A 57671-nucleotide genomic window follows, 5' to 3' on the forward strand; every position below is an offset into this window, starting at 1 on the left:
GATGATAGAATCGATCCTGTAGGAGCTTGTGTTGGGATGAAAGGATCAAGAATTCATAGTATTGTACGCGAACTTGGTAATGAGAATATTGATGTGATCAATTATACAAATAACGACCAGTTATTTATTACAAGGGCGTTAAGTCCGGCAAAAATCACATCGATAAAAATTGATGAAGAAAACAAAAGGGCTGAAGTAATGCTAAAGCCTGAAGAGGTTTCTAAAGCTATTGGCCGTGGAGGGCATAATATTAGACTTGCTGGCCAGTTAACAGGTTACGAAATAGATGTATTTAGAGAAGGTGTAGAAGAAGATGTTGAATTGTCTGAATTCTCTGATGAAATCGAAGATTGGGTAATCAAGGAATTTGCAAAAATTGGTTTAGATACTGCTAAAAGTATTTTAGAGCAGGATGTGAATGACCTTGTAAGACGTACCGACCTGGAAGAGGAAACCGTTCGTGAAGTGATGAAAGTGCTTCGCGAAGAATTCGAAGAATAATTTATTGTAGTTAATAAACAAAAGAGGTTAATTTAGAGGGCAATTTATGGCTGAAGCAAAAACAATGCGATTAAACAAAGTATTACGTGAATTCAATATTTCGCTAGATCGGGCTGTAGAGTTTTTAAATTCTAAGGGGCATGATATTGAAGCACGTCCTACTGCTAAAATCTCTCAGGAGACTTATCAGGTTCTTTTTGATGAGTTCCAGACAGACAAAAGCAAAAAAGTAGCTTCTAAAGAAGTAGGGGAAGAAAGGAAAAAGGAGAAGGAAGAGCTGCGTTTAGCCCGCGAACGCGAGCAAGAGGAAAAGAGAAAAGAACAGGAGAAAAAGGAGCAGGAAAAATTAAGGGAAGAGCAAGAGCGAAAAAAGCAGGAGCAGGAAACCCTAACTTCCCGCACCAAACTTTCTGGTCCTAAAACTGTTGGAAAAATAGATCTGGATAAGCCTCAGGTTGAGAAGAAGAAAGAGGAGCCTAAGAAGGAAGAAAAGCAAGAGGAAGCCAAGCAGGAGAAGCCAGCCCAAAAACCTGTGGAAGAAAAGCCAAAGCCAAAGCCTGAGGTGAATAAAAACCAGGATAATGCCCCTAAAGATCAACCTAAGCAAGAGCCTAAGAAAGATAAAGATGAAGCTCAGGTGAAAACTGAGACTTCTGAAAAAGGAGAGGATTCTAACCGTATAAAAACTAATTATACAAAATTAGATGGCCCTAACTTTACAGGAGAAAAGATCGACCTGTCTAAATTTAAAAAGCCTGCTAAAAAGAAAGACGATAAGAAAACTGCGGCATCTAATGATGATAAGAAAGGAAACCGTAAGAAACGTCGTAGAAGAATTAGCAAGGATGTAAAGGGCGGCCCTAATCAGGGTGGAGGAAATAACAATAATAACAACCGTAAAGGTCGTAATAATAAACAGCGTAGCAGGCCTATCACCAAAGAAGAGCCTAGCGAAGAAGAAGTACAAAAGCAGGTAAGAGAAACTCTGGAAAAACTTCAGGGTAAATCTAGTAAAGGTAAAGGTGCTAAATATCGTAGAGATAAAAGGGATCAACACCGCCAGCGATCAGAAGAAGATCTTGCAAAACAAGAGTCAGATTCTAAGGTGCTTAAAGTTACCGAGTTTGTGACCGTTAGTGAAGTTGCAACCATGATGGATGTTCCGGTAACGAAGGTAATTTCAGCTTGTATGTCTCTTGGTATGATGGTGACAATGAATCAAAGACTAGATGCAGAGACCCTTTCTATTGTTGCAGATGAATTTGGTTATGAAGTGGATTTTGTAACGGCAGATGTAGAGGAAACTGTAGAAGTGCAGGAAGATGCTCCAGAGGATTTACAAGAAAGAGCGCCAATCGTTACTGTTATGGGGCACGTAGATCATGGTAAAACATCACTTCTGGATTACATTCGTAAAGAGAATGTAATTGCAGGCGAAAGTGGTGGTATTACGCAGCATATTGGGGCTTATGGAGTAAAATTAGATGGAGGCCAAAAAATAGCCTTCTTGGATACTCCGGGTCACGAAGCCTTTACAGCAATGCGTGCTCGTGGTGCACAGGTGACAGATATCGCTATTATTGTTATTGCTGCAGATGATGATGTGATGCCTCAGACTAAAGAGGCGATTTCACATGCTCAGGCCGCAGGAGTGCCTATAGTATTTGCTATTAATAAGTCAGATCTACCAACTGCTAACCCAGAAAAGATTAAAGAGAAGTTAGCTTCTATGAATCTTTTGGTTGAAGATTGGGGAGGTAAAGTACAGTCACATGATATTTCTGCTAAAACAGGAATGGGTGTGAAAGAGTTATTAGAAAAAGTACTTCTTGAAGCCGAGATTCTTGAGCTTAAAGCGAATCCTAATAAAATTGCTAATGGTACAGTAGTAGAGGCATTCTTGGATCGTGGTCGTGGATATGTGGCTACAATACTTGTACAGGCAGGTACACTTAAGATTGGTGATTATGTACTGGCAGGTCGCCATAGTGGTAAGATAAAAGCGATGCACGATGAGCGGGGTAATGAAATTAAAGAAGCTGGACCATCAACTCCGGTTTCTATCTTAGGTCTGGATGGTGCGCCACAGGCCGGTGATAAGTTTAAAGTGATGTTAGACGAGCGTGAAGCAAAAGATATTGCTGCTAAACGTACACAATTACAGCGAGAGCAGAATGTTAGAACTCAGCGCCATATTACTTTAGATGAAATTGGACGTCGTATCGCATTAGGTGAATTTAAAGAATTGAATATTATCCTGAAAGGTGACGTGGATGGTTCTGTAGAAGCCTTAACAGATAGTTTCCAGAAACTTTCTACTGAAGAAATTCAGGTGAATATTATTCATAAAGGTGTAGGTGCGATTACTGAAAGTGACGTGTTGTTAGCTTCGGCTTCAGATGCGATCATTATCGGATTTAATGTTCGTCCTGCAGGTAATGCAAGACAGGTTGCTGATAAAGAAGAAATAGATATCAGAACGTATTCTATCATCTATGATGCGATCAATGATCTTAAAGATGCGATGGAAGGAATGCTTTCTCCAGAGCTTAAGGAAGAGATTACTGGTACTGCTGAAATCAGAGAAACCTTCAAAATTTCTAAGGTTGGTACAATTGCTGGTTGTATGGTTACTTCCGGTAAGATTTATAGAAATGCAGGGGTGCGTTTAATTAGAGATGGTGTTGTTGTCTATACTGGTGAACTAGCTTCACTTAAGCGCTTTAAAGATGATGTTAAAGAGGTCGCTAAAGGCTATGACTGTGGTATGCAGGTTAAAAATTATAATGATATCAGAGAAGGAGATGTTATCGAAGCATTTAGAGAAGTGGAAGTTAAGAAAACGCTTAAATAGCAAAGAGATTTTATAAATTGAAAAAGGCCGCATTTGCGGCCTTTTTTTGTTCTAGTAGTCATCTTCTTGTTTCTATGCCATAGTAAGAAAAATGATGGCTTATAATGATTAATATCATATTAAATTAACCTCCTTTTGACTCGTGCTAAATTGAAGAAATTACTTTCTTTCTGGTTTAGGGATAAAAGCAGATGGATAAGTCTCTTTAATCACTAAAAGTGCTCTGTCGGCTTCTAATCGATTTCTGAAATTTCCCACCCAAACCTTATAATTAGGAGCTTCATATTTAATGCGAGCCGGGTATTCATATAGGGCTTCATAATCCTTTATTCTATTACTGGCATCCCCATTACTCCCACTAAATAGCTGAATTACATATCGGTCGCCTATATTATGCGATTTTTGTAGCTCTGTTTTTGTTTGGGATAATTCATTAATCATATCGTTTTGGGAGATGTTAATTTTTGCGGAATCGTCTTGGCTAAAGGCTGCGTAGGAAAGACAAAGCGTTGTGCTAAGTAATAAGTTTTTAAGGCTTAAAATATTCATAGTTATGTTTTTATAAACAAATGTAAAACTAAATAACTCTAATTCTATATAAAATATTATTTAGAACTAATATAAATTAAGTATTAACGCTTCTCTAACATAAACAAAATCCAACTTAAGTATTACTTTTGTGCCTGAATTTAATGGTGCGATTCTAAAGTTTTTACGTACAGATTTTAATCTTAAAAACCGTACCAAAGTTTAGACGTTAATTCAACTTATAATATGAAAAAGGTGAAATACCGCCACTCAACTTCGCGACTGCTCTTAATTGTAGCACTTTTTCTTTCGTTTACTGTAACGGGTTTTGCTCAGGATTCTACAGCTGTAGATGCTGGAACGCCAGAGACAGCTGCCGATAAGGCAGATGCATCTGCCTCGGCTGAATTAGGTGATCCTGCTGCTGGTAAAGGTTTATTTAATTCTTTATGTGCAGCCTGCCACAAGCCGTATTCGGCTAGTATTGGTCCTGCTCTAAATGGGGTTACTTTAAGACATGATAAAGAATGGATTTATGCATGGGTTAAGAATAACGCTGAGTTAAGAGCTTCTGGTGATGCAGATGCTGAAGCAATTTATCAGGAATACAATGGTACTGCGATGCCAGCTTTTCCTCAATTGTCTAATGAAGATATAGATAATATTCTTGCTTACGTAGAGCAACCTAAACCAGAGCCGCCGGCAGCTACAACTGCAGGTGCCGGTGCAGAAGGTGAAGGTGGATCTGGTGGGGGTGTTTCCGTAAATATCATTCTGGGTATTCTTGTTTTCGTTTTAGTGATGTTGCTAGTCGTATTGTTCTTGGTGAACAAGACGTTGAAAAACTTTGCAGCGGCTAGTGGAGTAACATTACCAGAGAAGCCATCCAGAAAGCCAATTTGGAAAGCATTCGTAGAAAACCAATTTTTAGTTTTGGTGTTTTCTATAGTAGTGCTACTTGGTGTGGGTTATTTTGCTTACGGATACTTAATGCAGGTAGGTGTAGACCAAGGGTATCAGCCAATACAGCCAATACATTATTCGCATAGAATTCATGCTGGGGATAACGGTATTGAATGTAAATATTGTCACTCTTCTGCCAGAGTTTCTAAAACTTCAGGAATCCCATCTTTAAATGTATGTATGAACTGTCATAAAGCAATTTCAGAAGTTGCTCCAGAGACCGCTACTGCAGAACATTCAAAAGAATTTTATGATGGTGAGATTGCCAAGTTATATGATGCGGTTGGTTGGGATCCTTCAACCAGAACCTATTCAGGCGAGCAAAAACCGGTAAAATGGGTTAGAATTCATAATCTTCCAGATTTTGTGTATTTTAATCACTCTCAGCACGTATCTGTAGCTGGAGTGCAGTGTCAACATTGTCATGGTCCTATCCAGGAAATGGAAGTAGTTCACCAGGAAGCTCCACTTACTATGGGATGGTGTATTAACTGTCACAGAGAGACTGGTGTTCAAATGGAAGGTAACGAGTATTATGAAAAGATACACGAAGAGCTTTCTAAAAAGTATGGTGTAGAAGAACTTACCATTGCAGAAATGGGAGGTCTTGAATGTGGAAAATGCCACTATTAATAACTGCGGTTGCAGATATAAATTAAGAAGTTAATATCTAGATATATATGTCATCAAACAAAAAATACTGGAAAAGTGTTGAAGAGCTAAAAGGTAGTTCTGTTGTTGAGACGCTAAAACAAAAAGAGTTTGCTGAAGAAATTCCCGTGGATGAGTTTCTTGGGGATAAGGATTCCCTAAGTAATTCAAAAACATCTAGAAGGGATTTCTTGAAGTATGTTGGATTTAGTACTGCTGCAGCTTCGTTAGCTGCATGTGAGGGGCCGGTTGTGAAATCTATTCCTTATGTGGTGCAGCCAGAGAGAATTGTTCCTGGTGTTGCTAACTATTATGCTTCAACCATAGCTAATGGATTTGATTTTCAAAGTGTTTTGGTGAAAACCCGTGAAGGTAGACCCATAAAAATTGAAAATAATGACCTTGCTAAGGTAAAAGCTGGTGGAGGTGCTCGTGTTAACGCTTCAGTTCTTTCGTTGTATGATAAAAAGAGGGTGAAGCGCCCAATGATTGATGGGAAGAATGTTTCTTGGGAAGAATTCGATCGTCAGGTTGGTGCTGCAATTAATGGTGTTTCAGGAGATATTGTTCTATTAACACAAACATTTGCAAGCCCAAGTACAACTAAGTTGATTCAGGAATTTAGTGCTAAATATCCAAATGTTAAACATGTGGTTTATGATGCGGTTTCTGAAGATGCAGCCCTTTCTGCTTTTGAATCTAGATATGGAAGAAGGGCATTGCCAAATTATGATTTTACCGAAGCTGAGACTATAGTTTCTATAGGAGCTGATTTTCTTGGTGATTGGCAAGGTGGAGGGTATGATGTAAGCTATGCTAAAAGTCGTATCCCAAAAAATGGAAAAATGTCAAGACACGTGCAATTCGAATCAAACTTGTCTTTGGCAGGTGCGAAAGCCGATAAACGTGTTCCTGTAAAACCATCTCAGCAAAAAGCGATTCTTGCTTCTTTGTATGGTTATATTGTAGGTGGTAGTTCTACAAGTGAGCTTCCCTCAAATATAGATGATGCTGTAGTTAAGGCGGCAAGTCAGTTAAGAAAATCGGGGAGTAAAGGAGTTGTTGTTTCTGGTATTCCAGACGCAGATGCTCAGTCACTGGTGTTAGCTATAAATGAAGCATTAGGTAGTTCAATAATGGATACCAATAATGCACGTATGACGCGCCAGGGTAACAGTGCTCAGGTGGCTGAATTAGTAAAGCAAATGAACTCTGGTAGTGTAGGTGCACTTATGATGGTTGGCGTAAACCCAGCGTATAGTTTGCCTAATGCAACTGAGTTTGTTGAAGGATTAAAAAATGTTGAAGTGTCGGTTTCATTTACTATGAAAGAAGATGAAACTGCCAAACTTTGTAAATATATAGCTGCTACTCCTCATTATTTGGAGAGCTGGGGGGATATTCAATTTACGGATAACCAATTTAGCTTAATGCAGCCAACGATTAGACCATTATTTGATACACGCCAGTTTCAGGAATGTTTGTTAAAATGGTCAGGAAATAGCCAGTCGTACCATGATTATATTAAAGAAACATGGTCTGGTAATTTAAATGGTGGTTGGAATCAAGCTTTACATGATGGAGTTTTTGAAGGTTCTAGCCCTGTAGCTGTGACATCAGCTGAAGGTATTACAGCTTCTAATAATGATGCATCATCCTTAAGAAAACTTAGTGCTTCTTCACAGGAAGAAAGTGAGTTTGAACTTACACTTTATACCAAAGTTTCTATGGGTGACGGGGAACAGGCTAATAACCCTTGGTTGCAAGAGCTTCCAGATCCTATTACCAGAACAACATGGGATAATTACTTAATGATTTCAAAGGTAGATGCCGATAAGCTTGATCTTGAAAATGAAATTGTTTCTAATGGAGCTTTAAACGGTAGTTATGTAAATGTTACTGTTGGAGATACTACTGTAAAAAATGTTCCTGTTATTATTCAGCCAGGTCAGGCTAAAGGTTCTGTAGCATTAGCTTTAGGATATGGTAAGAAAGAGGGAATGCAAAAAGAAATGCAGGTAGGAGTGAATGCTTACCCGCTGTATAAAAACTTTAGTGCATTTCAAAATGTTAGTATATCGAAAGCAGAAGGTGTTCACGAATTCGCTAGTGTGCAAATGCAAAGTACCTTAGCTGGTCGTGATGATATTGTTAAAGAAACCACCCTTTCTGTTTTAACTTCTAAGAGTAAGCATGAGTGGAACAGTGTTCCTGAAGTAGACTATAATCATCAGGAAATTCCTGTTAGTGATAAAAAAGCTGATATCTGGAGATCTTTTGATCGTAGTATTGGTCATCACTTTAACCTGTCAATTGATCTTAATGCCTGTACGGGTTGTGGAGCATGTGTTATATCTTGCCATTCTGAAAATAACGTACCTGTTGTTGGTAAGGATGAAGTTAGGAAGTTTAGAGACATGCACTGGTTAAGAATCGATAGATATTATTCTGCAGGAGACACGTTTGTAGAAGAGCAAGAAAAGCTTAAGAATCTTCCTGCTTTTGATACTTACGATGTTATCGAAGATCCGTCTTATGATAACCCTCAGGTTGCTTTTCAGCCTGTAATGTGTCAGCACTGTAACCATGCACCATGTGAAACAGTATGTCCGGTTGCGGCAACTTCTCATGGTCGCCAGGGGCAAAACCAAATGATTTATAACAGATGTGTCGGTACAAGATATTGTGCTAACAACTGTCCTTATAAAGTAAGAAGATTTAACTGGTTTAATTACGCTCAAAACGAAGAATTTGATTACCACATGAATAACGACCTAGGTCGTATGGTGTTGAACCCAGATGTTGTAGTTCGTTCTCGTGGGGTTATGGAGAAATGTTCTATGTGTATTCAAATGACGCAAAAAACAATTCTTGATGCGAAGCGTGAAGGAAGACCTGTTAAAGATGGTGAATTCCGTACAGCTTGTTCAGCGGCTTGTGATACTGGAGCAATTGTGTTTGGAGACGTTAACGATGAAGAGTCTAAAGTTTCTAAATTACAAAAAGATGATAGAACTTATCATTTACTTGAAAGTATAGGTACAAAGCCAAACGTAATGTATCAGGCTAAGATTACCAATACCGCTGAAGCATAATAATTAAGTAATAAGAATCAATTTTAAAGAAATATGTCGTCACATTACGAAGCACCTATAAGAGAACCTCTTGTTACCGGAGAGAAAACTTATCATGATATAAGTGTTGAAGTAGGAGCGCCTGTACTTGGTAGAGCTAATAAGACCTGGTACATTGTATTTACACTTGCCTTAATTGCATTTTTGTGGGGATTAGGTTGTATTATTTACACCGTTTCAACAGGAATCGGAGTTTGGGGATTGAACAAAACCATTGGTTGGGCCTGGGATATTACCAACTTCGTTTGGTGGGTAGGTATTGGGCACGCCGGAACGTTGATATCTGCAGTATTATTGTTATTTCGTCAAAAATGGAGAATGGCAGTAAACCGTTCTGCAGAGGCCATGACAATTTTTGCGGTGGTTCAGGCTGGTTTATTCCCTATTATCCACATGGGACGTCCTTGGTTAGCCTATTGGGTATTACCAATTCCTAACCAGTTTGGTTCTTTATGGGTTAACTTTAACTCGCCACTGTTATGGGACGTGTTCGCAATTTCAACCTATTTATCGGTATCACTTGTTTTCTGGTGGACTGGTTTACTTCCAGATTTTGCAATGCTTCGTGATAGAACAACAAATGAATTTCAAAAGAAAATATACGGCATACTAAGTTTTGGATGGAGTGGTCGTGTAAAAGACTGGCAGCGTTTTGAAGAAGTTTCTTTAGTACTTGCTGGTTTAGCAACGCCTTTGGTACTTTCTGTACACACCATTGTATCGTTTGACTTTGCCACATCAGTAGTTCCTGGTTGGCACAGTACCATTTTCCCACCTTATTTCGTTGCCGGTGCGATTTTCTCAGGATTTGCGATGGTACAGACCTTACTTATTATCATGAGAAAAGTGGTTAACCTTCAGGACTATATTACGTTACTTCATATTGAATATATGAACAAAGTAATATTGTTAACCGGAGGTATCGTATCTGTAGCATATATTACTGAATTTTTTATAGGTTGGTACTCTGGGACCAGTTATGAAAATTATACTTATTTGTCTTTCGGTGCAGCAACAGGGCCTTATGCCTGGGCATTTTGGGCATTAATTATATGTAACTTTGTAGTGCCATTAACATTGTGGGTTAAGAAACTTAGAAGAAATATTCTTTGGACGTTTATCGTGGCGCTGGTAATTAATATCGGGATGTGGTTTGAGCGTTTTGATATTATTGTGATCGATTTAAGTAAAGGTAGAACGCCTTCTTCTTGGGCGATGTTCTCTCCTACTTTTGTTGATATTGGAGTTTTTATCGGTACTATAGGTTTCTTCTTTGTATTGTTCCTTCTTTATGCAAGAACGTTCCCTGTGATTGCTCAGGCTGAAGTAAAAACAATTTTGAAGTCTTCCGGAGAGTATTATAAAAATTTAAGAGCTAAACATGGTGATGATGTAGCCCATCATGTAGATAACGATCCAACTGCAAAAGAGCCTTCAGCAAATATTGAAGGGAAAAAAGATTTTTTTGGGGATACATCAACAGAAAAAGAGCCAGGTTCAGAGCATGTACCTACTGTTAATGCAGATGCTCTGGGATTAACCGAAGCACAGAAAGATCGATTGGATGCAATGCTTGCCAGAATAGGTACCTATAATCCTAAACTGGAGAGTGCTGATAATTTACAAAAGCTAAATGGTGTAGGTCCTTTATTGGAGCAGCATTTACATCAGGTTGGTATTTACAAATACGATCAGGTAGCTAATTTAACCAAGGATGATTACATATTGCTTGATGAAGTTATTGAAAACTTCCCTATTATCGAAAACAGAGGTGATTGGAATACTCAGGCAACTGAATTAAAAAATAAATAATCAAGATGGCATCAAAGACAATACACGCTATTTATAACGATGATGATCTGCTTTTACATGCAGTAAAGCAGGTTCGTGAAGCGCGCTATCATATTGGTGAAATTTATACACCTTTTCCTGTGCATGGCCTTGATAAGGCAGTAGGGGAGGCACCAACACGATTAGCTATAACTTCATTTTTGTACGGTATAACTGGATTATCAGTTGCTGTTTTGATGATGAATTATATGATGGTTCAGGATTGGCCACAGGATATTGGTGGAAAACCTAGTTTTTCTTTTCTAACCAATATGCCATCTTTTATTCCGATTATGTTTGAGCTAACTGTATTTTTTGCGGCTCACTTAATGGTGATTACTTTTTACATGAGAAGTAGATTGGCGCCTTTTAAAAAAGCTGAAAATCCAGATCCAAGAACTACAGATGATATGTTCTTGATGGAAGTAGACGCAACGAATCATAATGTAGAAGACCTGACGAAATTTTTATATGATACAGGTGCTGCAGAAATTAAATTAATTGACAATAAATAGACCAGATGAGAAGTTTATTTCATAAATCTTTAATCTTTGTTATAATCGCAGGTTTCTTAAGTTCTTGTGCAGGAGACAGGGATCGTAATTATCAATATTTCCCAGATATGTACCGTCCAGTACCTTACGAACCTTATGGCGCTTATGATATTTTTGCCAATCAACAGGAAGCTAAATTACCTGTAGATGGTACGATACCAAGAGGATGGATGCCTTATGATTATGAAGATACTCCAGAGGGTAGAGCAAATGCGAAAGCAAATCTTAAAAACCCGCTTCCTTATACCGAAGATAACTTAACTAAAGGTAAAGCATTGTATACCGTTTATTGTGCAGTTTGTCATGGTGATAAAGGTAATGGGCAGGGAACTTTAGTGGAAAGAGAAAAAATACTTGGTGTGCCTTCTTATGATGATCCAGGGCGTAGTATTACCGAGGGTAGTGTTTATCACGCCATGTACTATGGACTTAATAATATGGGATCTTATGGTGTGCAGACTAGCATTAAAGAACGTTGGCAGATTGATCATTATGTAATGAGTTTGAAGGATAAGCTTGAAGGTAAGCCGGAAAGAGCTTTTCAAACAAATACTGTAACTCAGGAGAATTCAGATAATCTTAATCCTGCAGAACCTGCTGAAGATCTTAGTCAACAAGACCAAACGCAATCTGAAGAATAATTAAATAGGAATATAGCTTTTAGATCTAGTAATATGTATACGCTTTCTAGTAAATTAAAATTAACTGCAATTATTCTAGTAATTGTTGGTGCCATAGGTTTGGTTTATGGATTTATTTCTACACCATCGAACGAAGAAGAATTGAAGGAATTATTGGCGGCAGATGCCCATGGAGAACATGGTGCTGAACACGAAGAAGCTTCAGCAACAACAGAAGAACATGGTACGGCTGTAGAAGCAGATCATGCGGCATCTTCTGAAGGGCATGGGGAAACTGCTCATGGAGAAGGTGAACATGGTGACTCCCATATGGAGCATTTATTGCACCAGTTTCAAACAAAACCATGGTCAGCAATCTTTGTTTCAGCCTTCTTTTTCTTTATGATTGCATTGGGTGCCTTAGTGTTTTATGCAATTCAGTATGTTGCTCAGGCAGGATGGTCTCCGGTATTATTCCGAGTAATTGAGGGTGTTACAAATTACCTGTTACCAGGATCTATTATTGTAGTATTGATCGTGATTTTTGCAGGGACTCATTTTTATCCCTGGCAAAACCATGAGTTGGTTGAAGAAGATGTAATTCTTCAGGGTAAATCGGGATATCTTAACTTTCCATTCTTTGTGATAAGAGCTATTATTTATTTAATTGGATGGAATTTATATCGATTTATATCGCGAAGAAATTCGTTAGCACAAGCTACTGCAACAAACCTTACTCCTTATAAAAAGAATTTTAAAGCTTCTGTATTTTTCTTGTTGTTCTTTGTGATTACAGAAACTACAATGGCTTGGGACTGGTTTATGAGTATGACACCACACTGGTATAGTACCCTTTTCGCGTGGTATATTTTTGCAAGTATCTTTGTATCTGCAATTACTGTTATAGCTTTAGTTACGATGTTCCTTAAAAAGGCTGGTCATCTTGAATTTGTAAATGACAGCCATTTACACGATTTGGCTAAGTTTATGTTCGCTTTTAGTGTATTTTGGACATACCTTTGGTTTGGCCAGTTCTTGTTAATATGGTATGCGAACATCCCAGAAGAAGTAACCTATTTTATCATCAGAATAGAAGAATATAACCTTCTTTTCTTTGGAATGTTAGTGTTGAATTTCATATTCCCAATCCTGATGTTAATAAATAGTGATTATAAGCGTATTCCATGGTTTGTGATGATGGCGGGTGTAGTAATCCTTATAGGTCATTATATCGATATTTTCTTATTGGTTATGCCTTCTACTGTTGGTCCTAACTGGTCTTTCGGTATTACTGAAATTGCAGGATTATTATTTTTCCTTGGATTGTTTATATTATTTGTTGGAACAGGACTGGCAAAAGAATCCTTATATCCAAAAGGTAACCCTTTCCTTAAGGAAAGTGAAAATTACCATTACTAATTAAAAGATTGATTGTTTAAAGAAGACTTTATAAAATGACCGTATTTTTAGTAATCATAGTATTAGCACTTCTTGCTGTAACGGGATGGCAGATTTCAAAAATATTTGAATTGTCAAAATCGCCTGATGCAGATACCACTCAGGTAGCTAACAACAAGGATAACGAGAACCAGGGGAAATTAATGATGGGGTTTGCCGTTTTCCTATATCTTTTAATGTTTTACTGTTTTTGGAGTTTTACTAATGTAACACTTCCAGATGCAGCTTCAGAACATGGTGGGAAATATGACAATCTAATGTTGATCTCAATGTTATTGATCATGTTTGTTCAGATTGTTACACAAGCATTATTACACTATTTTGCCTATAAATATCGTGGAGCGGAAGGGAAAAAAGCTTTGTTTTATGCAGATAACGATAAATTGGAATTTATCTGGACAATTATTCCTGTAATTACGTTAGCGGGTTTAATTATCTATGGTCTGTTTACATGGAATGACATCATGAGTGTTAATGAAGACGAAGACCCATTGGTAATCGAGCTTTATGCACAGCAATTTAGCTGGACAGCAAGATATGCCGGTGAAGATAATACCCTTGGTGAGGCGAATGTTCGATTCATAGAAGGAATTAATGCGCTTGGTATAGATAAAGAAGATTCTTATGCTCAGGATGATAAAGTGGTTAGAGAACTTCACTTGCCGGTTAATAGACCCGTGTTATTTAAGTTGAGATCACAAGACGTTTTGCACTCTGCTTATTTTCCACACTTTAGAGCACAGATGAATGTAGTTCCTGGTATGATTACTCAATTTGGATTCACGCCAACGGTAACTACAGAGGAAATGAGAAATAATGAAGATATTGTTGATAAAGTAGAGCATATTAACGATATTAGAAATGAGAAAGGGGATGATTCTTATGAGTTTGATTATTTCTTACTATGTAATAAGATTTGTGGACAGGCACACTACAACATGCAGATGAAGGTTATAGTAGAATCTGAAGCAGATTATGAAGCATGGTTAGCCGAACAATCTACCTTCGGTGAATCAATGTCTGAGGAATAAAAATATTAAAGAATTTAAAGTATTATAATAAAGATATGTCAGCAGTAGTAAACGCACCAGCTCACGAAGATCACGGACATCATCATAAGCAAAATTTTATTTCAAAGTACATTTTTAGCTTTGATCATAAAATGGTTGCTAAGCAATTCCTTATTACAGGTTTAATAATGGGAATTGTAGGTATAGCAATGTCAATTTTGTTTAGAATTCAATTGGCATGGCCAGAGCAATCTTTTGCAATCTTTGAAACTTTATTAGGAAAATGGGCTCCAGATGGAGTTATGACGCCAAATATTTATTTAGCGCTGGTTACTATTCACGGTACTATAATGGTATTTTTTGTGTTAACCGCCGGCTTAAGTGGTACTTTTAGTAACCTTTTAATTCCGTTGCAAATTGGTGCACGTGATATGGCTTCAGGTTTTATGAATATGCTTTCTTATTGGCTGTTCTTTATTGCCTGTGTTATTATGCTTTGCTCTTTGTTTGTTGAAGCTGGACCTGCATCATCTGGTTGGACAATCTATCCTCCGTTAAGTGCGTTGCCACAAGCTATTGGTGGTTCTGGGATGGGGATGACACTTTGGTTGGTTTCCATGGCACTATTTATCGCTTCTCAGCTCCTTGGAGGTATTAACTATATTGTAACCGTAATTAACCTAAGAACCAAAGGAATGTCTATGACAAGACTTCCGTTAACGATATGGGCGTTCTTGGTAACTGCTATCTTAGGTTTGGTTTCTTTCCCGGTATTATTATCTGCAGCTTTATTACTTATTATGGATAGAAGTTTCGGTACTTCATTTTTCTTAAGTGATATTTTCTTAGATGGAGAAGTTTTGAGTCATCATGGTGGATCACCAGTTCTTTTTGAACACTTATTTTGGTTTTTAGGCCACCCAGAGGTTTACATTGTAATTTTACCGGCTTTGGGTATAACTTCAGAGGTTGTCGCGACAAACTCTCGTAAACCAATCTTTGGATACCGTGCGATGATTGCTTCTATTTTAGCAATTGGTTTCCTTTCAACTATCGTATGGGGTCACCACATGTTCGTTTCTGGTATGAACCCATTCTTAGGATCTGTATTTACATTTACAACATTATTGATTGCTATTCCTTCTGCGGTAAAAGCCTTCAACTATATAACAACTTTATGGAAAGGTAACCTTCAAATGAACCCTGGGATGCTTTTCTCTATTGGATTAGTATCAACATTTATTACTGGTGGTTTAACCGGTATTATTCTTGGGGATTCTACATTAGATATTAACGTACATGATACCTACTTTGTAGTAGCGCACTTCCACTTAGTAATGGGTATATCGGCGTTGTATGGTCTTTTTGCAGGTGTTTATCACTGGTATCCAAAAATGTTTGGCCGTATGATGAACAAAAATCTTGGGTATATCCATTTCTGGGTAACGGCGGTTGGAGCATACGGAGTTTTCTTCCCAATGCACTTCTTGGGTATGGCTGGTCTTCCAAGACGTTATTATACAAATACGGCATTCCCTTATTTTGATGATCTTGCAGATATCAACGTAATTGTAACTGTATGTGCTATTATCACGGCACTTGTGCAGTTGGTATTTATTTACAACTTCTTTAGTTCCATGTTCTACGGTAAGAAAGCGACGAGAAATCCTTGGAAATCGAATACGTTAGAATGGACTACTCCTGTAGAACATATCCATGGGAACTGGCCAGGAGAGCTTCCTGTTGTTTACCGTTGGGCTTACGATTATAGTAAGACCAATAGTGATGGAGATTATGTGATCCAAGGTCAGGATTATATTCCTCAAAATGTTCCTATGCAGAATAAAGAAGAAGACTTGCAGCATTAAATAAAATATATCTAAAAAATACACAGAAGCCTTTTCTTAATTGAAGAGGCTTTTTTATTTTATCTTTGTTTTGCCTATACTTAGGTTAAAATTAATTTTATGGTTATGAATGAAAACCTGGATGCCACTGGTGAAAATTTTTCTTCGGAAGAATTTGATATTGAAAGAGCTTTAAGGCCACTTAGTTTTGATGACTTTGCCGGGCAGGAACAGGTATTGGATAACCTAAAGGTTTTTGTTGCGGCGGCTAATCTAAGAAGTGATGCTTTAGATCATACCCTTTTGCATGGCCCTCCTGGATTGGGAAAAACCACTTTAGCACATATTTTAGCCAACGAACTTGGTGTGGGGTTAAAAGTTACCTCAGGACCGGTTCTGGATAAGCCAGGAGATTTGGCCGGACTTTTAACGAATCTTGATGAACGTGATATTCTTTTTATAGATGAGATCCATCGTTTAAGCCCTATTGTAGAAGAATATTTATATTCGGCAATGGAAGATTACCGTATCGATATCATGATCGAATCTGGTCCTAATGCGCGCAGTGTACAGCTTAATTTGAGTCCGTTTACGCTCATCGGTGCAACCACCAGATCAGGATTGCTTACGGCTCCCATGAGGGCACGTTTTGGTATTTCCAGTCGATTACAGTATTATTCCACCGAGTTACTTTCTGATATTGTACAACGTAGCGCACAAATTTTAAATGTTCCCATAAGTCTGGAAGCCGCTATAGAAATTGCAGGACGTAGTCGCGGTACGCCACGTATTGCCAATGCGCTTTTAAGAAGGGTGCGAGATTTTGCCCAAATTAAAGGAGATGGTAAAATAGATATCAATATCGCCAGATATGGTCTTAAGGCGTTGAACGTTGATGCCCATGGTCTGGATGAAATGGATAATAGGATCTTAGAGACCATTATCGATAAATTTAAAGGTGGTCCTGTAGGGATTACTACGCTCGCTACCGCAGTTAGTGAGAGTGCAGAAACTATCGAGGAGGTGTATGAACCCTTTTTAATACAGCAGGGATTTATTTATCGCACGCCAAGAGGAAGAGAGGTGACCGAGGCTGCTTATAAACATTTAGGAAAATCTCGAGGCCCTAGCCAGGGAGGCTTGTTCTAGATAGTAAAGAAATTCTGTCTTATTTTTGATGATTTTGACTTATGAAGAAAGAAATTCCACAGGTTTCTACCTTAACGTTTTTTAAAAATGCAGCCGGTATTGTTAAAAATCCGCTGCCATTTCATCATGAGAATTTTCAAAAGCATGGTGATATTTTTAGACTAAATATCGGCCCTAAAAAATCGGTTGTTTTTTGCAGGGATGCCGATTTCGCTCAATACGTACTTCAGAAAAATCAGAAGAACTATATCAAATCTGAAATTCAGACCAAAGACTTAGTGAAATATGTGGGGAACGGTTTGTTAACCTCTAACGGAGAATACTGGCAGAAGCAGCGTAAACTTATCCAGCCTGCATTTCATAAAAAACATGTTGCTAATTTACTAGATACGGTTTTAGAAGCTATTCGGGTGGAATATGTAAAGATTCGGCCAGCAAAGACAATAGATGTTTTTCCGATTTTTAATGATTTGGCTTTTCAAACTGTGGTGAAGTCACTTTTTAGTAGTGCTGCAAGCCAGGAAGAGATCAACAGGCTTCAATTTGTGACCGAGGAAAATCAGAAAATGCTGGTCAAAGAATTGCGGCAACCTTATAAAAGATTTTGGTTTCATGTAAGCGGAAAACTAAAATATCATCTTAAACTTAGCGAGGAAGCCAGACAAATTTTAAGGAATATCGTCCAAAAACGAAAGCAAAATCCTAAACGCTACGATGATCTTTTGGATATGCTGCTGGATGCTCGATATGAAGATGGGCAGCCTATGAATGAAGAGCAGTTAATCGATGAAATTCTTATACTTTTTGTGGCAGGGCACGAAACTACTTCAAATTCACTGAGTTTTACCACGCAACTTTTAGCGCAAAATCCACAAATACAGGACAAAATTTTTGCTGAAGTAAAAGCCGCTTCAGCAGGAACAACTAGTTTAATGGAATTTCTTCAGCAATGTCCCTACACACAAAATGTGATTTTAGAGAGTATGCGATTATATCCGCCGGCCTATTTTATGGATCGTGTGAATTTAGAGGAAGATGAATTTAATGGGTTCAAATTCGATAAAAATTCAGATCTTTTATTTTCATTTTATGAAATTCATCGTAGTGAAAAACATTGGGAGCGTCCGTTAGAATTTAATCCAGATCGTTTTGCTACAGAGAAGAATCCGGCAGCCTATTTTCCTTTTGGTGCCGGCCCCAGGAAATGTATTGGAAGTAATTTTGCGATGTACGAGATGATTTTAGCCGTTTCAGAATTAATTCTGAGCTATAAAATTTTACCGGTAAAAGAAGATATTGAGATTTTACCGCTTATCACCCTAAAGCCTAAAAATGCTTTTGTAGAATTTCAGAAAAGAGCTTGATGTTTATAGACAACAAAGCGAAATATACCAATCTTATCAAAGAAGAGGCAAAGCGGCTGGGCTTTATGTCTTGCGGAATTAGTAAAGCTGAGTTTTTAGAAGAGGAAGCGCCAAGATTGGAGGAATGGCTTAATAAAAATCGAAATGGTAAGATGTATTATATGGAAAATCATTTTGATAAGCGCCTGGATCCTACAAAACTGGTGGATGGTGCTAAAAGCGTGATCTCTTTATTGTTGAATTATTATCCCAGCGAATTTCAGAACCCAGAATCCTATAAAATCAGTAAATACGCTTATGGAAAAGATTATCACTTTGTGATCAAAGACAAATTGAAATCTTTGCTTCAATTTATCCAAAATGAGATTGGAGAAGTAGACGGCCGAGCTTTTGTAGATTCGGCACCGGTTTTAGATAAAGCCTGGGCGGCAAAAAGCGGTTTAGGATGGATTGGTAAGAACTCGAATTTACTATCTAAAAAAGCAGGTTCTTTTTTCTTTATAGCAGAATTAATAGTGGATCTAGATTTAGACTATGACACCCCGGTTACCGATCATTGTGGTACTTGTACTGCTTGTATAGATGCCTGTCCCACCAATGCGATTGTAGAGCCCTATAAAGTTGATGGTAGTAAATGTATCTCGTATTTTACGATAGAGCTACAAGACGAATTACCTAACAGTTTTAAAAATACTTTCGAGGATTGGATGTTTGGCTGTGATATTTGCCAGGATGTATGCCCGTGGAATCGATTTTCGAAATCGCATAGCGAACCACTTTTTAATCCACATCCAGATTTGTTGAAGTTCGATAAAAAAGACTGGGAAGAAATTACCAAGGAAACGTTTAATGAAATCTTTCGAAAATCGGCCGTAAAAAGAACCAAATTCGAAGGTTTAAAGCGTAATATTAAAGCTATTTCATAAAAGATAAACAGCACTTTGATCCCTTTTAGGATGAAAGTGCTGTTTGAGATGGAAGGTCCTATTTTTAGTTTTTATGGCTTACCTGAAAAGCTCTTGAAATATTGAAGCCTAAATGAATATCGCCTTTAAAGAAACTATCGGTAGTTTCAGTAATAAAAGAATTTTCAACCATAGTAATGGCATTCGAGAGCATGATCTGGAAAACATGTCCGCCGGTTTCGATGTCTACACTTACCGCAAAAGAATTTTTAGTATCGATAGATTTTAACGGGTTTATGGTATAAAAATATTCTGCATTAAACGATACACGCTTGCTTAATTTCATACGGGCGCCTGTTCCTATTGCAAAAATATCATGTGGATCCTGATTTTTCTGAACGCTGTTTTTATGAATATAGGTTGGCGTAAGTTGCAGCGAAAATTTATCGCTAAACTTTCTGGCAATTAATAGCTGTGAGGTGTAATAAAGCCGATCGCTAAAATCGGGTTTTTCATCGGGCGCATAATTCTTTATGGTTTTTCGGATAATGCTTCCAAAAACCGAAATGCTTACCGGGGTAGGCTTTACGCCGGTAGTTTGTTTTAATAATCGATATTTGGCAAAACCATCTAAGGTTTTTTCAAAAGAACTTCTACCCAAACCTAAGGTTAAATCGTCGGTAAGAGCGTATTCTAACGCAAATCTAATGTTAGATTCATCCAGTCCAAATAGCTGGTCTATGCCATCATTAGTACGCCCAAATCGGTGTGAGATTAAGAATTCTAGAACTCCTTGTTTTCGATTTTCTATAGAATGGCCATTAATTATTCGGGTGCCTTTAAATGTCGCACTAACCGGTGTGGTTTCTACAGGAGTTTCATCTTCTAGTATCGACATCTGGTTTTGAGCAGATGCCGTTACTGAAAAAATTAAGAAAGGAAGAATGTAAAGTATTTTCTTCATGATTATAGGTACGTTTAATTATAAGGCTGATGAATGAACTGAAAAGAAGTTTCAACTTCATCTGAAATATTATTTCGAACCACGTTAGGGATTTTTATATCGTAGTCTTTAATATTGATCATGAATTTGCCTTTTAAACTGACTTCTTTTTCGCTTTTATTAAAAATGCTTTCTATGGTTATGGTTTTTTTTACCCCGTGAATTGTTATGTTTCCGGTTATTTTTGCAAGACTTTCTTCTCCTGAAAGAAGTTCTTTTAAGTTTTTAATAGTGCCTGAGAATTTGGCTTTTGGGTATTTGTCTGATTCTACATAATTTTCATTGAAATGTTCTTGCATTAGCGCTTTTTCAAAAACAAAAGATTTCATAAGAACATTAATAGCTATTTCTCCAGATTCTAAATCTACAATACTTAAAACCTGATTGTTTTCTGCTTTAATATCTTCGACAAACGTGTGGGAGTAAAAGGATACTTTACCATTTTTGGTGAGAAACTTTTGTCCGAAAAATGAAGTACTATTCAGTAAGCAAAAGAAGAGTAGTAATGTGAATGCTGTTGTTTTATTTTTCATAATTTGAGGGTATAATAGAGGCGTCTATTAGCACTACGTCTAATAAAAAGCCAGTGCAAATTCCTTTAATTTGAATTTTATCGCCTATTTTTAGTTGAAGGCTTGCTTTATTACTGCTGGGGTTTAAATTACAGGTCACGCTGGTGGAAGCGTCTGGATATCCAACCGATAATACTCGTACGCCATTAGAAGAATCTATTTTTTGTAAAATTCCTTCTACCGCTATTAGTTGATCTAAATACCGCTTATTGGCTTGTTCTTCATTTGTGGAGAAATCATCTATCAATTGCTGGGCACTTATAGAAATAGATGGTTTTTCGAGTATTACATTTCTATGTGGTTTGTTAAACATCCAGATACTTATGGTTGCTGCTAAAAGCAATAAAATGCCTAGGGCAATTGCGATAGAATACCCTATTTTTTTTCTTTTTTTCAGACTCATGCTTTAGTTTATTTTAGCACCACTGTCTACCCAGCAGGAAATAGCTTTAATTTGTTGGTCGGTAAGACTTCCGTTTAGCGGCATGGTTCTGTTTTGGGTTACTGCTTTTATAGCTTTGGCATTGTTTTGTAATACCGTTGAATTTTCAAAATTTAGCGGGTGTACCGTTCCGTTATGGCATTGTATACAAGAGCTGGTAAAAATAGGCTGTATCTGTTCTTGAAAAGAGATCCCCGGATTACAATCCGGAGAATCTATAATTGTGGTATCATCATCAATGACGTTGCTTTCACAAGCACTTAGAAAAAAACAAAACCGATAAGAAACTTAGATAAGCAATTTCTTTACAATCTATTTTGCTAGATAATTTCATGGTAGATTTATTTAATGTGAAATAAAACAGTTATCTATTCTTCAGGAGCTTCGATGCTGTTATGGTTTACAATAGGCCATATGCCTGGAAGCGGAACACTAACACCTTTATTATCTCCTTTTGCTGAATCTCCCCCGAAGTAGTATAAAGGCCAGCCTTTATAAGTAAGTTGTTCACGTTTATTGTGTACCGATATGGTGTTGAAATCTGAAAGCTTTAAAATACTAGGGAGGTTTTCTAGGCTTATAGTAAATATGGGCCAGGCAGCATCGTTAGAGAAATCCTCAGATGTGTAATTGTTGGTGTCTTTTTTGTCTGGAGAAAAAGCATAAAGCGTATTTCCTGCATTATCGGTAAGGTATTTTGTGAGTCCCTCTCCTTCTATATATTCATTATCACTGTTAATAATGTAGTTTTTGCCATCTGCTCCTACCAATTGGGCATTCACAAACATTAGCGAGTAATCTGGTTTTGCTACATACCAAACTTCCCCTATACGATCACCATTTATATCACCAGCTTGGACGTCATTGGCATAATAATATAAAGGCCATCCTTTATAAGTAGTTTGTTTTTTGCCGTCGGGACGGGTAATAGTTGCAAAATCATTGGTGTCTAAATCGTCATCGGTTTTTATCGTTTCTTGATAAAAAACAGGCCATGCAGATAAACAACTCTCGGTGCAAGTAGAATTGTCTTTAGAGTCATTCGAAAAGAAATATAGAGTCCTTCTTGATCCATCGGTTAAGATATTTCCGAATTTGCTATTGTTGGTCAAACTAACAGTTGCTGAATTTTCCTGTGGATCTGTAATAGTTTGAGGAGCGTCATCATCGCTACTGCAAGATTGGATGAATAAAGCAGCGAAAGTCAAAATAAAAATCAATTTTTTCATTGTTTACAATTTTTTAGTAATGAGCCACAAATAAAATTTAGGATTCTGTTTTTTAGACTATTAAAGTTTATGAATAGGAAGAAATAAGCGTTGAAAGGGAATTTTTTGGTCTGAATAAAATGGGATAATTCGTGAGAGTGGAGTGTTTTTAAAAAAACGGGATTGGTTTTTTTCGATTTTGGAATTTGCTGATTCCTGAAGTTCCAAAAAAAAGCCTCACAATTAGAGTAAAAATTGAGAGGTGTTTTTGAGGGCAGTTATTTAATAATAACAAGGTTTTTAGTCTATGGGTTCTCCTCTAAGCCATTTTTTAAAAAGGGAAGCTTTATGTTTGCTAATGAGTATGTCTACAGGAGATTTGGGGCACATCTCGATTTTTAGTTGATTGTTCCCGTATTTATATATTTTATCAATCGCGTTGATATTCAATATAAATCTTCGGTTTGCTCTGAAGAAGTGCTGACTACTTAAATCGGAACAGATTTCTTCTAAACTATTGTTGCTGTTAAATACTTTGCCATTGGTGCAGCAAATGTAAGTAACCGTATTTTCCATATAGATAAAAGCAATTTCTTTAGGATCGATAGAAACAATTTGGTCTTTTATGTAGGTTAGAATTCGTTTTCTACAGCTGGATTTACTGTCTTCATTCTCTTTCTTTATTTCCTTTTGTTTTTGCTGCTGCAAGACCAAATTTTGATTAAGTTCTGATAAGCTTAAAAGTTTTTTGGATAGACCTTTGTTCTCTTTCTCAATTTCTTTCTCGTAACTTCCATTAATTAGGCGTACCGTAAAGAGCGATATAATTACAATGAGAATGCCTGAAATACTACAAATTATGGTGAAGTTTAGCTTTAAATTACCGATTTGTGTTTTTAATTTGTCGAGATTGGCATGAGCAGCAATAATCCAATCGGTATCTTTAATGGGGTATAGATAAATAATTTCAGAATAATCATTGTCTAGCACCGTTTGTTCTTTGGTGAGAATGCTGTAAAGCTCATAAATTTTAGGTTCTTTGTCTATGGGCTGAATTAGCGATTTTTCGGTATAAATTTTTTCTCCAATTTTGTGAGGATTAGGATGACAAACTTCTATGCCAGACCAATCAATCATGCAAATGTAACCAGACTGTGAATTGCTACGCTCTATGGTTTTTTGTAGGTTTTGAATTACGATATCATGCTCAATACCATTCTCTAATTGAAATTTTATTAGAGAAGATATTTCCTGAGCTTCTCTTTTACTTGCCTCAACTTGATTTTTCAAAAAGTTTTCAGAGGTGTATTCGATTAAATAATAAATGCTGAAATAACTCATAACAAAAGTTATGGTCGTTAAGCTCAAGAAAGTGAAAATGTAGGCTTTGTCTTTCTTCATTAGTGATTTCGAAGTTAGTTTTAAAGGTTTCAAACTTAAAGAAGCAGCATATTAGTATTCTGATTCAGAAATATTAATAATAGATGATATTATAAGTTTATTTTATTCCTAAATGCTTAGATAATAAGGATATTTATTATGAGTTTGTTAATATAAAGCGGGTGATGCTTTGTTAACTTCAACTAGGGAATAATGGCTGAGATAGCGGGATTTTATGAAACCTCACAAAGTTGATGGCTGTAAATACATCTCATATTTTACTGGATTTTCGAAATCGTATAGCGAGCCACTTTTTGATCGGTATTCAGATTTGTTGAAATTCAATAAAAAGGACTGGGAAGAAATTCTCAGGAAACTTTTAATAAGATCTTCCTAAAATTTGCCGTAAAAAGAACTAAATTCGAAGGTTTAAAGCGTAATGTTGAGTTTTTGGATTCATAAAGTGATCATCTTCAAGTTATGATCTTAAAAATCATAGCCTTAAAAATCAAATTTGATTAAAACAGGTTAAAATCTTACCACTATTTTAAAATATTTAGGTAGTTAATGTAATCTACCTTGCTAACTTTGTAATAGCTAAAACCAATAGTTATGAGCAACAATTCAAGAAAAAGACGGGAAGCTTTGGTGTACCACGCTAAGCCCAAGCCCGGTAAAATCCAGATCGTCCCTACCAAAAAATACGCTTCGCAACGTGACCTTTCTTTAGCGTATTCACCTGGGGTGGCAGAGCCATGTTTAGAGATTGAAAAAGATAAAGAAAATGCCTATAAATATACTACCAAAGGAAATTTAGTTGCCGTAATTAGTAATGGTACGGCTGTTTTAGGACTAGGTGATATAGGTCCAGAAGCTTCTAAACCTGTAATGGAAGGAAAAGGATTGCTTTTTAAAATCTTTGCAGATATTGATGTTTTTGATATTGAAGTAGATACTAAAAATGTAGATGCTTTTATCGAAACTGTAAAAAATATAGCGCCAACTTTTGGAGGGATTAATCTTGAAGATATTAAAGCTCCCGAAGCTTTTGAAATTGAAAGAAGATTAAAAGAAGAACTGGACATTCCAGTAATGCACGACGATCAGCACGGTACGGCAATTATTTCTGCAGCAGCACTTTTAAACGCAGTAGAACTTGCTAAAAAGAAAATGAGCAAGATAAAGATTGTAGTGAGTGGTGCCGGTGCCGCGGCGGTTTCCTGTACTAAACTATACAAAGCTTTTGGCGCAAAGGCTGAAAATATTGTGATGCTTGATAGTAAAGGAGTGATACGAAAAGACCGTCCTAATCTATCTGAAGAGAAATTAGAATTTGCAACCGATAGGGATTTAAATACTCTAGAGGATGCTATGAAAGATGCCGATGTTTTTATTGGTCTTTCTATCGCAAATATCGTTTCTCCCGATATGCTTAAGAGCATGGCAAAACGGCCAATCGTTTTTGCTATGGCGAATCCAAATCCAGAGATCGATTACCAACTCGCTATGGATACCCGTAAAGATGTTATTATGGCTACAGGACGTAGCGATCATCCTAACCAGGTGAATAACGTGCTGGGATTCCCGTTTATCTTCCGTGGCGCTTTAGATGTTAGAGCGACAAAGATCAACGAAGAGATGAAGATGGCAGCGGTTAAGGCTTTAGCTGAACTGGCCAAAGAACCAGTGCCAGAACAAGTGAATATTGCGTATGGAGAAACCAGACTTAATTTTGGTTCAGAATATATCATCCCCAAGCCATTCGATCCCAGGCTTATTGCTAAAGTTCCGCCGGCAGTTGCAAAAGCAGCGATGGAAAGTGGTGTTGCCAGAACTGAAATTACCGACTGGCAGAAATACGAAGATGAACTTTTAGAACGAATGGGCAGTGATAATAAGATCACTCGTTTATTGATGCAGCGCGCTAAAAACAATCCAAAGCGTGTAATTTTTGCTGAAGCAGATCATCTGGATGTATTAAAAGCAGCACAGATTGTTTACGATGAAGGCATAGGGATTCCTATTCTTCTAGGACGTAGGGAAGTGATTAAAGAATTAATGGCAGAGATCGATTTTGATGCCGATGTAGAAATTATCGATCCAAAATCTGATGAAGAACACGATAAACTCAAAAAATACGCTCAAGCTTATTTTGGTTATCGTAGTAGAAAAGGGGTAACCCTTTATGACGCGCAGCGATTAATGCGGGAACGTAATTATTTTGCCGCTATGATGGTAAATGAAGGAGATGCCGATGCTTTACTTTCAGGATACTCCCGTGCCTACCCAACCGTTGTAAAGCCAATGCTTCAGCTTATCGGTATGGCAAAAGGAGTTTCAAGGGTTGCGGCAGCGAATGTGATGAATACCAATAGAGGACCAATTTTTATAAGCGATACTTCTATAAATATAGATCCATCAGCTAAAGATTTGGCAAAAATAGCCCAGTTAACTGCCGGTGTGGTCAAACTTTTTGGTTTAGAGCCGGTAATGGCGATGTTATCTTACGCTAATTTTGGGTCATCTAACCATCCGCAGGCAAGAAAAGTTAAAGATGCTGTTTCTTATCTACATCGTTACCACCCCGATTTGTTAGTAGATGGTGAATTACAGTCAGATTTTGCTTTAAATAAGGAAATGCTTCAGAATAAATTTCCATTTTCAAAACTGGCAGGAAAAAAGGTAAATACTTTAATTTATCCAAGCTTAGATTCGGCTAACAGTGCATACAAACTTATAAAAGAGCTTAATGATATCGATTCTATAGGTCCTATTATGATGGGAATGAACAAGCCTGTGCATATCCTTCAGTTAGGGGCAAGTGTAGAAGAAATGGTAAATATGGCTGCCGTAGCGGTTGTAGATGCCCAGGAAAAAGAGAAAGCAAAAAAAGCAAAAAAATAAATTTAACGCTTAACTGCATTTAAGGGGGAGAGCTATTGTTTTTCCCCTTATTTTATTTTAGTACATTTGGGCTTTAACTTTTCGGTTAACGTATGATTCATCACTTAAAGGGCAAACTGGTAGAGAAGAATCCTACCTATGTTGTTGTAGATTGTAATGGCGTTGGTTATTTTGTCCATATTTCGCTAAATACTTTTTCAAAAATAAAAGACGAAGAGAATATTTCCATATTTACCCATTTGCAGGTAAAGGAAGATTCTCATACACTTTTTGGATTTTATGAAAAATCTGAAAGGGAAATTTTTAGGCTCCTTATATCTGTAAGTGGAATAGGAGCCAGTACGGCCAGGACGATGCTTTCTTCTTTAGATCCCACTCAAATTAGAGATGCTATTGCCTCTGGTGACGTAGCAACCATACAAAGTATAAAAGGAATAGGTGCAAAAACGGCACAGCGTGTTATTTTAGACCTAAAAGATAAGATTGTTAAAATCTTTGGTGTAGACGAGGTTTTTGTAGAGCAAAACAATACAATTAAAGAAGAAGCGTTATCTGCATTAGAGACGCTGGGATACGCCCGTAAGCAGGCAGATAAAGTTTTAAATAAGCTAATGAAAGACAAGGAGGATCCTACAGTAGAGACCCTTATTAAATTGGCGCTAAAAAATTTGTAGTTACATTGAGAAACAATTACCTGAGATTGTTAACATCGATGCGTTTTCCTTCACCATTAGTGTTGTTGCTTTTAATTTCTTTTAATTTATCTGCACAGGAAGAAGAGGAGGAAGAAACGCAGCAGGATACCACCCAAACCTTTTCGTTTGGAAAGATTGCTATGCCCGATCCCGGATCGATACAATCAAAATATGAATACGACCCGGCATTAGATCTGTATTTTTATAAAAAAACTCTTGGAGAGACCAATATTGGTCTTCCTTTGGTTCTTTCTCCCAAAGAATACGAGGAACTGGTGATCAAGGAAGAAATGCAGCGCTATTTCATATTAAAAAATCAGGCGCTTACGGGTCGATCTAATGATGCCGATGTATTGCAGCACGATTTACTGCCAGATTTTTATGTGAATTCAGATTTCTTTCAAAGTATTTTTGGGGGAAATAATATTGATATTTCTCCGCAGGGTTCAGTAGCCATGGATCTTGGGATTTTATTTACCAAACAGGATAATCCGGCATATTCACCAAGAAACCGTTCTAATTTCACTTTCGATTTCGATCAAAGGATCCAGTTATCTTTATTAGGCCAGGTAGGAACCCGATTGGGGATTACCGCCAATTATGATACCGAATCTACTTTTGATTTTCAGAATCAATTAAAATTAGAATATACGCCAAGCGAAGACGACATCATTCAAAAAATTGAAGTGGGTAATGTAAATATGCCATTAAACAACACTTTAATTCAGGGAGCGCAAAGTCTCTTTGGTTTTAAAACACAGCTTCAGTTTGGTAAAACAAAAATTACCGGAGTCTTTTCAGAACAAAATTCAGAACGTAGAACAGTAAATGTAGAAGGTGGCGCTGCGTTAGAAGATTACGAGAAATTTGCACTGGATTATGACCAGGATCGTCACTTTTTCTTAGCTCATTATTTTAGGGATAATTATAACGAGTTTATAGCCGATTATCCTTTTGTAAGAAGTGGGATTCAGATTAAAAGGATTCAGGTTTGGATTACGAACAGGACCAATAATGTACAAAACCTGACCGATACCCGAAATATTGTCGCGATTCAGGATATTGGGGAAAGTCCGGTTGAAGGAAATATAGGTTTGGATAATGTGCCTCCCGGCTTTTTTAATCAGGCTGCCGGTGCCTATCCAGATAACGAAAATAACGATTTTAATCCCGTTGGTATAACAGGAAATGAACAATCTATTTTGACACCGGCAATCCGGGATATTTCGACTGTAGAAAGCGGATTTGGGAATGTGCGGGTTTCTGAGGGGATCGATTATGTAAAGCTGGAAAATGCCCGCCAGCTTGGTCCTAATGAATATAAGTTAAACCAGGATTTGGGGTACATTACATTAAACCAAAGGTTAAGTAATGATGAGGTGCTGGCCGTTGCATTTCAGTACACGGTAAATGGGCAGGTGTACCAGGTTGGGGAATTTGCAAATGATGGGGTTAATGCTACCGGAGATGAATCGCAACAGCAACAAGGCCAAAATGATGCGCGGATAAGCCAAAATTTAGTGGTTAAAATGCTTAAAAGCACGGTCACTAATGTAAACGAGCCGGTGTGGGATTTAATGATGAAAAACATCTATAGTTTAGGAGCTTACGATTTAGATCCCAATGATTTTAGATTGAATATTCTTTATACCGATCCACAACCACTGAATTATATTCGTCCGGCTGAAAATTCTTCAGTACCATTGCCGGAAGATGTCGCTGAAACTCCGCTTTTGCGTGTTTTTAACCTGGATAATTTGAATAATACTAACGATCCTATTAATGGTGGGGATGGTTTTTTTGATTTTGTACCTGGTTTTACCATCGATGTAAAAAACGGATTGGTGATCTTCACTTCGGTCGAGCCTTTTGGAGAATATTTATTTGAGAAATTAGATAATACGCCTAATAATAATCAGGAGATTTATTCAGAGCCTTCAACGTGGAATGATAACCAGGAAAAATATGTATTTAGATCCTTATACCGAACTACAAAAACACAGGCAGAACAGGAAGATGCAGATAAGAATAAATTTCAGTTAAAAGGACGTTACAAATCCTCGAATTTTGAAGGAATCCCCATTGGTTTTAATGTTCCACAGGGATCGGTGACTGTAACAGCGGGAGGAAGAACGCTTCAGGAAGGGGTAGATTATGTAGTAAATTACGATTTAGGAAGGGTGCAGATTTTAGATGAAGCACTTTTAGCTTCAGATACACCTATTCAGGTAAATACAGAAAGTAATGCCTTATTTGGTCAGCAATCTAAGCGATTTACAGGGATTAATATAGAACATCAGTTTAGTGAAGATCTAATCGTTGCCGGTACGTTTCTTAATCTAAGGGAGCGTCCGCTTACCCAAAAAGCCAATTATAGTTATGAACCGATAAATAATACCATTTTAGGTTTTAACTTCAATTACACCACCGAGGTTCCTTTTTTAACAAGATTGGTCAATAAATTGCCTAATATCGATACAGATGTAAAATCTAATCTTTCGGTAAGAGGGGAATTTGCATATTTGATTCCGGGAGCACCGGCAGTGAATGATTTTGATGGGAAGGCCACTTCGTATATCGACGATTTTGAAGCGGCACAAACATCTATAGATATTAGTACGCCGCTTAGCTGGGAGCTTTCCAGTGTGCCTATTGGTTTTGGTGGAGAATTAGCGAATGGAGATCTAAGGGTTGGGGATAGAAGGGCAAAGTTATCCTGGTACACTATAGATCCTGTTTTTTATAGTAATAGCCGTCCCGATGGCATTACAGATTCAGATCTTAGCAGTTATGCCACAAGAAGGGTCACGGTAGATGAAATTTTTCCAAATGTAGATGTAATACAGGGACAGGCACAGGTAGTTTATACAATGGATGTGGCTTATTATCCTGAAGAACGTGGGCCTTATAATTATAATTCTGCCGCAGCGGGCAGTAATACCTTGCCAAATCCTGCCGATAATTTTGGTGGGATGATGCGCGGAATAAATACCACCAATTTTGAACAATCTAACGTAGAATATATTCAGTTTTGGGTGATGGATCCTTTTATTTACAAAGAGGATCCGGATAATATCAATAACGACGGGAAAATTGTCTTCAACTTAGGGAATATTAGCGAAGATGTTCTTAAAGATGGTAAAAAGCAATATGAAAATGGCCTGCCTGAAGATGGATCTGACCTGAATACTACTGAAACTTCTTTTGGTAAAGTCCCATCAGACCAGTCACTGGTATACGCTTTTAGTTCAGAAGGTCAGGCAAGGATTAATCAGGATGTGGGATATGACGGTTTAAGCGATGCTGAAGAGGCGCAAAAATTCCCGCAATTTGGAAGTCTGCCCGATCCTTCTGCAGATAACTATGAGTATTTTTTAAATGCCAATGGAGGTATAAGAGAACGCTATAGAAATTATAACGGGGTTGATGGAAACTCCCCGGATAATTCGGGCGATAATAATCGCGGTAATACAACGCTTCCTACCACAGAGGATGTGAACCGGGATAATACCATGAACACCATTAACAGCTATTTTCAGTACGAAGTTCCTTTTTTTGAGGGAATGAATAGTGAAAATAACGATTATGTTTCAGATACTAAAGAGTTAAACGTTACCCTTAAAAATGGACAAACACAACGAGTTCGTTGGGTGCAGTTTAAAGTGCCAATTTTTGAACCTACAGAAGCTATTGGTGGTATTTCAGATTATCGTTCTATCCGTTTTATGAGGATGTTTTTAACCGAATTTCAGAATCCAACTTTGTTGAGGTTTGGAACGATGGAATTGGTTAGAGGTGATTATCGTCGCTATAATGGCAATTTGGATGAAGAAAGTAATCTACCCGAAAGCTCTGATGCTCTTTTTGAAGTAACCGCGGTAAATATTGAAGAAAACGAAAACAGGGCACCAATTCCTTACGTACTGCCTCCGGGAGTGATTAGGGAAGAATTATATCAAAATAATACCAATATTAGGCAAAACGAGCAATCGCTTTCGATGCGGGTTTGCGGTTTGGATCCACAGGATGCACGTGCTGTATATAAAAACTTTCAGGTAGATATGCGACAGTATAAAAATCTGGAAATGTTTTTGCACGCTGAAGGATTCCAGGGGCAGGCCGATCCTGATGACGGAGAAATGGTCGCTTTTTTAAGAATAGGGACAGATTTTACCGATAATTTTTATCAGATAGAGATCCCGCTTTCAATCACTGCGGCGGGTAGTGTGAGCCCAACAGATATATGGCCAGAACTTAACCGTTTAAATCTACCTTTAGAATTGCTTCAGCAGGTAAAAACAACGGTTTTAGGAGATCCTTCTTATAATACCACCCGTTTAAATTTTTTTGATGAAAATTTGGAGCCGCGTAATCCTGAAGATGCATACGAGCCGGGAAGGTTAAGGATTGGGGTAAAAGGGAATCCTAGTTTTGGAAATATAAGGCTGATTATGCTTGGGGTTAAAAACGGAACGCCAAGAGCTGGATTACAAGAGGTTTGTGGAGAAGTTTGGTTTAACGAGCTTCGACTTTCAGATCTTGATAACGAAGGAGGTTGGGCAGGCGTCTTAAATATAGATACCAATTTGGCCGATTTTGCAACCTTTTCTGCAACAGGAAGAAAAAGTACCGTTGGGTTCGGAACGTTAGATCAGGGGCCAAATCAGCGTAGTAGGGAAGATGCAGAACAGTATGATTTTGTGACCAATATTAATATGGGGCAACTGCTGCCGCAAAAATGGGGACTTAAAATTCCGGTGAATTATAGTCGCGGGGAAGAAGTGATTACCCCAAAATACGATCAGGAATTTTTAGATATCGAATTGGATACGCGTTTAGCCGGGATTACTGATCCTGAAGAAAGAGACCGGGTTAAAAAACAGTCGCAAACGTATACAAAACGAGAAAGTATAAATCTAATTGGGCTTAGGAAAGAACGAACAGGAGAGGCAAAACCACAGCTGTACGATATAGAAAACTTTGCTTTTTCAGGATCCTATAATCAGGTGGATTACCGTGATTTTGAGATCGAAAAATCTTTAGATCAAAATGTAAGGACCGGTGCAACATATCAATTTAATTTTGCGCCCAAAAAAGTGGAACCTTTTAAAAATGTAGCCGCATTAGATAGTAGTCAGTATTTTTCTTTAATTAAAGATTTCAATCTTAATTTATTGCCTTCTAATATTAATGCCAGTGCTAATTATTTTAGGCAGTTCACCCAACAACAATTTAGATCCTTAGAGTTGAGTGATAGTGATATTGGGATCCCTACCTTATATCAAAGAAATTTCTTGTTTGATTGGGAATACGGCATTAATTACAATCTTACCAATGCTTTGAATTTTAGTTTTAATGCGTCAAATAATCGAATTGTAAGAAATTATATTGATGAAGATGGAAATGCAGATAATACAATTGGCGTTTTTGATGATTATTTTAACGTAGGAGAGCCAAACAATCATTACCAGAGTATTCAGGTGAATTATGAGTTACCATTAAATAAATTACCGGTTTTTGAATTTTTAAAAACTTCTTATTCGTATACTGGCGATTTCCAATGGCAGCGTGGTTCCAGAATTTATCAAAATCTAGAAGGTGTCCCCAATATTGGAAATTCTGTTCAGAATTCAAATTCCCATCAAATAACAGCGAATATGGATCTGCAAAAGCTGTATAATTATGTTGGGCTTATAAAAAAGGACACTAAAAAGGCTACTTCAATTGCAGAGCGTAGTATGGGTGTGCCAACACTACAGCCTCCAGCAGAAGAAACTGAGGCAAAACCAGAGCGAAAAAGAAAATCTGTTTCAGGGAATAAAGCCGTAAATACGGTTATCGATGTGGTGACTGCTGTAAAAAGGCTTCAGGTAAATTATAGAAATACTCAGGGTACTTTTTTACCAGGGTATACTCGTAGTATTGGCTTTATGGGAACCTTAAAACCTTCAGCAGGATTTACGTTTGGGTTACAGGACGAAATTAGGTATGAGGCCGCAAGAAGAGGTTGGTTAACTTTATATCAAAATTTTAACCAGCAATTTACCACCAATGAGAATGAGGAATTAAATGCACAGGCCTCTGTAGATTTGCTTCCAGATTTAACAATCGATATTATTGGTAGAAAGTTATATTCTGAAACGTATTCAGAAAATTATCAGGTAAATCCTCAAAGCATGGAATATCAGTCGTTAACTCCTTATACTTTTGGGAACTTTAATATTTCTACGATTCTAATTAAAACCGCTTTTAGTCAAAGTGATGAGCAGTCTTCAGCAACGTTCGATAAATTTAGAGCCAATAGAATTAAGGTGGCCAGGAGATTAGCAGAAGAGCGTGGCTTAGATCCTAACAATGTAGACGAGAGTGGCTACCCTGTAGGTTTAGGCAGGGCCAATCAGGCGGTTTTGTTACCGGCATTTCTGGCAGCGTATACAGGAACCTCTGTAGATAACGTGAAGTTAGGAGCATTTAGAAGTATTCCTTTACCAAACTGGAATATAAAATATACCGGTTTGATGAGATTGGCGTTTTTTAAGCGTAATTTTAGACGAATATCGCTTTCGCATGGTTATCAGTCTAATTACACGATTAATCAGTTTCAAACCAATTTAGATTATGATGCTGAAAAGCCTTTTGAGACCAATCAGGCAGGAGATTATAAAAACCCAACCTTGTTTTCGAATATCGTATTATCTGAATTGTTTACCCCTTTGATTCAGGTAGATTTAGAAACCACTAACAATATTCAGTTTTTAGGAAGAGTAGAAAAAGACAGGCAGCTTTCTCTAAGTTTCGATAATAATATTCTTACTGAAATTAGCGGGAATCAATATACTTTGGGAATGGGGTATCGTTTAAAGGATATGAAGATTGTAACCGCCTTAGGTGGGCGTCGCAGGGTATTAAGTAGTGATCTTAATTTTAAGGCAGATGTGTCTTATAGAAAGAATAAAACCATTGTAAGGTATTTAGATTTATCGAATAATCAGGTGATTGCCGGGCAGGATATCTGGTCGATTAATTTTGTGACTGATTATGCAATCACAAAAAACCTAACTGCATTGTTTTATTATGAGCATACCTTCTCTGAATATGCGGTTTCTACAGCATTTCCGCAAACAACAATAAGGTCTGGCTTTACTTTAAGATATAATTTTGGAAATTAATGCCATGCTATTTGAACAATTACCCGAAAAAATTAACTTTGTCGTTATATAAAACATAACTATGAATATTCCAGAGGATTTAAAGTACACCAGAGACCACGAGTGGGTTAAAATCGAAGGTGACATTGCAACTGTAGGTATTACAGATTTTGCACAAGGTGAGTTAGGAGATATTGTTTACGTAGAGGTAGAATCTGTAGACGAATCTTTAAACCGTGAAGATGTTTTTGGAACGGTAGAAGCTGTTAAAACAGTTTCAGATCTTTATTTGCCTTTAACGGGGGAGATTATTGAATTTAACGATAGTCTAGAAGATGAGCCTGAAAAGGTAAATAATGCACCATATACAGATGGTTGGATGATTAAAGTGAAATTTGCTGAAATCGCTGAGCTGGAAGATCTTCTTACTGCGCAGGAATATAAAGAAATTATCGGTGGTTAAACTTGCCTTTTCTTTGGCAGGTCTTTATACGGCTACGCTAACTTTTTTCTCACTATATAAAATAACTCCTGAAATTACGGTAGGAAATTTTAGTATAGGCGATAAAATTTTGCATACTTCGGCTTATTTTGTGTTATTTTTAGTTTGGAAACTCTCTTTTTATCTAAAATCTGAACATAATGATGCATATAAGGCCACAATTTTAAAAATAAGTGTTTCTTGTATTGCTTTTGGTATGTTAATTGAGGTTTTACAGGGTACACTTACCAGTTACAGACAGCCCGATTGGTTCGATGTGATTGCAAATTCAACTGGTGTTTTAATAGCATCAATCCTTTTTTTAACTTTGGAGAGACCACTTAAAAAGGTTAAAAACTGATATTTATTTAATTTTTTGGAAAAAATATTTATTTTAGCAAACCTTATTAATCATTAACCATTATGGAACCTAAGAAAAATCCGAAAGCAGATTTATCGAAAAGAAGCGTATTGTTTCTTCAATTAGGTCTTATATTGGTTCTTTTTGTTACCTGGCAGGCTATTGAATGGAAGACTTACGAAAAGTCTGATATTGATACCGGAATGGTGCAGATGGATCAATTAGAAGACGAAGAAATTCCAATTACCGAAATGCAAAACACACCGCCACCACCTCCACCGCCACCACCGGCACCAGAGGTTATTGAAGTTGTGGAGGATGAGGAAGAAGTAGAAGAAGATGAAATTGAATCTACTGAAACCAGCCTTGAAGACATCGTTGAAGTAGAAGAAGTAGTTGAAGCGCCAGAAGAAGAAGAGGTAGCAGACGTTCCCTTCGCAGTTATCGAGGATGTGCCAATTTTCCCAGGATGTGAAAATCTTAAAGACAATGACGAGCGTAAAGCTTGTATGAGTGAAAAAGTAATGAAATTTGTACAAAAAGAATTTGATACAGATTTAGGAGCTGAACTTGGATTATCAGGTATTACTCGTGTAATTGTACAGTTTAAGATCGATAAACAAGGAAAAATTACAGATGTTAGAGCTCGTGCTCCGCACCCAAGGTTAGAGCAGGAAGCTGCCAGAGTAGTAAACAAATTACCTAAAATGCAACCAGGTAAGCAAAGAGGTAAGCCGGTAGGGGTTGTTTACTCACTGCCAATTACATTCCAAATTCAAGATTAAGGAAAAAGATTACATTTATATGAATTGCTGAAATCCCGGTTTTTACCGGGATTTCTTTGTTTTAGGATATATTTAAAAAGTGTATCTTTCGACCCGAATATCTATTTTTTTTCTATGAAGTATTTTCTACTTCCGTTTTTTCTATTTGCTAGTTTTTTATTGCAGGCACAAAACGCTGAGATCTATCCTGTTTTTCCTAAATGTGAGTCTGTAAATTACAATGCTCAACAAAGCTGTTTTAAGAATACATTGGTTGCGTTTGTGGTCGATCATTTTGAAGTTCCTTCAAGTGTAATTGCTAATAATTATACAGGAGAAATTGCTGTGGTCTTTGAGGTAACCAAAGAAGGTCAGTTTAAATTGATGTATGTTAATGCCGCTTACGATGCGTTAAAGGATGAGGTTTCCAGAATATTTAAATTACTTCCTGTAATAGAGCCGGCAAAATATAATGCACACCCTACCTATATGCAATTTAGGTTACCCATAAAAATTCCTTTAGATAGAAACGAAATTCGTGATTTAGAACCTGTGCCTTCAGAGGTTCAAAAGAAGGATACAGTAGAACTAGCTGAAAATTTGGACACCAATGAGTTAGTGATAGCGGCTAATGAATATGATGCTGTTCATTCTAATGAATTTACAAATCCTCGTTATGAAAGCAGTATAAATATTCCATTGTCGCACGAATATTATTCCAGGTTTGATGCGGCGTTAAATCAAATTGGAACGAATAATCATACCGCTTCAAAACCACTTCTTTTTAAGGATGTTTCAAAATATTACGATCTGAAAAATGATGCCGAAAGACTTTATCAGGATCGAAAAACTTTAGTAGGGCGTAAAATCTGGAATGAACACATGCTTAGATTTCAGAATGAAGACTATTGGTTTACTTTCGATTTTGCTTTAGATCTTCAGCTTGGTAAAGATTTTAACGATGATTCGGCAGACTTTACCTATAACAATACAAGAGCTGCCGTGTTTCAGGGGGGATTGGGTAAACATCTCAATTTTTATACTGTTGTTTATGAAAACCAGGGTAGGTTTGCCGGATATTTTAATAATTGGGCAGAGTCGATACGGCCAGATGGTGGAGATCCCGCTATTATCCCAGGGCGCGGGATAGCAAAACCTTTTGGAGACGATTCGTACGATTATCCTGTTGCGGAGGGGTATCTTTCTTATAGCCCTTCAAAATACTTTAATATTCAGTTTGGGCATGGTAAAAACTTCATAGGGGATGGATATCGTTCCTTATTAGTGAGTGATGTAACTTCACCATATCCTTATTTTAAGTTGAATACTACATTTTGGAAATTGAAATATACCAATACCTGGATGTCTATGCGAGATGTAAGGCCAGAAGTTACGGAAGATGGTAGTTTTAGAACCAAGTATATGGCGAATCACTATTTGAGTTTAAATGTAAGTAAACGACTTAATATTGGTCTTTTTGAATCGGTAATCTGGGAGAACGATAACAATAGAGGGTTTGATATTAATTATTTAAATCCGGTGATTTTTTATCGTGCTATCGAATTTTCAACGGGAGCCCGTGGAGGGAATGCGTTGATTGGGCTAAGTGGAAAATATAAAGTGAGTAATCAGTTAAATGCCTATACTCAAATTATCATTGATGAATTTTCCTCCAGTGATATTTTTGGAGGAGAAAAAAGTTGGAAAAACAAGTTAGGTTATCAATTAGGTTTAAAATATTTCAATGCCTTTAAGGTTCCCAATCTTTTCCTTCAGTTAGAATATAATCAGGTGCGTCCCTATACCTATTCTCATAATACAGAAGTGTTGAACTATGGCCATAATAACCAGTCCTTGGCACATTTATGGGGAGCAAATTTTAGAGAACTAATAGCGATTGCCAGGTATAAAAAAGATCGCTGGTATGGTATGGCGAAATTCATTTATGGGAAAAGAGGTTTTGATTATGATAATGATCCTTATTCTTATGGAGGGAATATTTATCGTAATTATGAAGATCGCCCTTTTGATAATGGAGTTAAAATAGGGCAGGGGAATACGGGAATTTCGTTCTTTGGGCAGTTAGAAGCAGGATATATCATAAACCCTGAGACTAATTTAAAGCTTTACGGAAGTTTTATTTACCGTAACATGAATACCGATGTAAATACAAGAAGTAATTTTGATATTTCTACGTCTTGGTTAAACTTTGGTTTACGTACAGATATTTTTAATTGGTATTACGACTATTAACCGAGACATATAGATTTAAAATTAACAATTGTGCGGCCTTGTCAAAACCTAATTAAGGAGTATCTTTGCGCCAATTATAAAAAATAATTTTTGAGTAGCGCACGCGTAAATAGTTCTTCACCTTCGTTATTATCAGATTTTAAGGAAATAACCAAGATGCGTTTGGCCATAAGTGTGGTTTTCTCTTCAGTGGCGGGTTATTTTTTAGGTGCAGAAACGGTAGATTTTGTTGTTGTACTCCTTTTAGCTATTGGCGGATATTTTATGGTAGGGGCGTCTAATGCCTACAATCAGATTATCGAAAAAGATTTAGATGCCTTGATGGATAGAACGAAAAACCGTCCTGTTCCTTCAGGTAGAATGTCGGTAACCACTGCATTTATTATAGCAAGTGTATTTACTGTTTTAGGTTTAGTGGTACTTTATATTATTAATCCTAAAACAGCAATGTTTGGAGGGATTAGTATTTTTCTTTACGTTAGTATCTATACGCCTTTAAAAACAAAAACTCCTTTATCTGTATTTGTAGGAGCTTTTCCGGGAGCCATCCCTTTTATGCTAGGGTGGGTCGCTGCATCGGGAGAGTTTAGTATTGAACCGGGAACCTTGTTTATGATCCAGTTCTTTTGGCAATTTCCTCACTTTTGGGCTATTGGATGGTGGTTGTATGACGATTATAAAAAAGGCGGTTTTTTTATGTTACCTACAGGTAAAAGAGACAAGGGGACAGCAATACAGATTGTTTTATATTCGATCTGGACGATATTGGTTTCTTTAATTCCGGTGTTTGGGGTAACTGGACGGTTATATCTAACTCCGGTTTCCGGGGTAATTATTTTAGTATTGGGTATAGGGATGCTTTATTATGCAGTAAGACTTTTTAAACTTAAAACGGCACAGGCAGCAAAAAAATTAATGCTTGCTAGTGTGTCTTATATTACATTATTACAAATAGTTTACGTATTGGATAAATTTATTAGAGAATGGATTTAACAAATGGAAGCGAGCAGGAAAGAAGAGATCGCGCCAAAAAAATGATGCTCTGGTTTGCGATTATTAGTATGGGAATGATGTTTGCCGGGCTTACCAGTGCTTATGTAGTAAGTAAAACCAGACCTGATTGGCTTACTGAATTCGAATTACCGCAATCTTTTATATGGAGTACTATTGTAATTTTTATTAGTAGTATCACCATGTTTTTTGCGAAAAAGAATATTATATTAGGCAACAGGAAAAACGGTACGGCCTTTTTAATAGGGACTTTAATCCTGGCGGTGTTATTTGTGCTTTTTCAGTTTCAGGGATTTGCAGCTATTGTAAATGCCGGTTATTATTTTACCGGAAGCGAAAGTACAATTACAACAAGCTTTATTTATGTATTGGTTTTAACCCACTTAGCCCACCTTGCGGCGGGTTTAATTGTGCTTTTGGTATTAATTTATAATCATTTTAAACAACGGTACCATAAAGGACAAACACTTGGATTAGAGCTTGGTGCGACTTTTTGGCACTTCCTTGATGTACTGTGGGTTTACCTGTTTTTCTTTTTATATTTCTTTAGATAATAAAATTGCGTATTTTTGCGCTGCACTTAAAATTAAATGACTTCTTCTATGGACGCTACTGTTGTTAGAACAGGCACCGAAGGTAAAACTTGGGGCGGTGGTAACCAGCCACTTGGAGCCAGCTATGGTAAGTTGATGATGTGGTTTTTCATCCTTTCCGATGCACTTACATTTACAGGATTTTTATCGGCTTATGGATTTTCAAGGTTCAAGTTTATGGATTCTTGGCCAATTGCTGATGAGGTTTTTAACCACTTTCCATTTCTTCATGGGGTAGATGCGCCAATGTATTATGTGGCATTAATGACGTTTATCCTTATTTTCTCTTCTGTGACCATGGTATTAGCAGTAGATGCAGGCCATCAAATGAAACAAGGGAAAGTAACAACTTATATGTTCTTAACAATTATAGGGGGGTTAATCTTCTTAGGTTCTCAGGCATGGGAGTGGAGTAACTTTATTTCTGGAGAATATGGTGCGTTAAAAACAAAAGGGGATAAAATTCTTCAGTTTGTAGATGGTGAAGGTCATCGCGTAGCTTTAAAAGATATTGCAGTTATGCACGAATCTGAGCTTACTACCCATACCGGAAATACTGGTATCTGGTTTGAGAGCGGATCAACTGTTTCAGAATATAGTTTAGAAAGCATTAAAGAAGGGTTTGCGAAAAACGAAAATCTCTTTATAAGAACATTAGATTTTGATGAAGAAGGAGGGGAGAAAAAGATCCTTTCCAGAGAAGAATCACAAAGTTGGTTAGATAATAATGCTATTGGCGTTGTAGAAGGAGCGAACCTAACCGAGAATGAATATGGCCCACCATTATTCGCAGATTTCTTTTTCTTTATTACAGGATTCCACGGATTCCACGTATTTTCTGGAGTTATAATTAATATTATTATTTTCTTTAATGTGATCTTAGGAACCTACGAGAGAAGAGGAAGCTATGAAATGGTAGAAAAGGTTGGTTTATACTGGCACTTTGTAGATTTAGTTTGGGTATTTGTATTCACTTTCTTTTACCTTGTTTAATTTTTTGAATCAAAGAAATTATGGCACACGATAGTACAGCAACACATCAACACGAGTCCAATACAAAAAGAATCTGGCAGGTTTTTGCGATTCTTTCTGTAGTAACCATTGTAGAGGTAATATTAGGTATTGTAAGACCAGGTTTTCTTACTGAAACTTCTTTGGTAGGAATGCACCTTTTAAACTGGATATTTATTATTCTTACCTTATATAAAGCATATTATATCGCATGGGCTTTTATGCACATGGAGCACGAAACTAAAGGGCTTAGAAGAGCAGTTGTTTGGACCGGGATTTTTCTTGCGATTTATTTAATCTTCATTCTATTAACAGAAGGAGATTATATATATGAAGTTTATAAAAACGGCTATATTGCTTGGGATTTTTAAAACTTGACAAAAGTTAAAACATTAAGAAAAGGCGGTTTTGTTAAACCGTCTTTTTATTTTTGTACTGCTTTTCTGAAACGGTGTTATGAAGAAATTTTTTGTGCTCACAGTACTATTCGCATTGCCAATCGTCGCTTATCTTTTTTTTGCATCAGGTAAAAATAATTTTGCAAGATTACCTGTTTTAACTGAAGAGGTATCTGAAATTTCTGATCTGTCCAGTTACGATGACGAACCTGTATTTCTTCAGGATCATATTAGTGTGGTGGCCTTTTTTGGGGAAAAAATAGAAGATTTAAAAGGGAATACGTTTAACCTGGATAAAAAAATCCTTGAAAAGTATTACGGATTTAATGATTTTCAGTTTGTTATTATTCTTCCTGAAAGTGCCAGAGAGAGTGCAGCAGATTTTGCAAAGGAATTTGAGGGCATTACCAATGCGCACGAATGGAAATTTGTATTTGGCTCACCAGAAGAAATCAAAGCTATTTTTGTAAGTTTTAATAGCCCATATCATCTTTCAACAGAGAGTTATTCTCCGTATGTATTTATAGTGGATAAATCCCGAAATCTTAGAGGTAGGGACGATGACGATGAAGGTAACCTTTTTGGATATGATTCCAGGGATATAGCAGAACTTACCAATAAGATGAATGATGACGTAAAAGTGATTTTGGCTGAATATCGCCTGGCTTTAAAAAAGAATAATGCAGATAGAAATAATAACTGATTAGAATTTCAGAATAATGAAAAAGAAATATTCATATATAGGTTTAGCTATAATCATTCTGGTTTTTGGGATTATTGTAATTCCGAAGATTATAGATAAAATGAGTAATGGAGAGATAGTAGAAGGAGATCGGCTTAATAAAGAGGGGACAAAACGACCTGCGAAGGAGTCTCCTGAAGTTGGTTACCTGGAACTTAATGGAAAAAAAAGAAAAGCACCAAGTTTTGAATTTATAGATCAGCATGGCGATACCATTAGTAATGAAGATTACCTGGGGAAGGTGTATGTAGTGGAATTCTTTTTTACGACTTGTCCAACAATCTGTCCTGTGATGAGTGAAAATTTGGTGGAGGTTCAGGATGAATTAAAAGATCATGAAGATGAATTTGGTATAGCTTCTTTTTCTATCGATCCAGAACATGATACGCCACAGGTGCTTTCAGAATATGCAGAGCATTACGGGATAACAAATCCTAACTGGCATTTACTAACCGGGGAGAAGGAGAAAATTTATCAATTAGCTAATGCAGGATTTCAAACTTATGCAGGTGAAGACCCCGATGTAAAGGGAGGCTTTGTACATTCTGGTATGTTTGCTTTAATTGATAAGGATGGATATATTCGTTCTAGAAAAGACAATTTTGGTAATCCATTGATTTATTACAGAGGTTTTGTTAAAAGAAATGCATCGATAGCCGAGGGAGAAGAAGAACCGCAAATCGATATGTTAATTGAGGATATTAAGACATTGTTGTGAAAAAAACGCTAACAAAAACAGATAAAATCGCCATTCCGGTAATCATTACCCTTTCAGTATTAGTGCCTATTGTGGTTTTAATTTTAATGAATTTGCCAGAGCGCTACAATTTACTGGGAACAGAGTCAGGCACATTTCCATTATTTCATGCGGTACTTAACGGATCTACAGCGGTATTACTTTTAATGGGGTTTTTCTTTATGAGGATAAAGGAATATAAACTGCATAGAAATGTAATGATCACTGCTTTTGTACTTTCTGCGGTATTTTTGGTGAGTTACGTGATTTCAAAAATAAGTAATGATCCGGTACATTATGAAGGTACGGGGTTCCTCAAATACGTTTATTATTTTATTTTGATTTCGCATATTGCCCTTTCAGCAATTATAATTCCTCTGGTTTTATTCACCATGTATCGTGGCTTAACAGGGGAATATCAAAAACATGCTAAAATAGCGCGATGGACATTCCCTATATGGTTGTATGTAGCGATAACCGGGGTTTTGGTATACGTTTTTATGTATCCGTATTATTAAAATTGAATAGAAATGACGAGGATTTTTAATGTGAAGAAGATATTGGTCGTTTTAATACTACTTTTTATACCAGTTTTTGCAAACGCTCAATGTGCTATGTGTAGAGCAGTGCTTGAAAGTGAATCTTCACAAAACGCTGCTGAAGGTATTAATGATGGAATTCTATATTTAATGGTTTTTCCCTATTTGCTTGTAGGTGGCCTTGGATACTATATTTATCGTTCTTACCGAAAGAAAAAATACGAAGCTTAAATCATATTTTAAGAAATTTTTAATTTATATGTAACATTCTCAACTTTTTGCAGTCTTATGGATATAAGCAAATTATTTGCTTTTAACCATCAGTCAAAATGTTATGATTACAATTAAAGATTTACACAAATCTTATAAAACAGGAAATAACTCACTTCATGTTTTAAAAGGCATAAATTTTAATGTTTCTGAAGGTGAACTGGTTTCTATAATGGGTTCGTCTGGCTCTGGTAAATCTACACTTCTTAATATTTTGGGGATGTTAGACGAAGCCGATACCGGTTCTTATACCCTGGATGGCGTAGCAATAAAGAATCTTAATGAAAAAATTGCCGCCCGTTACCGCAACAAATTCCTTGGATTTATATTTCAGTCTTTTAATCTTATCAATTATAAAACGGCACTCGATAATGTAGCCCTGCCTTTATATTATCAGGGGATGAAACGTGGTGAACGTATGGATAAGGCTAAGGCTTATTTAGAGAAAGTGGGGCTGGCACAGTGGATGGATCATTTACCCAACCAGCTTTCAGGAGGACAAAAACAACGTGTGGCCATAGCAAGAGCTTTAGCTTCAGATCCAAAAGTGTTATTGGCCGACGAACCTACCGGTGCATTAGATACAAAAACCTCTTACGAGGTGATGGACTTAATTCAGCAAATTAACGATGAGGGGAGGACCATTCTTATCGTTACGCACGAGCATGATATTGCGCAAATGACCAAAAGAATAGTAAACCTTAAAGATGGTTTAATTATAGATGATACTAAAGTTAACCAGGTAAGAGCGCTACAAAATGTTTGATCTTGAACGTTGGCAGGAAATTTTTGAAACCATCAGTAAAAATAAGCTGCGTACATTTTTAACTGGACTCTCGGTAGCTTCAGGGATTTTTATTTTGGTGATTCTTCTTGGTATTGGTGAGGGGATGAAAAACGGTATTGAAAGAGAATTTCAGAGTGATGCTGCCAATATCATTTATGTTTTTCCGGGAGTAACTTCAAAAGAATATAAAGGCTTAAATCCAGGCCGGATGATTCAGATGAAAAATGACGATTATCAATTCACTACTACAGAAAATAAAGAGGCACTAGAATATAAATCTTCAGTTTATAGAATTTGGGGTGGGATGGTAAGCTTTGGTAAAGAGTCTGGTTCTTATAGGGTAGAAGGCGTGTATCCAGATTACCAATTTCTGGAAAATAGTAGTATGCTTTTAGGCCGTTTTATAAATTATAAGGATGTTAATGAGTCGGGCAAAGTTGTTATTATCGGGAATCGGGTAAAGAATGACTTATTTAAAGATGCAAAAAGTATTTTAGGAGAATATGTAGAAATTTCAGGAATTAAATTTAAAGTGGTTGGGGTATATACAGACCCTGGCGGGGAACGTGAGGAAAGCAGGGTTTTTGTTCCTATTACTACAGCCCAAAAAGTTTTTGGGGGCGGTAATGATATTAACTATATGTCCTATACGTTGCAACCCGAAGGTACCTATGAAGAAGCTTTAGCCTCAGCTAACAAGTTTACTAAAAAAGTAGAAACCTACTTAAAAGGAAAGCATACCATTGCGCCAGATGATAATAGCGCAATTAGAGTTAACAATATGCTCGAAAATACAAAGCGATTTTATGACCTAATGGGCATGATAAAAATGTTTTTTTGGGGAGTAGGTATTTGTACGATTATCGCCGGAATTGTTGGGGTAAGCAATATTATGTTGATTATTGTAAAAGAGCGAACCCGGGAAATTGGTGTACGTAAAGCTTTGGGAGCAGAGCCGATTTCTATTATTGGGATGGTGCTTCACGAGTCTATTTTTGTGACCTCTTTTGCTGGATTTACAGGTTTGATTTTGGGATTAGTTCTACTGGATGTAGTTGGACCCATGATACAAACCGATTTTATATATAATCCAACCGTAAATTTTAATGTGGCTTTATCTACGGTATTCATATTAATTGTAGCGGGAGCGGTAGCAGGTTTTTTTCCGGCCTACCGGGCGGCAAAGATTAAACCAATCGTAGCATTAAGAGACGAGTAAAAATTTTAAATCATGTTTAGTAGAGATCGCTGGGACGAAATTATAGAAGCGCTAACCGCAAACTGGTTTAGAACGCTATTAACTGCTTTTGGGGTGTTATGGGGGATTTTTATTTTGGTGATTCTTTTGGCAGCCGGTAAAGGATTAGAGAATGGTATTAAACAAGGATTTAGTGGCATGGCAACAAACTCTATGTTTATGTGGTCACAAAATATTTCTAAACCTTATAAGGGTTTGCCTAAAGGTAGAAGATATAATTTTAAGCTAGGTGATGTAGAAGCCATAAAACAAACGGTGCCCGGTTTAGAGATTGTTTCTCCCCGTAATCAATTAGGAGGCTTTGGAGGAGCAAACAATGTAGTACGTGGTTTAAATAGTGGAGCTTATAATGTTTATGGTGACTATCCTGAGATTATAAGGCAGCAGCCTATGGATATTACTTCCGGGCGGTTTATAAATTATTCCGATATTAAAGATAACCGAAAAGTCGCGGTGATTGGTGAAGGCGTAAGGACAGGTTTGTATGATATAAAGGAAGAAGTTTTGGGAACCTATATTAAGATTAACGGGGTTAATTTTATGGTGATAGGAACTTATAAGAAAAATGGGAGTGGCGGAGGAAATGCAGAAGAAATGCAAAAAGAGATCTTTGTCCCATTTACGGCATTTTCGCAAGCCTTTAATATGGGGGATGTGGTTGGATGGATGGCGATCACCGCAAATGACGATCATTCTATAACCGAGCTTAAAAATAGTGTTTTTGATGTTATTAAATCCCGTCACAGTATCGCTCCAGATGATGATCGGGCAGTAGGGAATTTTGATTTATACGAAGAATATAGCCGTATTAACCGTTTGTTTATCGCATTGCGTCTGGTGGCCTATTTTGTAGGAACACTTGTTTTGCTATCAGGAATTATTGGGATTAGTAATATCATGCTTATCGTAGTAAAAGAACGTACAAACGAGATTGGTGTTAGACGGGCTTTGGGAGCAAGTCCCTGGAATATTAGGGGGCAAATACTTTTAGAATCGATATTTCTTACCATTATTTCAGGTATGGCAGGAATCATTCTTTCCACCTTGGTCATTTTTATAATTAATATGATTTTAGACGGGATGGATACTTCAGAAATGATGTTTATTAACCCATCTGTAAATATAGGGGTTGTTTTAATCGCATTGGCCATCCTTGTGATCTCTGGATTGCTGGCAGGATTGATTCCGGCACAAAATGCAATAAAGATCAAGCCTGTAGACGCTTTAAGAACAGAATAACAAGTTAAGATAAAAGAATAAATACAATCAAAAATGAAAAGAACAGTTACCATCATTATTTTAGCCGTAATTTTTATTGGCTTTCTAGGTTCGCTGTATTATTACTTTCAAAAGGGGCAGGAAGATCCAGTGGTCTATCAAACCGAACAGGCTTCTGTACAAACCATCACTAAAAATACCGTGGCAACCGGAAATATCGTTCCGTTAGAAGAAATATTAATTAAGCCTAATATTAGTGGAATCATAGATGAAATTTATGTTGAGGCGGGGGAATCTGTTGAAGCCGGAGACTTAATTGCCAGGATTAGGGTGATCCCTAATGTAAACTCGTTGCAAAGTGCAAAAGATGCGGTGGCTACCGCTAAAATTAATCTTGATAATCAAAAGAAAATATTCGAGCGTCAAAAATCTTTATTCGATAAAGGGGTTATTTCTGCCAACGATTATGATAATGTAGAAGTGGCTTATCAAAGAGCTGAGCAAAACTACAAATCGGCACAACAAAATTTTGAGATCGTAAAAACCGGAACCACCAGAGGGATTGGTAGCGCGGCAAATACATTAATTAGAAGCACCGTTACCGGAATGGTGCTCGATGTACCTGTGAAAACTGGTAACCAGGTAATCGAATCTAATAACTTTAACGACGGAACTACGCTGGCTACGCTTGCTGATGTGAATAAGATGATTTTTGAAGGTAAAGTAGATGAAAGCGAAGTTGGTAAAATTAAAGAAGGCTTACCGCTTGAAGTAACTGTAGGTGCTATAGAAAATAAAACTTTCGATGCGGTTTTAGATTATATCGCGCCAAAAGGAGTTGAAGAAAACGGAGCAATTCAGTTTGAAATTAAAGGAACCTTAGATAAGGCAGATACCACTTTTATTAGAGCGGGACTAAGTGCCAATGCTTCAATAATTTTAGCAAAAGCTGAAAATGTACTGGCTATAAAAGAGGCTTTAGTTCAGTTTGATAATGATACGCAACAACCTTATGTGGAAATAGAGACAGGAAATCAGCAATTTGAGCGTAAAGATGTAGAGTTGGGCGTAAGTGATGGAATTAATGTAGAGATTAAAAGCGGAATAGATAAAGACGATAAAATTAAGGTATGGAATCAACTCAAACCTGCTCAAAATTTCGCTGCAAATTAATTTTCTGTAGTTTTTGTAACAACTCAACTTTTTGTTAGACATATCTTTTACAATATACATTATGAATAAATTTAGACTTTTTGCCATTTTACTTTTGGTTGGGTTCATCGCCAATGCGCAGGAGAAAAAATGGACCTTGCAGGAATGTGTGGAGTATGCGTTAGAGCATAACATCTCTGTTAAACAATCTGAACTTGATGTAGAAGCAGCCGAGATTGATAAAAAAGATGCCATTGGTAAACTGTTGCCAGCGATAAATGGTAGTGCCAGCAACTCCTGGAACACCGGTTTAACCCAAAACGTAACTACCGGAGTGCTGCAAAATCAAACGACAAGAAACTTTTCTGCAGGAGTAACCGCTAGTATTACTTTGTTCGATGGGCTTAGCAATTATAAGCAGGTGCAACGGGCCAAAATGTCTAAACTCGCGGCGCAGTATTCCTTAGATAAGATGGAAGATGATATTACATTAGCAATCGCAAATTCTTATCTTCAGGTGTTATTTGCAAAGCAGGATCTGGAAGTTTTAAAATCACAAAACGAAGTAACCTTAGAGCAGTTAGAACGTACAGGGCAATTGGTAGATGCCGGATCTTTACCAAGGGGCGACCTTTTGGAAATCCAGGCTACAAATGCAGATGAAAAACAGCGAATTATAATTGCACAAAATAATATCAGGATTTCATTAATTAGTCTTGCTCAAACTTTGTTAATCAAGGATTATGAAAATTTTGATATTGTAGAGGACGATTACGATATCTTCGGAACCGAAATTTTGGATAATTCAGTATATGATATTATAGAAAGAGCTAAAGAAGAACGTTCAGAAATTAGAATTGCTGAAGCTAATAAAGAAATTGCCGAGCAAAATGTTAAAATAGCACGCGGAGCTTATCTACCAACTTTAGGCGCATTTATCAATTATAACACCAGGGAGACCGGAGCCAATAGAATAGAATATGTAAACCCTCCTGGTACTACAGTTACAGAAATTGGTTACGTAGAATCTACAGGAGAAAAGGTGGTTACAGAAACTCAGAATCCTGCAATTCCAACCGTTTTAAGTCCGCGACCATTTATAGATCAATTATGGCTAAATGATGGTATTTCTTATGGGTTTCAATTAAGCGTTCCTATTTTTAACGGTTTTTCGGTCAGAAATCAGGTGAAGAGAAGCAAAGTAAATGTACGTAGGGCTGAATATCAATTAGAACAGGCAGAATTGGATTTGGAAGCAAACGTTTATCAAGCCTATGTAGATGCCACCGGGGCTTTTGAAGCTTATGAAGCAGCTTTAGTAGCGGCCGAATCTCAGGAAAAAGCCTATGAATATGCAACAGAGCGTTTTGGTGTAGGATTAACCAACGCTTTCGATTTTAGTCAGTCTAAAGTACGTTACGAAAATGCGCAGCGTGAAGTGATTCGTACCAAGTATGATTATATCTTCAAACTAAAAGTATTAGAATTATATTTTGGAGTTCCGGTAGCTAATTTAAGATTCTAAAGAGCTTAATAAGTGCTTATTGATATTTTGGTTTCATCAAGAACGGGATATTTAAAATTTCGCTTTTAAAAATGTTATAAATGAAAAAGAAAACTCTTTTTATCATTCTGGGAATTATTGTGGTTTTGGCCATATTACTCGTTGTAGGTAAGAAATCTGGAATGTTTGGTAAAAATGGTAATTTTAAACAAGTAGAAATTACACAAATTAAATCGCTGGATATTGTAGAAACGGTATCGGCAACCGGAAAAATCCAACCAGAGGTAGAGGTGAAATTATCTTCTGAAGTTTCTGGGGAAATTATTGAGCTTCCAATCATTGAAGGGCAGCAGGTAGAAAAAGGCGATTTATTGGTAAGGATTAACCCAGATATTTATCAATCTAACGTACAACGTTCACGTGCCAGTATGGAGAATGCCCGCGCTAATTACTCGCAGTCCCAGGCCAGTTTAAAGCAGGCAAAGGCAGATTACGAACGTAATAAAACACTTTTCGAAAAAGGAGTGATTTCTAAGGCAGAATGGGATGGCATTGTGTCCAGCTATGAAGTGGCTGAGGCTAATAAAGAATCTGCTTATTACAGTATGCAAAGTGCTGCTGCAACAGTGACCGAAGCTCAGGATAACCTGGGTAGAACAAATATCTATGCGCCTATGAGCGGTACAATTTCTAAATTAGATGCCGAGTTAGGGGAACGGGTAGTAGGAACCCAGCAAATGGCCGGTACCGAGATTTTACGTGTGGCCAACCTTTCTAATATGGAAGTTGAAGTAGATGTAAACGAAAATGATATTGTAAAAGTTGAAGTGGGGGATTCTACCGTTGTTGAGGTAGATGCTTACCTAAGAAAAGAATTTAAAGGTGTGGTTACTGAAATTTCTAACTCTGCCGATAGTGAGTTAACCACAGATCAGGTAACAAATTTTAAAGTAAAAGTCCGCATTTTAGAGGATTCGTATAAAGATCTTTTAGAAGGGAAACCGGCGAATTATTCGCCATTTAGACCAGGAATGACGGCTACCGTAGACATTATTACCAATAAAAAGAATAATGTTATAGGTGTTCCTATTAGTGCGATCGTTGTAAAAGCCGATACCTCGTCTGTAACTAAGGGAGCCATGCCTCCTAAAAATGTAGAAACCGATCCTTCTAAACTTTTTGAATGTGTCTTTGTTAAGAACGGGGAAGAAGCTAAATTGCGCGTTGTAAAAACCGGAATTCAGGATGATGCTAATATTCAGATTACAGATGGTCTGGAAGAAGGAGAAACTGTAATTACCGGCCCGTATAATGTAGTAACAAAAACTCTAAAATCTGGAGATAAAGTTGAGGTTATGGGTAGCACCAACGGCGAAGGATAGAGTTTAAAATTCGATAATTTTGGCTATAATTCTTTGTTTGGAGACCGCAACCACTAACTGCTCGGTTGCTTTGTGTGAAGAGGGTAATTTAATCGCTTTAAAAGAAGATAATAGTAAAGGCTATTCTCATGCTGAAAAATTGCACGTGTTTATCGATGAAATTTTAAAAGAAAACAATCTTAAAATCGATAATCTTGATGCTATTGCGATTAGTAAAGGCCCCGGGTCTTATACAGGGCTAAGAATTGGGGTTTCCGCGGCCAAAGGTTTGTGCTTTGCTCAGGATATCCCATTAATTTCAGTGCCAACGTTAACCGCTTTGGCCAAGCAGGTAAATCCAAAAGAAGGAGAACAGATCATCCCCATGCTAGATGCAAGAAGAATGGAAGTGTATTCCGCAGTATTCGATTCAGCATTTAATCAAATAAGAGAAACTAAAGCTCAGGTACTTTCCGAAGAAAGTTTTCAGGAAGAACTGGCAAAAGGGAAAGTTTATTTTATTGGTAATGGAGTGGCAAAATTCAGGGAAATCTGTGAACATCCAAATGCTGAATTCATTGAAGACCGACTTCCTTCAGTAAAAGAAATGAATACAATAGCTTATGATAAATACAAAATAAGCGACATAGAAGATGTCGCTTATTTTGAACCTTATTATTTAAAAGATTTTGTGGCAGGTTAATAAACCTGCTTTTCTTTTTTTATTCCGATTTATCTGTGCTGCTTTTTTCAGAAGCTTTTAAAACTGTCCCGCTCATTTTTGTTTGATCATAAAGATAAACATCACGTTGTGGGTAAGGAATTGTCATACCGGCTTCTTCTAATCTTATTTTCCCTTCTTCCAACATATGCCAGTGAATATCCCAGAAAACGCTGTTTTTAGCAAAATATCTTACGTAAAAGTTTACTGAATTATCGCCTAATTCACCAACAAGTACCTGTGGTGCTGGTTCTGCCTCAATACCTTCCTGTTCTTTTACCAGGTTCATCAACACTTCTTTCGCTTTCTTGATATCATCATCGTAAGAAATACCAAATGTCATGTTTTCCCTTCGGGTATCATTATAACTATAATTGGTGATATTATCGTTACTTAGCTGTCCATTAGGAATAACGGCACGTTGGTTTCCAAAAGTGTCTATTTTAGTGTAAAATAAAGTAACTTCTACAACACTACCAGAAACCCCTTGAGCCTCTATCCAGTCTCCAACCTTAAAAGGTTTTAATATGATGATTAAAACACCACCAGCAAAGTTAGAAAGAGATCCCTGTAAGGCAAGGCCAATTGCCAAACCTGCAGCACCAATCGCAGCAACCAGCGATGCGCTTTCTACACCTAGTTGCGTGATAACTAAAACAAATAGCAGAATTTTAAGTCCCCAGCTTAAAAGATTAACAGTGAATTTTTCTAGCGTAGGATCAAAATCTTTTTTATCGAAAAGTTTCTGAACGTATTTTTTAATAATTTTTATTACCCAGAGTCCCACAATCAATAATGCGATGGCACCAAGAAGTGTTGGTAGGTAAGAGATAAATTTGTCGGCGTATTCTTTGGCGATTTCGCCCCAGTCACTTAGTTTTCCCATAGTTATATAGTAGTTTTATGCAAAGAGAACAATTTTTTAGGGCAAATGCGAGTAATTCTCGTTTAAGTTTTGTTAAACCACCTTTATATTATTTAAAACAGGCGTTAAAATTTGCTCTGGGAGCTGGCATTTTCCCTTTTCGCATAAATAATATAATGTTTTTCCTTTCACAAAGCGATCTTTAAGAAGGGCTAGGTCACTTTTGGTATTACTTCCCGAAATGATAAGATTTGGAAGGTATTTTTTCTGAAGTTCTTTTTGTTTTTCCGCTGCTTTTTCTCCAAGAACCGCCAATTCATAAAAAGGATTACTAAAGTTTAAGTATAAATGAAGCCAGTTGGAATACCCCATAGGATAGGAGTCAATTTTATCTGAAATGACTTGAAGCATTTTATCTGAAGTCTCTAAAAATTTAGATTTTCCTGTTAAACTGCCCAATCTGAATAAGTTATTGGCCATGACCGAGTTGGAAGCGGGGATCACATTATCGGTAAACTCAACCGGATTACTAATTAATGCATCATCTTTTTTTGAAGTGAAGTGAAATAGCGAATTTTTCTCATTATAGAAATATTCAAAACAATACGCTGTAAGATGGGTAGAAAAATCAATCCATTTTTTATCGAAAGTGACCTCGTGTAATTTTAGAAAAGCTTCTATGGTAAAGGCATAATCTTCAAGATAGCCGTTAATTTTACTTTGTTTGTTTTTATAGGAATGAAAAAGACTATGGTCTGATTTTAGCTGATTTTCGATAATAAATTCAGCATTTTTTAGCGCGGTAGCAAGATAATTTGTGTTTCCTGTGGCGGCATAAGCTTCAGCGAAACCGGTAATGGTTAACGCATTCCAGGAGGTGAGCGTTTTATCATCCAAACCTGGCTTTTTTCTTGTTTTCCTCGCTTCAGCAAGAATTTCTATCCATTTCAATTTTTTCTGTTGAAATGCTTCTGTAGGGATGTTATGCTTTTCAGCAAAAAGATCATCTCTTTCGGTTTTATAAAGAATATAATTTTCATTTTCCCAATAGCCTTTAGCATTAATATTAAAATAGGCTGAAAAATGATCGAATTCTGAGGTTAATAGTTCTTGAAGTTCTTCTTTTTTCCAGGTGTAGAAAGCTCCTTCTTCCTGAATTCCTTTTTCGTTCTCAGAATCGGCATCCAAAGCTGAATAAAAAGCGCCGGTACTATCGGTAAGTTCAGTTTTGATGAAATTAGCTGTTTTTTCAATAATTTCTTTATACCAGCTATTTTGGGTAAGCTTGTAGGCTTTACTGTACAAACTTAAAAGTTGCGCGTTGTCGTAAAGCATTTTCTCAAAATGCGGCACGTGCCAGCGATCATCTACAGAATATCTGGCAAAACCACCGCCAATATGATCAAAAGTACCACCAAAAGATATTTTATCTAAACTATGCAGCACATAATCCTGTAATTGACGATCGCCAAATTGATAGCCATAGCGTAACAGAAAATCTAAATTGCTTGGCATCATAAATTTTTGGGCATTTTTGGAGCCACCCAGTGAGGTGTCTAAATATGGTTTCCAGTTTGCCACGAACTCGGTTATTCGTTTTTGTGAAAATTCATGGGTGTTTTCATTATTATCAATAAGATTGAGTTGTAGCAAACCTTCCCCCAGCCTATTGGCGTAATTGGTAAGCTGTGCGGGATCTTTTTTGTAGAGCTGTTGAATTTGCAATAAAGCACTTTTCCATTGTTCCTTTTTAAAATAGGTGCCACCCCAAACTGGGCGACCGTCGGGTAGCGCGACAATATTCATAGGCCATCCGCCGCTGCCGGTCATTATTTGTACGGCTTGCATGTACACCTGGTCGATATCGGGACGTTCTTCCCGATCTACTTTTATAGAAATATAATGAGCATTCATAATATCGGCCACTTCTGGATCTTCAAAACTTTCGTGCTCCATTACATGGCACCAGTGACATGCCGAGTATCCCACACTAATTATTAATAATTTGTTGGTAGTCTTGGCTTCTTCTAAAACATTTTTATGCCATGCTTTCCAGTCTACCGGATTATGAGCATGCTGTAAAAGATAAGGGCTGCTTTCGTAAATAAGATCGTTGGTGAATTTTGGATTGCTCATAACTTCATTTTAATAAAAGTTAGTCAAATTTAAAAGTTTTGAAACAATGATATGTCGATTACTTTATCTGATAAACGGTTGTGCAAACTTAAGATTAGTATATTTGTTGCTCAAAATCAGCATGAAGACAGGGATTTAGGCTTTAAATAACTTAAAGTTTTCATAACCTTAGACCGCTTTGAATTTCAAAAAAAAGATAGACTTTTGCTGGTTGAAAATATTGGATTTATGGAAGATGTTTACATTGTAATGCTTGTAGCCCTTTTAGCGCTTGCGATTACAGATTTGGTGGTAGGGGTAAGTAATGATGCCATCAATTTTTTAAATTCGGCTATAGGGTCTAAGGCGGTTTCCATGCGAACCATCTTAATTGTAGCAAGTGTTGGTGTGGCTATTGGAGCGATTTTTTCCAGTGGCTTGATGGAAGTGGCCCGAAAAGGAATTTTTCTTCCGCAGCAATTCTATTTTGAAGAGATTATGATCATTTTTATGGCGGTAATGATCACAGATGTCTTACTGCTCGATTTCTTCAATTCTATTGGTTTACCTACTTCAACTACCGTCTCGATTGTATTTGAATTACTGGGGGCGGCTGTAAGTATTGCCGTAATTAAGATCTATAAAGAAGGAAACGACATCAGTCTTTTGGGGAGCTACATTAATACCAGTAAAGCGACAGAAATTATTATTGGTATTTTAACGGCGGTCGTCATCGCCTTTATTGTGGGATTGGTGGTACAGTATATTTCCCGGCTAATTTTTTCTTTTCAGTTTGAAAGGAAAATGAAATATGTGGGAAGTGTTTTTGGAGGAGCTTCCTTAACCGCAATTCTTTATTTTATCCTTATAAAAGGACTTAAAAGTGTGCCTTACCTTTCTGAAGATACGCTTAATTACATCAACGAAAATACCCTGATTATCATTTTAATTGGTTTTGTGCTGTTCTCTATCATAAGCCAGGTATTAATGAGTCTTTTTAAGCTAAATATATTAAGGGTAATTATCGTTATAGGAACCTTTGCTTTGGCGTTAGCTTTTGCGGGGAACGACTTGGTGAACTTTATTGGGGTGCCTATTGCAGCCTGGCAATCGTTCAATTTGTGGGAAGCAGCCTATCAATCATCCGGAGTTTTGCCTTCAGAATTATTAATGAGCGGATTAAGCGGAAGTGTGCCTACTCCAGAATTCCTGTTAATTATTGCGGGAGGTGTAATGGTGGTGACGCTTTGGTTTAGCAGTAAAGCAAAATCTGTGGTAGAAACCGGGGTTAATCTGGCAAGACAGGGTGACGGTGTAGAGCGTTTTGAACCCAATTGGCTTTCCAGAAGCATTGTGCGTTATTCGGTGATGTTGAGTGGCGCAGTGTCTACAGTAGTGCCAAAAGCGATAAAGAATAAGATTGATAAGAAGTTTGAAAAGCCAGAGAATCATTCTCGTAGCAAGAGGTTAGATGCTCCTGCTTTCGACATGGTTAGGGCTTCTGTAAACCTTGTTGTGGCCAGTATTTTAATATCTATTGGTACTAACCTTAAATTACCGTTATCGACTACGTATGTTACTTTTATGGTGGCGATGGGGTCTTCTTTGGCAGATAGAGCCTGGGATCGTGAAAGTGCGGTGTATCGTGTGGCAGGAGTGTTAAACGTGATTGGCGGGTGGTTTGTTACGGCTTTGGTGGCTTTTACGGCATCGGCAATTTTTGCCTGTATCATTTACTACGGTGGGACTATTGCTTTAGCAGTACTTATTATTGTAGCTGTTGTTTTGGTGGTAAGAAGTGGTATTCTGCATAGTAAAAAATCGAAAGAAGAAAAGAAAAACAAACGTTACAATCGTACAGATATTATTACGATTAACGAGATTACTACAGAAACTTCAGAAAATATTTCTAGTGTGATCCATGGGATTAACCGAATGTATACCAAAACAGTAGATAATCTTGGTTATCATGATCTAGGAAAGCTTAAGAAAAATAACAAAGCGATAGGTAAGCTTGAAGAAGAGGTTGATGAACTTAAAGGGAATATCTTCTATTTTATTAAATCGCTGGATGATGATTCGGTTGAAGCTAGTAAGTTTTATATTTTGATTCTCGATTATCTTCAGGATATGACGCAGTCTATAGCATTTATTACACGTAATAGCTATAATCACGTACATAACAATCATAAGAACCTTAAGTTTAATCAAATTCGGGATTTAAAAAAGGTAGATGAAAGAATGCAGGTACTTTTCGATGATATCGAGTATGCATTTAATAACCATGAATTTGCGAAAATAGACCAGATCTTAAAAGATAAGCAGGAATTGTTGGATTACGTGTCAGATCTAATTCAGAAGCAAATTAATCGTATTCGGACTTCAGAAACGAGTCCGCGTAATACTAAACTTTATTTTGGATTACTTTTAGAAACAAGGGATTTAATTACCTCAACAATGAGTTTGCTTCATTTATTCCAGGAGTTTTACAGGGAAGCAAAAAGTACTTTTTAAGAGGGGCTTTAAAAAAATAAGAAATTAAAAATCCGCTTTAATCAAGCGGATTTTTTTAATTTTCTATTAATATATTCAGTGTTAATTATCCATTAACGGCTTCTACATAATCTACTTTTCCTTTTAGCATATCTCGAAGCATCGTTTCAATTCCGCTTTTTAACGTCATGGTCGAGGACGGGCAGCCGCTACAGGCTCCCTGTAGGATCACTTTTACAGTTCTGCTTTTTTCGTTATAGGAATCAAATAAAATATTACCTCCATCACTGGCTACTGCCGGCTTAATATATTCTTCTA

Annotated in this window: 45 protein-coding genes and 1 pseudogene (2 of these 46 running past the window's edge); 37 read left to right on the top strand and 9 right to left on the bottom strand. The window is 37.0% G+C overall.

Annotation, left to right across the window (positions count from 1 at the left end; all coding sequences use genetic code 11):
* Both nusA and infB read left to right on the top strand, forming a co-directional pair.
* Positions 1-501: the end of a transcription termination factor NusA gene (nusA, locus tag L1967_RS00565; RefSeq protein WP_249599768.1), read on the top strand. Its footprint begins 732 nt before the window's first position; 501 of the gene's 1233 nt are visible here — the last part of the coding sequence; its start codon lies beyond the left edge, outside the window; its stop codon occupies positions 499-501.
* A 46-nt stretch (positions 502-547) separates the two neighbouring features.
* Positions 548-3355 (top strand): translation initiation factor IF-2, encoded by a 2808-nt coding sequence (infB, locus tag L1967_RS00570; protein ID WP_249599769.1) that lies wholly within the window; start codon positions 548-550, stop codon positions 3353-3355.
* A 159-nt stretch (positions 3356-3514) separates the two neighbouring features.
* Here the strand turns inward: infB and L1967_RS00575 are convergent, their stop codons facing one another.
* Positions 3515-3904: an SPOR domain-containing protein gene (locus tag L1967_RS00575; protein WP_249599770.1), complete on the bottom strand. Its 390-nt coding sequence runs from the start codon at positions 3902-3904 to the stop codon at positions 3515-3517.
* Between the two features lie 225 nt (positions 3905-4129).
* Between L1967_RS00575 and L1967_RS00580 the strand changes: the two genes are divergently transcribed.
* The 11 genes from L1967_RS00580 (at position 4130) to queG (ending at position 19389) form a co-directional block, all read left to right on the top strand.
* Positions 4130-5479 (top strand): c-type cytochrome, encoded by a 1350-nt coding sequence (locus tag L1967_RS00580; RefSeq protein ID WP_249599771.1) that lies wholly within the window; start codon positions 4130-4132, stop codon positions 5477-5479.
* 47 nt (positions 5480-5526) lie between these two features.
* The gene (locus L1967_RS00585) at positions 5527-8592 is read left to right on the top strand and encodes a TAT-variant-translocated molybdopterin oxidoreductase (protein WP_249599772.1); all 3066 of its coding nucleotides are present in this window, start codon (positions 5527-5529) and stop codon (positions 8590-8592) included.
* Positions 8593-8625: 33 nt separating this feature from the next.
* The gene (gene nrfD, locus L1967_RS00590) at positions 8626-10443 is read left to right on the top strand and encodes an NrfD/PsrC family molybdoenzyme membrane anchor subunit (RefSeq protein WP_249599773.1); all 1818 of its coding nucleotides are present in this window, start codon (positions 8626-8628) and stop codon (positions 10441-10443) included.
* A gap of 5 nt (positions 10444-10448) precedes the next feature.
* Entirely contained in the window at positions 10449-10976 is a 528-nt protein-coding gene (locus L1967_RS00595) for a DUF3341 domain-containing protein (RefSeq protein ID WP_249599774.1), read from the top strand.
* Between the two features lie 5 nt (positions 10977-10981).
* Positions 10982-11656 carry a c-type cytochrome gene (locus tag L1967_RS00600; protein ID WP_249599775.1) on the top strand — a complete coding sequence of 225 codons (675 nt, stop codon included), beginning with the start codon at positions 10982-10984 and terminating at the stop codon, positions 11654-11656.
* 33 nt (positions 11657-11689) lie between these two features.
* A complete protein-coding gene (locus L1967_RS00605; protein ID WP_249599776.1) occupies positions 11690-13054 on the top strand; it encodes a quinol:cytochrome C oxidoreductase in 1365 nt (454 codons plus the stop codon).
* Positions 13055-13089: 35 nt separating this feature from the next.
* Positions 13090-14124 carry a cytochrome c oxidase subunit II gene (locus L1967_RS00610; RefSeq protein ID WP_249599777.1) on the top strand — a complete coding sequence of 345 codons (1035 nt, stop codon included), beginning with the start codon at positions 13090-13092 and terminating at the stop codon, positions 14122-14124.
* A 35-nt stretch (positions 14125-14159) separates the two neighbouring features.
* Positions 14160-15971, top strand: coding sequence for a cytochrome c oxidase subunit I (locus L1967_RS00615; protein WP_249599778.1), 1812 nt, complete (start codon positions 14160-14162; stop codon positions 15969-15971).
* 105 nt (positions 15972-16076) lie between these two features.
* Positions 16077-17099, top strand: coding sequence for a Holliday junction branch migration DNA helicase RuvB (ruvB, locus tag L1967_RS00620; RefSeq protein ID WP_249599937.1), 1023 nt, complete (start codon positions 16077-16079; stop codon positions 17097-17099).
* A 41-nt stretch (positions 17100-17140) separates the two neighbouring features.
* Complete coding sequence (locus L1967_RS00625) at positions 17141-18463, top strand: cytochrome P450 (RefSeq protein WP_249599779.1); 1323 nt, start codon at positions 17141-17143, stop codon at positions 18461-18463.
* Complete coding sequence (gene queG, locus L1967_RS00630) at positions 18463-19389, top strand: tRNA epoxyqueuosine(34) reductase QueG (RefSeq protein ID WP_249599780.1); 927 nt, start codon at positions 18463-18465, stop codon at positions 19387-19389. Before L1967_RS00625 ends, queG begins: the two co-directional genes overlap by 1 nt.
* 64 nt (positions 19390-19453) lie before the next feature.
* Here the strand turns inward: queG and L1967_RS00635 are convergent, their stop codons facing one another.
* The 5 genes from L1967_RS00635 to L1967_RS00655 form a co-directional block, all read right to left on the bottom strand.
* On the bottom strand, positions 19454-20332 hold the full coding sequence (locus L1967_RS00635; protein WP_249599781.1) for a DUF5777 family beta-barrel protein: 879 nt from the start codon (positions 20330-20332) through the stop codon (positions 19454-19456).
* Positions 20333-20346: 14 nt separating this feature from the next.
* Positions 20347-20904: a YceI family protein gene (locus tag L1967_RS00640; RefSeq protein WP_249599782.1), complete on the bottom strand. Its 558-nt coding sequence runs from the start codon at positions 20902-20904 to the stop codon at positions 20347-20349.
* Positions 20894-21346, bottom strand: coding sequence for an OB-fold putative lipoprotein (locus L1967_RS00645; RefSeq protein WP_249599783.1), 453 nt, complete (start codon positions 21344-21346; stop codon positions 20894-20896). The genes L1967_RS00640 and L1967_RS00645 overlap by 11 nt, the downstream gene beginning before the upstream one ends.
* A 407-nt stretch (positions 21347-21753) precedes the next feature.
* Positions 21754-22614 (bottom strand): hypothetical protein, encoded by an 861-nt coding sequence (locus L1967_RS00650; RefSeq protein ID WP_249599784.1) that lies wholly within the window; start codon positions 22612-22614, stop codon positions 21754-21756.
* Positions 22615-22893: 279 nt separating this feature from the next.
* Positions 22894-23994: a LytR/AlgR family response regulator transcription factor gene (locus tag L1967_RS00655; RefSeq protein ID WP_249599785.1), complete on the bottom strand. Its 1101-nt coding sequence runs from the start codon at positions 23992-23994 to the stop codon at positions 22894-22896.
* 340 nt (positions 23995-24334) lie between these two features.
* On the opposite strand from L1967_RS00655, the pseudogene L1967_RS22440 reads away from it, so the two are divergent.
* The 23 genes and pseudogenes from L1967_RS22440 to tsaB form a co-directional block, all read left to right on the top strand.
* Positions 24335-24435: pseudogene (locus tag L1967_RS22440) on the top strand (tRNA epoxyqueuosine(34) reductase QueG); the annotation flags it as partial.
* A gap of 150 nt (positions 24436-24585) precedes the next feature.
* Positions 24586-26877: an NADP-dependent malic enzyme gene (locus tag L1967_RS00665; RefSeq protein WP_249599786.1), complete on the top strand. Its 2292-nt coding sequence runs from the start codon at positions 24586-24588 to the stop codon at positions 26875-26877.
* Positions 26878-26969: 92 nt separating this feature from the next.
* A complete protein-coding gene (gene ruvA / locus L1967_RS00670) occupies positions 26970-27551 on the top strand; it encodes a Holliday junction branch migration protein RuvA (RefSeq protein ID WP_249599787.1) in 582 nt (193 codons plus the stop codon).
* Between the two features lie 38 nt (positions 27552-27589).
* On the top strand, positions 27590-34741 hold the full coding sequence (sov, locus tag L1967_RS00675) for a T9SS outer membrane translocon Sov/SprA (RefSeq protein ID WP_249599938.1): 7152 nt from the start codon (positions 27590-27592) through the stop codon (positions 34739-34741).
* Positions 34742-34802: 61 nt separating this feature from the next.
* Entirely contained in the window at positions 34803-35183 is a 381-nt protein-coding gene (gene gcvH, locus L1967_RS00680) for a glycine cleavage system protein GcvH (RefSeq protein WP_249599788.1), read from the top strand.
* Positions 35176-35562 (top strand): VanZ family protein, encoded by a 387-nt coding sequence (locus L1967_RS00685; RefSeq protein WP_249599789.1) that lies wholly within the window; start codon positions 35176-35178, stop codon positions 35560-35562. The genes gcvH and L1967_RS00685 overlap by 8 nt, the downstream gene beginning before the upstream one ends.
* Before the next feature lie 62 nt (positions 35563-35624).
* Positions 35625-36347, top strand: a complete 723-nt coding sequence (locus L1967_RS00690; protein ID WP_249599790.1) for an energy transducer TonB — start codon at positions 35625-35627, stop codon at positions 36345-36347.
* 114 nt (positions 36348-36461) lie between these two features.
* Positions 36462-38579 (top strand): gliding motility protein RemB, encoded by a 2118-nt coding sequence (locus L1967_RS00695; protein WP_249599791.1) that lies wholly within the window; start codon positions 36462-36464, stop codon positions 38577-38579.
* 90 nt (positions 38580-38669) lie between these two features.
* Positions 38670-39572: a heme o synthase gene (cyoE, locus tag L1967_RS00700; RefSeq protein ID WP_249599792.1), complete on the top strand. Its 903-nt coding sequence runs from the start codon at positions 38670-38672 to the stop codon at positions 39570-39572.
* Entirely contained in the window at positions 39563-40144 is a 582-nt protein-coding gene (locus L1967_RS00705) for a cytochrome c oxidase subunit 3 (RefSeq protein WP_249599793.1), read from the top strand. Before cyoE ends, L1967_RS00705 begins: the two co-directional genes overlap by 10 nt.
* 48 nt (positions 40145-40192) lie before the next feature.
* Positions 40193-41176, top strand: a complete 984-nt coding sequence (locus tag L1967_RS00710) for a cytochrome c oxidase subunit 3 (protein WP_249599794.1) — start codon at positions 40193-40195, stop codon at positions 41174-41176.
* Positions 41177-41196: 20 nt separating this feature from the next.
* On the top strand, positions 41197-41565 hold the full coding sequence (locus L1967_RS00715; protein WP_249599795.1) for a cytochrome C oxidase subunit IV family protein: 369 nt from the start codon (positions 41197-41199) through the stop codon (positions 41563-41565).
* Between the two features lie 85 nt (positions 41566-41650).
* Entirely contained in the window at positions 41651-42295 is a 645-nt protein-coding gene (locus tag L1967_RS00720; protein ID WP_249599796.1) for a hypothetical protein, read from the top strand.
* Between the two features lie 16 nt (positions 42296-42311).
* Positions 42312-43052 (top strand): SCO family protein, encoded by a 741-nt coding sequence (locus tag L1967_RS00725; protein WP_249599797.1) that lies wholly within the window; start codon positions 42312-42314, stop codon positions 43050-43052.
* The gene (locus L1967_RS00730) at positions 43049-43588 is read left to right on the top strand and encodes a DUF420 domain-containing protein (protein WP_249599798.1); all 540 of its coding nucleotides are present in this window, start codon (positions 43049-43051) and stop codon (positions 43586-43588) included. Before L1967_RS00725 ends, L1967_RS00730 begins: the two co-directional genes overlap by 4 nt.
* A gap of 12 nt (positions 43589-43600) precedes the next feature.
* A complete protein-coding gene (locus L1967_RS00735) occupies positions 43601-43840 on the top strand; it encodes a hypothetical protein (RefSeq protein WP_249599799.1) in 240 nt (79 codons plus the stop codon).
* A gap of 103 nt (positions 43841-43943) precedes the next feature.
* On the top strand, positions 43944-44645 hold the full coding sequence (locus tag L1967_RS00740) for an ABC transporter ATP-binding protein (RefSeq protein ID WP_249599800.1): 702 nt from the start codon (positions 43944-43946) through the stop codon (positions 44643-44645).
* The gene (locus L1967_RS00745; protein ID WP_249599801.1) at positions 44638-45885 is read left to right on the top strand and encodes an ABC transporter permease; all 1248 of its coding nucleotides are present in this window, start codon (positions 44638-44640) and stop codon (positions 45883-45885) included. The genes L1967_RS00740 and L1967_RS00745 overlap by 8 nt, the downstream gene beginning before the upstream one ends.
* A 12-nt stretch (positions 45886-45897) precedes the next feature.
* Complete coding sequence (locus L1967_RS00750) at positions 45898-47163, top strand: ABC transporter permease (protein ID WP_249599802.1); 1266 nt, start codon at positions 45898-45900, stop codon at positions 47161-47163.
* A 33-nt stretch (positions 47164-47196) separates the two neighbouring features.
* Positions 47197-48315, top strand: coding sequence for an efflux RND transporter periplasmic adaptor subunit (locus L1967_RS00755; RefSeq protein WP_249599803.1), 1119 nt, complete (start codon positions 47197-47199; stop codon positions 48313-48315).
* Between the two features lie 61 nt (positions 48316-48376).
* Entirely contained in the window at positions 48377-49819 is a 1443-nt protein-coding gene (locus tag L1967_RS00760; RefSeq protein ID WP_249599804.1) for a TolC family protein, read from the top strand.
* 80 nt (positions 49820-49899) lie between these two features.
* A complete protein-coding gene (locus tag L1967_RS00765) occupies positions 49900-51180 on the top strand; it encodes an efflux RND transporter periplasmic adaptor subunit (RefSeq protein ID WP_249599805.1) in 1281 nt (426 codons plus the stop codon).
* A 19-nt stretch (positions 51181-51199) separates the two neighbouring features.
* Positions 51200-51862: a tRNA (adenosine(37)-N6)-threonylcarbamoyltransferase complex dimerization subunit type 1 TsaB gene (gene tsaB / locus L1967_RS00770; RefSeq protein WP_249599806.1), complete on the top strand. Its 663-nt coding sequence runs from the start codon at positions 51200-51202 to the stop codon at positions 51860-51862.
* A gap of 19 nt (positions 51863-51881) precedes the next feature.
* Here tsaB and L1967_RS00775 read toward each other — a convergent pair whose 3' ends face one another.
* Positions 51882-52766: a mechanosensitive ion channel family protein gene (locus tag L1967_RS00775; RefSeq protein WP_249599807.1), complete on the bottom strand. Its 885-nt coding sequence runs from the start codon at positions 52764-52766 to the stop codon at positions 51882-51884.
* A 72-nt stretch (positions 52767-52838) separates the two neighbouring features.
* A complete protein-coding gene (locus tag L1967_RS00780; RefSeq protein WP_249599808.1) occupies positions 52839-54881 on the bottom strand; it encodes a thioredoxin domain-containing protein in 2043 nt (680 codons plus the stop codon).
* Between the two features lie 228 nt (positions 54882-55109).
* Here L1967_RS00780 and L1967_RS00785 point away from each other — a divergent pair, with 228 nt between their 5' ends.
* Positions 55110-57374: an inorganic phosphate transporter gene (locus L1967_RS00785; RefSeq protein ID WP_249599809.1), complete on the top strand. Its 2265-nt coding sequence runs from the start codon at positions 55110-55112 to the stop codon at positions 57372-57374.
* Positions 57375-57459: 85 nt separating this feature from the next.
* On the opposite strand, the gene L1967_RS00790 is transcribed toward L1967_RS00785, so the two are convergent.
* Positions 57460-57671, bottom strand: the end of a protein-coding gene (locus L1967_RS00790) for a NifU family protein (protein WP_249599810.1). The gene runs 718 nt beyond the window's last position; only the last 212 of its 930 coding nucleotides appear in the window; its start codon lies beyond the right edge, outside the window; the stop codon is at positions 57460-57462.

It is taken from the genome of Zunongwangia pacifica (assembly GCF_023499215.1).
In the GTDB taxonomy this organism is placed as follows: Bacteria; Bacteroidota; Bacteroidia; order Flavobacteriales; family Flavobacteriaceae; genus Zunongwangia; species Zunongwangia pacifica.

Bases quoted from the DNA above. Each gene is read 5' to 3' on its own strand.
- infB (WP_249599769.1), top strand. From the start codon at position 548: ATGGCTGAAGCAAAAACAATGCGATTAAACAAAGTATTACGTGAATTC.
- L1967_RS00575 (WP_249599770.1), bottom strand. From the start codon at position 3,904: ATGAATATTTTAAGCCTTAAAAACTTATTACTTAGCACAACGCTTTGT.
- L1967_RS00580 (WP_249599771.1), top strand. From the start codon at position 4,130: ATGAAAAAGGTGAAATACCGCCACTCAACTTCGCGACTGCTCTTAATT.
- L1967_RS00585 (WP_249599772.1), top strand. From the start codon at position 5,527: ATGTCATCAAACAAAAAATACTGGAAAAGTGTTGAAGAGCTAAAAGGT.
- nrfD (WP_249599773.1), top strand. From the start codon at position 8,626: ATGTCGTCACATTACGAAGCACCTATAAGAGAACCTCTTGTTACCGGA.
- L1967_RS00595 (WP_249599774.1), top strand. From the start codon at position 10,449: ATGGCATCAAAGACAATACACGCTATTTATAACGATGATGATCTGCTT.
- L1967_RS00600 (WP_249599775.1), top strand. From the start codon at position 10,982: ATGAGAAGTTTATTTCATAAATCTTTAATCTTTGTTATAATCGCAGGT.
- L1967_RS00605 (WP_249599776.1), top strand. From the start codon at position 11,690: ATGTATACGCTTTCTAGTAAATTAAAATTAACTGCAATTATTCTAGTA.
- L1967_RS00610 (WP_249599777.1), top strand. From the start codon at position 13,090: ATGACCGTATTTTTAGTAATCATAGTATTAGCACTTCTTGCTGTAACG.
- L1967_RS00615 (WP_249599778.1), top strand. From the start codon at position 14,160: ATGTCAGCAGTAGTAAACGCACCAGCTCACGAAGATCACGGACATCAT.
- ruvB (WP_249599937.1), top strand. From the start codon at position 16,077: ATGAATGAAAACCTGGATGCCACTGGTGAAAATTTTTCTTCGGAAGAA.
- L1967_RS00625 (WP_249599779.1), top strand. From the start codon at position 17,141: ATGAAGAAAGAAATTCCACAGGTTTCTACCTTAACGTTTTTTAAAAAT.
- queG (WP_249599780.1), top strand. From the start codon at position 18,463: ATGTTTATAGACAACAAAGCGAAATATACCAATCTTATCAAAGAAGAG.
- L1967_RS00635 (WP_249599781.1), bottom strand. From the start codon at position 20,332: ATGAAGAAAATACTTTACATTCTTCCTTTCTTAATTTTTTCAGTAACG.
- L1967_RS00640 (WP_249599782.1), bottom strand. From the start codon at position 20,904: ATGAAAAATAAAACAACAGCATTCACATTACTACTCTTCTTTTGCTTA.
- L1967_RS00645 (WP_249599783.1), bottom strand. From the start codon at position 21,346: ATGAGTCTGAAAAAAAGAAAAAAAATAGGGTATTCTATCGCAATTGCC.
- L1967_RS00650 (WP_249599784.1), bottom strand. From the start codon at position 22,614: ATGAAAAAATTGATTTTTATTTTGACTTTCGCTGCTTTATTCATCCAA.
- L1967_RS00655 (WP_249599785.1), bottom strand. From the start codon at position 23,994: ATGAAGAAAGACAAAGCCTACATTTTCACTTTCTTGAGCTTAACGACC.
- L1967_RS00665 (WP_249599786.1), top strand. From the start codon at position 24,586: ATGAGCAACAATTCAAGAAAAAGACGGGAAGCTTTGGTGTACCACGCT.
- ruvA (WP_249599787.1), top strand. From the start codon at position 26,970: ATGATTCATCACTTAAAGGGCAAACTGGTAGAGAAGAATCCTACCTAT.
- sov (WP_249599938.1), top strand. From the start codon at position 27,590: ATGCGTTTTCCTTCACCATTAGTGTTGTTGCTTTTAATTTCTTTTAAT.
- gcvH (WP_249599788.1), top strand. From the start codon at position 34,803: ATGAATATTCCAGAGGATTTAAAGTACACCAGAGACCACGAGTGGGTT.
- L1967_RS00690 (WP_249599790.1), top strand. From the start codon at position 35,625: ATGGAACCTAAGAAAAATCCGAAAGCAGATTTATCGAAAAGAAGCGTA.
- L1967_RS00695 (WP_249599791.1), top strand. From the start codon at position 36,462: ATGAAGTATTTTCTACTTCCGTTTTTTCTATTTGCTAGTTTTTTATTG.
- L1967_RS00705 (WP_249599793.1), top strand. From the start codon at position 39,563: ATGGATTTAACAAATGGAAGCGAGCAGGAAAGAAGAGATCGCGCCAAA.
- L1967_RS00710 (WP_249599794.1), top strand. From the start codon at position 40,193: ATGGACGCTACTGTTGTTAGAACAGGCACCGAAGGTAAAACTTGGGGC.
- L1967_RS00715 (WP_249599795.1), top strand. From the start codon at position 41,197: ATGGCACACGATAGTACAGCAACACATCAACACGAGTCCAATACAAAA.
- L1967_RS00720 (WP_249599796.1), top strand. From the start codon at position 41,651: ATGAAGAAATTTTTTGTGCTCACAGTACTATTCGCATTGCCAATCGTC.
- L1967_RS00725 (WP_249599797.1), top strand. From the start codon at position 42,312: ATGAAAAAGAAATATTCATATATAGGTTTAGCTATAATCATTCTGGTT.
- L1967_RS00735 (WP_249599799.1), top strand. From the start codon at position 43,601: ATGACGAGGATTTTTAATGTGAAGAAGATATTGGTCGTTTTAATACTA.
- L1967_RS00740 (WP_249599800.1), top strand. From the start codon at position 43,944: ATGATTACAATTAAAGATTTACACAAATCTTATAAAACAGGAAATAAC.
- L1967_RS00745 (WP_249599801.1), top strand. From the start codon at position 44,638: ATGTTTGATCTTGAACGTTGGCAGGAAATTTTTGAAACCATCAGTAAA.
- L1967_RS00750 (WP_249599802.1), top strand. From the start codon at position 45,898: ATGTTTAGTAGAGATCGCTGGGACGAAATTATAGAAGCGCTAACCGCA.
- L1967_RS00755 (WP_249599803.1), top strand. From the start codon at position 47,197: ATGAAAAGAACAGTTACCATCATTATTTTAGCCGTAATTTTTATTGGC.
- L1967_RS00760 (WP_249599804.1), top strand. From the start codon at position 48,377: ATGAATAAATTTAGACTTTTTGCCATTTTACTTTTGGTTGGGTTCATC.
- L1967_RS00765 (WP_249599805.1), top strand. From the start codon at position 49,900: ATGAAAAAGAAAACTCTTTTTATCATTCTGGGAATTATTGTGGTTTTG.
- L1967_RS00775 (WP_249599807.1), bottom strand. From the start codon at position 52,766: ATGGGAAAACTAAGTGACTGGGGCGAAATCGCCAAAGAATACGCCGAC.
- L1967_RS00780 (WP_249599808.1), bottom strand. From the start codon at position 54,881: ATGAGCAATCCAAAATTCACCAACGATCTTATTTACGAAAGCAGCCCT.
- L1967_RS00785 (WP_249599809.1), top strand. From the start codon at position 55,110: ATGGAAGATGTTTACATTGTAATGCTTGTAGCCCTTTTAGCGCTTGCG.